Genomic DNA, 44,353 nt, shown 5'->3' with positions numbered 1-44,353 from the left:
ATCAGCCCATGTCAGGGCAGACAGAAGCACCTCGGCTCGCACCACGGGATTTACCACGCCCCCGGCGCGCACCGAAGGTGCGCTGGATCGCTGAAGTGAAAGTCTCCCACAGGCCCGCGGAGCTGTTCGCCGCGTTCGACGACCCCGACCTGATCGCGCATGCTGGGCTGCTCCCCACGATCAGGCTGGCCGAGCGGTGCGGGCTGGCCGCTCTGGTGGCCGCGAAAGTGAAGTTGACCGGCGCGAAGAACGGCGCCGGGACGGCCGCCGAGGCGAAGGTCATGACCATCGTGGGCGGGATGGTGGCCGGGGCGGACAGCATCGATGACCTGGACATACTGCGTCATGGTGGGCTGGCCCGATTGTTCGGCGGGGTGCGTGCCCCGTCGACGCTGGGCACGTTCCTACGCGCGTTCACCTGGGGGCACGTGCGTCAACTGGAGTCCGCCACACGGGCGTTCACCTGTAATCTCGCCGCGCACACCGGCCTGGTCCCCACCGGGGACGAGATGGTGTTCGTTGACATCGACTCCAAGGTCAAGCAGGTCTACGGCCCGGCCAAGCAGGGCGCCTCCTTCGGCTACACCAGACAGCGTGGCCTGCACTTCCAGATCGTCACGGTCAAGACGGGCACCTGCGCGCCGGTGATCGTGGCAACGAGACTGCGCAAGGGCTCTGCCAACTCCGGCAAGGGTGCAGCGAGCCTGCTGCGCGAGGCGCTGGCCGCAGTGCGGGCGATGGGCATCACCGCGCAGATCATCGTCCGCGCCGACTCCGCGTACTTCTCCCACAAGGTCGTCGAGGCATGCCGCAAGGCCGGCGCACGGTTCTCCCTCGCGGTCGCGGTCAAGAAGAAGATCCGTGAGGCCATCGCGGGCATCGCCGAGGACGCCTGGACGCCGATCAAGTACGCCGCCGCCGTCTGGGACGCCGAGGAGGAACGCTGGATCTCCGACGCCGAGATCGCCGAGGTCCCCTTCACCGCGTTCACCAGCAAGAAGAAGGCCTTCCACGCCACCGCCCGGCTGATCGTGCGCCGGGTCAAGCGCCTGAACCCCAAGAGCGTGCCCGAGGGGCAGGCCGAACTGTTCGGCGTCTGGCGCCACCACGTCATCTTCACCGACAGCCCGTTCGTCCTGGCCCAGGCCGAACCCATGCACCGCGAACACGCCCAGGTCGAGCAGGTCTTCGCCGACCTGGAAGACTCCGCGCTGGCCCACCTTCCCTCGGGGAAGTTCACCGCGAACGCCGCCTGGCTCACCCTCGCCGCCACCGCCTACAACCTCACCCGGGCCGCCGGCCACCTCGCCTCCGTCTTCCACGCCAGGGCACGAACCGGCACCATCCGCCGCCACCTGATCAACATCCCCGCCCGGATCGCCACCGGCGCCCGCCGCCTCACCCTCCACCTGCCCCAACACTGGCGCTGGCAGGACGACTTCACCGACCTGTGGACAGCGACCGGACAGCGCATGGTCACCTGACCCGCACGACATCCTGACCGCCCACGACCCGAAAGACCTTGGAGACCTCGCACCGGACGGCCACCCGGCGATCACCGCTGCCCGCATCCCGAAGAAACGCCCGGAACCCACCCGACACCCGTGATCAGAATTCACGCGGTGGATCGAGGCTGACCCGACGAAGGACAACTGAATACCGTCGGGGTCTCCAGAGTGGGTTTCATCGCATCCCGCCGCATGGAATGGACGCCGCCGGCGCCCTCCGGTGCGACTCCAGGCTTCCACCGGAGGCGCACCGGAGGGGCCCCGTCGGCCACGAGTTCGCGGGCTTCTTCGAGGGCGCGCGGGCCCCGGTGGCGGGCCGTGACTTCCCGCAGCGCGGTGTCGACGGTGTCGCCCTTGGTGGTGAGCAGTTCGTCACGCGACTGTCCAGGCCTGCTAGAACGGCTGTTGAGGCTCCGCCCGGCGACTCGGGACCGGACCATCAACGCGATGGAAGGGCGATCCGCTACGGGGAGGTCGGGGGGCCTGACCGAGCTGGGCGGACGTCGGCCGTCGCGGGCCCGGGGTGCCCCGAAGACGCTCGGGGGCCGGACAGGGACCGCGAAGACCGGCACGGATCGGCGGGGACGTCAGCCGGCGGACTCTTCGCCGGTGGTGCCGAGTCGGACCAGCACGGCCGTGTTGGGGCGTGGCAGGGAGACGGTGAGTTGCCCAGTGGTCGCGTCCCATGTCGCTGTGGCGCCGGAGTCGGTCGGGTAGAGCACTTCGAGGTGCTGGGGAGTGCTTGTGTTGCGGGGGAGCTGGATGGTCCGGCTGCCGGTGTTCTCGATGGCTTCGGTGTCCGAGGTGGGCTCCCGTCTCCACAGTGCGAGGAAGGCCGCGGAGTCGGTGCGCAGTCCGTGCGCCAGCCAGTTGTCGTCCCATGTCGGCAGACCGAGGGGCCAGAAGGGAAGTGCGCCGCTGATCTCCGGTCGGATGCTCTTGTAGAGGTCGACGGCGGAGCGGACGAGGGCGGACTGTGCGTCGTCCATGCGGTCCAGGAAGCCGGAGAGATGCACGCGGCCCATCAGCGCGGTGGTCATGGTGAAGGCGATCTCGTCGAAGTCGAAGTGGGGCTGGGGGTAGGCCCAGACGGCCGCCTGCTCGGGTGTGACCGCGGTGGCCGCCGCGGCGGCGATGGGCGGGTAGCGCCGGGGGTCCTGCTGGTCGCTGGTGGACTGCAGTTGGGCGACGGAGAGTTGCGCGTAGTCCATGCGCAGCCCCCCTGACCCGCAGTTCTCGAGAACCAGGCCGGGGTGGCGGTCCAGGAGTGAGGCGAGCCAGTCCAGGTGGGCGCGGTGGTGTCCGAGCAGGCCGGCGCCTGCGCTTTCGGTGCCGTTCTCGGTGCCGGGGCCGATGTTGATGTTGTAGTCGAGTTTGAGGTAGCCCACGCCCCACTCGCCCACGATCCGGTCGAGGACGCGGTCGAGGTGGGCGCGGGCGGCGGGGTGGCGCAGGTCGAGGTGGTGGCGGCCGTGTTCGGTCAGCCGGATTCCGCCGCGGCGGAAGAACGCCTCGTCCGGCAGGGTGCGGGCCAGCGGGCTGCGTACGCCGACCACTTCGGGTTCCAGCCACAGCCCGGGTGTCATGCCGTGTTGCCTGATGGCGTCGAGGACTTCCTGGATTCCGCCCGGGAAGCGGCGTCCGGCGGGTTCCCAGGCGCCCACGGCGTCCCACCAGCCCTGGGCGTCGTCGTCGTACCAGCCGGCGTCGATGACGAAGACCTCCGCCCCGGCGGTACTGGCTGCCTCGATGAGCGGCAGGAGCTTGGCGGTGGTGGGATCGCCCATGAGGGTGTTCATGTAGTCGTTGTAGATCACCGGCAGAGCGCGGTGGTCGGGGTGGTCGCGGCGGATGAGGCGGCGGTAGGCGGTGAGTTCGCCGAACGCGCAGTCCAGTCCGCCGGTCGCGGCGCGTACGAGGACGGCCGGTACGGTGGTGAACTCCTCGCCGGGGGCCAGGGTCTGGCGCCACTGATGGTGGGCGTCGTCGGGTCCGAACAGGGCGAGATAGGCGGCGCCTTCGCGTTCCCCGGTCTCGTAGCGCCAGCCGGCGCTCGACTCGATCTGCCACAGCCAGGCGCCCTCGCCGCCGTCGGTGAGGGCGGCGAGGGGCAGATGCCGGCCGGTCGACCAGGAGCCCTGGGAGTACCGCTCGAAGCAGCCGCGGCCCTCGTGGCCGTGGGCGGCCCGGCTCAGCGGGACGACCTGGTCGCGGAAGGCGGCCTGCCGCCAGCGGCACTCGGCGAGCCAGTCGTTGTCCGCCCAGTGCAGGGTCAGGCCATCGAGGCCGGCCGCCGGGCCGACGATGCCGCCGAGGGTGAGGGTGGAGACGCTCTCCAGGTGCAGGGGGGTGTCGCCCTCGTTGACCAGGCGTACCCGCGAGCGCAGGAAGCTTGAGCCGGGGACGGTGCTCAGCGTGAGGTCGGCGGCGAGGCGGGTCTGCGGGTCGGTCAGCCGGATCGTGGTGTGCCGCCACTGTCCGTCCTGGGCCGTGTCATGGCCGCGGAGCACCAGGCGGCTGCCGACGGTCGTGTCGATGAAGCGTTCCCCGGACCAGGTGCGTCCGTGTCCGGTGAGGACGACCTCGACGACGGGGACGAGGGCGTCCCACGGCTGATCGGCGCCGGTCAGTCTGACCGACCCGGCGGGGTCGGTGACGGCGCTCAGTCCGAGGGCTTCATGGGTCCACAGCAGAGACTCCTGGGCGATTTCAGCGGTAGCTGTCAACGCGATTTCCCTTCTGGGACTGATCAATGGCTTCCGTGGTCACTCACGAGTGTCTCGGGTGGTTTGCGCAGGTGGCGTGGGGGTTCTGGGGTTCTCCGGGGCTGCGGAGTGAAACGCCGCGTTTTGTGCCTGAGAGGTAACGTCGTGGTTGCAGCCTCTTGACGCCCGTGTTGTGACCGCTCACAATCCTCGCATGTCTGTGACCGGTCACACAAGCTCCGGAGCTCACGCCGACCCCCAGGGGAAACAGCAGAAGCCCGCCAGCATCCGCGACGTCGCCCAGGCGGCCGGCGTCTCCTACCAGACCGTTTCGAGGGTCATCAACGACCACCCGAACGTGAAGGAAGAGACACGCCGCAGGGTCGAGGCCGCCATCGACGAACTCGGCTTCCAGCGCAACGCCACCGCGTTCGCCCTGGCCAGCGGGGTCACCAAGTCGGTCACAGTACTGACGTCCAACACCGTCCTCTACGGCTACGCAGCCACCCTGCAAGGCCTGGAGGAGGCCGCCCGCGCCGCGGGCTACTCGGTCGGCGTCCGGGTCCTGACCCCGGAGGACGACCTCGACCGGACGATCGCCACCGCAACCGCGGCCGGAGGCGGGATCATGGTCATCGGCTTCGACCGGCTCGGAGCGGCGGCCCTGGACCGTATTCCGTCCAACGTGCCGTGCGCCGCGGCCGTCGAAGCCCCGCCGCCGGGCCGGACACCTCCCCGTCCGGCGGTGTGGGTCGATGACCGGGAGGCGGCCCGCGCCGCCACCGAGTACCTGCTCGAACTCGGCCACCCCACCGTCCATTACGTGGCGATCCCGACGTCCACGGGCTCCCGGCGCTCGACGGCACCACGCGCCGAGGGCTGGCGCCAGGCCCTGAAGGCGGCCAGCGTCACCCCGCCGCCGCCCACCGGCAAGGGCTGGGACGCGCAGGCCGGTTACGACGCGGGCCGCAAGCTCGCCCGGGACCCGGACGTCACCGCGATCCTGTGCGGCAACGACGACCTGGCGCTGGGCGTGCTGCGCGCCCTGCATCACGCCGGCCGGTCCGTGCCGGAAGACGTCAGCGTGATCGGTTTCGACGACGCCCCCCATTCCGGGTTCGTCACCCCTGCCCTCACCACGGTCCGCCTGGACTTCCAGGGACTCGGCCGGTCCGCCTTCGGACTCCTGCGAGGCCAGCTCGAGTCCGACTATCAGCCACCCGCGCCGACGCTCGTCGGCCCCGACCTGATTAGGCGCGAGAGCTCAGGGGTCCGGGACGCATGACCCGGGCCCTCTCGCGCCCCTGCTTCGCCTTAGCCATCACCCACCTTCACAGCACCGCTCCGCCAACCCCCGCGTGCCTAAGGAAAGACCTATGAAGAGAGCCGTCTCCTCCCTCGCCGCCGTGTGTGCCCTCGGCCTGGCCGCCACCGCCTGCAGCGACGCCACCGGCGGCAGCAGCGCCGGTGCCGCCCCGACCGGGTCCGTGAACGCGACCGCGAGCCTGAAGGGCGTCCACCTGACGATGTGGGTGGCGCAGAACAGCGTCGGCGAGCCCAAGCAGGCCATCGACGCTTTCGAGAAGGCGACCGGCGCTGTCGTCAGCACCCAGGTGATACCGGACCCCTACGAGTCGAACGTGCCCACCAAGCTGGCCTCCGGCGACAAGCCCGACCTGATGTTCTGGCAGCCCACGGGCTCCACGCTGCCGTTCATCCAGCCGCAGAAGAACCTGCTGCAGCTGGACAACGAGGACTGGGTCTCCAAGCTCGGCCCGACCGAGCAGAGCCTCGGCAAGGTCGACGGCCACCGCTATGCCGCGATCGTCACCAGCCCGGCCTCCCTCGGCGTCTACTACAACAAGGCCGTCTTCGCCAAGGCCGGCATCACCAAGATGCCCACGAGCTACGACGAGCTTCTCACCACCGCCGCGACGATCAAGTCGAAGACGGGTGTCGCGCCGTTCTTCGAGGTGGGCGGCGACAAGTGGCCGCTGCAGTGGCAGGTGCAGCTGCAGATGACCGACCTGCCGCAGAGCTTCTGGGACAAGCTGAACAAGAACCAGGCCAAGTGGACCGACCCGGTGATCGTGAACGCGATCAAGAAGTACAAGACGAAGGTCCTGGACGGCGGGCTGGCGCAGAAGGACTACAAGACCGCGACCTTCGTGGACCAGGGCAAGGCGATCCTGGACGGCAGCGCAGCGATGGCCGTGAACGTCACCTCGCTGCAGAGCGAGATCCAGGCGACGTCCAGCACCGCCGAGATGGACCAGAAGCTGGGCTGGTTCCCCGTCTCCAACAGCTCCGGCAAGGCCCTGTACTCGCCCGACCAGACCAACGGTGTCGTCGCCTTCAACACCGGCGACGCCAAGCGGCAGAACGCGGCCCGGCAGTTCCTGTCCTTCTGGCTCGGCAAGGACTACCCGGCCTACCTCGCGGCGAACAAGGTCGTCTCGGTGGAGCCGTCCGTGCCCAACCCCGCCGGTCTGCCACAGACCGCCACCGCCCAGGCCGACTCGCTCTCCACCGCGACCGGTGTGTTCCAGGTCAAGGCGCTGACCGCGCCTGACATGCACCTCGCCCTGGCCGACATGATCTACGGCAAGAAGACGCCCCAGCAGGTGGCCCAGGCCGCCGAGGACCAGTTCACCCAGGTCCTCAAGGCGCGCGGCGTGTCCGGCTTCTGACCGGCGCGTCCCCTCGCCAGCCCCGCCCCGGGCTGCTCCCAGCCGGTACAGCCCGGGGTCATCCACCGGAGGTAGCAGTGGCGGACACAGCCACGATCGGCGTCACCGACGTCAACCCCAGCAAGGAAGCGGGCCGTTCGTCCCGGCGCGCCCCCCGCCGTCGGCCGCGCGGCAAGTCCAACCAGCCGTGGTGGTTCGCCCTTCCCGCGCTCGCCGTTTTCGGCGCCTTCTTCCTGCTGCCGAACCTGCTCAACTTCGTCTACCCGTTCACCAACTGGTCGGCGTTCCACTCGAACATCCAGTTCGCCGGACTGTCCAACTTCCGCAGCGTCCTGCAGGACGGCTCGATGCTCCGGGACATCCGCATCACCGTGGAGTACGCGGTCCTGGTCGCCCTCTTCCAGAACGGCTTCGGGCTTGTCCTGGCCCTGCTGCTGGAGCGCGACACCCGCTTCAACCGCTTCTTCCGCGCCGTCTTCTTCCTTCCGGTGCTCATCTCGGCCCTCGCGGTCGGCTACATCTTCCGCGCCCTGCTCGCCCAGGACGGCGCCCTCAACAGCGTCCTGTCCTCCCTCATGGGACACCATGTCGACACCCCCTGGCTGGGCTCCACGACCTGGACGCTGGTCGTGGTGACCCTCATCCACGGCTGGAAGTGGATGGGCCTGGCCATGCTGATCTACCTGGCGGGCCTGAAGAGCATGCCGGGCGACGTCCTGGAGGCGGCTCGCATCGACGGCGCCGGCGGCTGGCGCACCTTCTGGTCCATCAGGTTCCCGCTGCTGGCCCCCGCGGTGACCTTCAACGTCACCACGGCCCTGATCGGCTCCATGAACACCTTCGACATCGTCCAGGCCACCACCGCCGGCGGCCCGGGCAGCGAGACGGAGGTCTTCAACATCTACATGTTCCGCGTCTTCGGCCAGGGGCTGTACGCCCAGGCGTCCGCGATGAGCCTGGTCCTCTTCCTCATCGTCGTCGTCCTCGCTGTGCCCGTCATCGTCGGCCTGCGCCGAAGGGAGAACAACCAGTGACCACCGCACCCGTGTTCGTCCCCGCGCGCCGGCAGCTGCCGCGCTGGGTGCAGCCGGTGGCCGTCGTGCTCATCGCCGCCGTCACCATCGGCATCCCGCTGTGGCTCGTCGTGGTCACCTCGATGAAGCCGCAGGCCGAGGCGATCAAGCCCAACCTCTCCCTGCCGCACCACATCCAGGTCGCGGACAACTACCAACAGACCTTCGACCAGGGCAAGATCATCCAGGGTTTCGTCAACAGCCTTCTCGTCGTGGTCCCTTCGGTCGTCCTCGTCCTGCTGCTGGGCGCGGGCGCCGCCTGGGTCTTCGCCCGCCGCACCGGACGCCTGGTCGGCACCCTGTACGCGCTGAGCATCAGCGGACTGCTCCTTCCCCCGGCCGTGATTACCATCGTGATGGAGCTGCGCCAGATGGGCCTGGCCGGCACCCAGCTCGGCATGATCGCCGTCTACACCGGCATGTACCTGTCCACGTCGATCTTCTTCATGACCGGCTTCATCAGAAACCTCCCCGAGGAACTGGAGGAGGCCGCGCGCATGGACGGCGCGAGCCCGGCCCGGGTCTTCTTCAAGATCATCCTGCCGCTGCTGCGGCCCGTCATCGCCACCGCGACGATCATGGTGATGCTGTTCGCCTGGAGCGACATCTTCTACGCCTTCTTCGTGCTCGGCGGTGGCTCCAAGGCCACGCTGCCGCTCAACCTCTACCAGGTCGCCAACGCCCAGCTGTACCTCAACAACTGGCACCTGATCTTCGCCTACGTCGTGATGATGAGCCTGCCCATGGTGGCGGTCTTCGTTGTCGCCCAGCGCCGGGTCGTCGCCGGCATCACCAGCGGGGCCGTCAAGTAGCCCCGCGCCCATGATCCCCGGGGCGTGACTCCCCGCACGCCCCGGCCCATCACCCCCGGTTCCACCCACGATCCTCCCGCAGCGACGCGGGAGGCGGAGGACACGCATGCCTCGAACCGATCACAGATCCGGACATGTCCGGCGCCTGGTGGGTGCGGTGACCTTCACCGCCGTCCTGGCCGCCACCGCCCTGACCGGTCCGGTCGCCCACGCGGCCAACCCCCAGCTGACCGTCGACCTCGGCCAGACCACCGGCGCGGTCATGCACGGTGCCAACGGCGCCCTGTACGGCCTCAGCGACGACGGCGTTCCCAGCGACAGCATCACCACCCCCCTGCATATGACGTCGATCGCCACCAAGGCGCCCGACGGCGCCCAGCACCCCAACGGCGACGCGCTGGTCGTCCAGCCCCAGTTCGCCCGGGGCGGCGGCAGCGACAACCTCATCTACATGCAGGACATCTACGCCAACTGGCCCTACGAGAACCTGGGCCTGAGCGACTACCTGTCCAAGGTCGACACGATGGTCCGCAAGGTCGCCGGCCGGTCGGACGCCGACTCGTTCGTGTGGGTGCCCTTCAACGAGCCGAACGGTGGCAACTGGTACAGCGGCCTGAGCAGTTCGAACACCACCACCTACACCAACACCCGCAACCAGTTCGAGAGCGACTGGACCACCGTCTACAACAAGATCCGCTCGATCATCCCGAACGCCAGGATCGCCGGCCCCAACGAGACCAACTGGGACGCCCGCTTCATGGGCGACTTCTACCCCTGGGCCAAGGCCAACAACGTCCTGCCGGACGTCACCACCTGGCACGAGCTGGACCCCAGCTCGCTGTCCGACTTCGAGTCGCACATCAACGCCTACCGGACCATCGAGACCAACGCCGGCATCAGCCACCTGCCGGTCAACATCGACGAGTACGGAGACCGCCGCGACCTCTCCGTCCCGGGTCAGATGATCCAGTGGATGTCCATGTTCGAACGGAACAAGGTCTACGCCGACCAGGCCTACTGGGACATCGCAGGTAACCTCGACGGCAACGTCAGCCAGACCAACATCCCCAATGGCGACTGGTGGCTGCTGCGCTGGTACGCGGGCCTGACCGGCCAGACCGTCAAGGTGACCCCGCCCCAGTCCAACGTCATCGACACCCTGCAGGGCATCGGCTCCCTCGACACCGGCCGCAAGCAGGCCCAGGTGCTGCTCGGCGGCGGCACCTCCGGCTCGGTCGACACCGTCGTCCAGCACATACCGGCCTCCTTCGGCAGCAGCGTCGACGTCTCCGTCGAGCGCACCGCCTGGAGCGGCTACGAGGGCGCGGGCGCCACGCCGACCGTGCTGTCCCGCAGCACCATGACCGTCGCCGCCGACGGCAGCATCACCGTCCCGCTGACGGGCCTCGACCCGATGGCGGCCTACCGCGTCCTCATCAACCCCGCCGGCAGCGGCACGCCCACCGCCGCCAACCCGCCCTGGCAGGCGTCGTACGAGGCCGAGAACGCGACCATCACCAGCGGCACCGTCTACACCCAGGGCACGGTGTCCAACGCCAACGGCTACGCCACCTCGGGCACCAAGGACGTCGGCAGTCTGAACCAGTCCACCAGCAAGGTCGCCTTCAGCGTCAACGTCCCGACCACGGGCACGTACAACCTGAACATCTACTACGGCAACCAGTCCAGCCAGACCGCCACCCCCGCCACCCAGACCCTCACCATCGACGGCGGCAGCGCCACGACCATCACCTACCAGCCCACCCTGAACTGGACCTACCGCTCCACGGTGAGCACACCGGTGTCCCTGACGGCCGGCACGCACACCCTGACCCTTGCCAAGGGCGCCACGGGCGAGGTCACCCTCGACAAGATCGACCTCACCGCGACCCCCGGACAGGACCCCGTCTACCCCGCCACCTACGCCGACATCACCGGCTCCCCGTCCTACGACTACTCCGCCGCCGGCATCAGCGGCGCGGGCGCCCTGGTCCTGGCCTCCGGAGACAAGGCCGCCTTCGACGTCTACGCCCCCACCGACGGCTACTACACCGTCCACGCCGACTACTCCTCCACCGCCAGCAGCACCCTCAGCCTGGACGGCGCCACCGCCTCCACCCTCGCCTCCACCGGCGGCAGCCTCACCGACAAGACCCAGCGGCTGTACCTGTCGGCGGGCAACAACCGCATCACCGCGACCGGCCCGTCCAGCGGCAGCCTCACCCTGCGCGACCTGCGCGTCACCGGCACGGCCGACACCACGGGCGTCACCGCCTACGAAGCGGAGAACGCCACCCGCGCCGGCACCGCCGCAGTCTCCGCCAACTCCTGGGCCTCCGGCGGCAACTACGTCGGCTACATCGGCAACGGCTCCGGCAACACCCTCACCTTCCAGGTGAACGCCGCCTCGGCCGGGCGCTACGTGCTGAACGTGCGCTACGCCAACGACCAGGTCTCCGGATCCGGCAACTACAACACCAACGTCGTCTCCCGAGCCGCGAACATCACCGTCAACGGCACCGCCCAGACCGTCATGTTCCGCAACAACTACAGCTGGTCGAGCTGGTGGGACCTGCCCGTCCCGGTCACCCTCAACGCCGGCACCAACACCATCACCTTCGGCAACTCCTCCACCTACGCACCCGACATCGACCGGGTGAGCGTCGCGCCGCTGAACGGCTGACGGCACCGCCGGCCGGGGCCTCTCGCAGGCCCCGGCCGGCCAGCACCCCTCGCATCCGCCTTCTCGATCCCTCTATTCGCCTCACCGAACAATGTTCGAAATACCGACGGCAGAAGGGCGCCCCTCACCGTGAACGCCGAGCACCAGAAAGAACTCCACTCCGACGCCTGCGTCATCGGAGTCGACTACGGGACCCTCTCCGGGCGGGCCGTGGTGGTCCGGGTCCGTGACGGCGCGGAGTTGGGCAGCGCGGAACACCCCTATGCGCACGCCGTCCTGGACCGCGAACTGCCCGACGGCACCCGACTGCCTCCAGACTGGGCGCTCCAGGTGCCCACCGACTACCTGGACGTCCTGCGCTACGCGGTGCCCGAGGCGCTCGCCAGCGCCGGAGTACGCCCCGAGCGGGTCATCGGCATCGGCACGGACTTCACCGCGTGCACGGTCCTGCCGGTGCTGGAGGACGGCACACCACTGTCTGAGCTGCCCGAGTACAGTGCCCGTCCGCACGCCTACGTCAAGCTGTGGCGCCACCATGCCGCGCAGGGTCAGGCGGACCGGATCAACGCGCTGGCCGCGGAGCGCAAGGAGCCGTGGCTGGAGTCTTCCCGCCGCCCCATCTCTGATCTTGCGTGGAATCCCCGGCTTCGGCCGGGGGGTCACATTCGAGACCGTCGCGAAGCAGGCCGGAGTATCCCGGTCCTGGCTCTATGCCCAGCCGGACCTGCGAGCAGAGATCGAGCGACTGCGGGCAGCACACCGCCGGGAACCCAGATCGCCGGTTCCCGCACGTCAGCGCACTTCCGATGCTTCGCTGCTGCGACGGCTCGAAGCCGCCAACGCCCGCATCCGGCGGCTCACCGAAGAGAACCAGCAACTCCGCGAGCAACTCGCCCGTGCCCTCGGCGAACAACGCGCCGCGACGACCCGCACCAACTCACCGCGGGCAGGCGCAAGCAACCCTGTCGACGGTCACCCAGTTCCCCACCGTCAGCGTCAGCTTCCCCGCCCACCCGTTCGAGCTGATCGTGTCGAGTAGGCGGATGCTCGGCGCGGCCCTGTGTATCCAGCTACACCAACGGCAGGAGCGCCAGCGCCTCTGTCAGGTTGTGCTCAGCGATCCCCTGCATGAACGCCCGGTCGGGGAAGTCACCGTCGAGGAGACGCAGTGGACCGGCCACCAGCGACAGACGCATCGCGAGCATATAGAGGTCGAGGCGCTGCGGATCAAAACCGGGCCGGGCCAGTGCGGGGTACCACTCGCCGAAGCGGAGCTGGAGGAAGACGTGCTCCCACTCGACGTCGAAGTACATCAGGCCCTCGATGTCGATCAGGACAGGGTGACCTTCGGCGTCGACCAGGACGTGGTCGGGTCCGAGTTCACCGTGGATCAGTCCGTATTGCGCGCGAGGGCTCACCCGATCAGCCAGTTCCTGCAGACGGTCGCGCAATGCCGTGCCGGCTGCCGCGATCCTGCCGTCACGCGCCGCCGTCTCCTCAAGGTCCCGCATGGCGCGGTCGAGGACCCGTCGCTCGCACGAGATCTCGGATGCGAAGCCGCCCCGCTCCAACAGATCCACCCTGCCGTAGTGCTGGGCCTGGTGCCGGTGCATCACCTCAAGCATCTCGGCGAGGTCACCCAGGGCTCCCGCGGCGCGCGTGGGATCGGTTTCGAAGAGGGCTTCGAGCGTGCCGCCGGAGGCATCCTCGACCACGGCGACGTCCGCCGGATACTGGCGACGGCTGTCATCCGCCAGGAGCACCTGCGGAACCCGCACCCCGAGGCTGTTCAAGCTCCGCTGCGCGGTGAGGAACGGGATCAGCCCATAGGCGGGCGCGAACGGGTCAGCCGGGTCGGCTTCGCGCGCACCTGGCCAGAAGTTCTCAGCTTCGGCCCAGCTGTAGATGATCACACTCGCCGGGTGGCTTCCATCGAGGCGGACCCGGTACACCCCTTTCTTGCTTCCCCCACGCAACCGGTCCACCGCGACAATGTGGCATCCCGCTCCCAGTGCGTCACGCACAAGCCCCGACAGGTCTTCGATGTCCGCGAATTGCCGCATCCGCAGAACCTACTGAAGACGTCACCGCGCGTGCCACTGGATACCTCCTCCGCAGCCTCCGACTGCCGACGAATGACCGACGCCCGGGAGACCCTCCAGGAGACCGTCGACGAGCAATCCCAGGTCGGTAACGATCGGCCCGTGCTGAAAGGCCCCCAATGCCCTCATCAGCTACGTCACGGACAACGACCGCAACACAAACGCACAGGTCAACAGCCTGCCAACCCAGCGAACTAAAGATAATCCAGCAGCAGGTCGGCCACGAGTGCGACAGTTCCACTGCCATCTACACGCACGTCAGCGACGACTTCATGAACACTGCCCTGACCAAGGCCCTGGCCCCGGCGTTCGCCGGAGCCTGACGAGGAAGGACCCGATGATGGTCGCCAAGCTCGACTACCGCTGGCACCTGCGCAAAGTCATGGCGGACCGCGAGATGTTCTCCACTACCGACCTGCTGCCTCTGCTGAAGGAACGCGGCATCACGCTGTCCACGAGCCAGGTCTACCGGCTCGTCGTCGAGCGACCCGAGCGACTCAGTCTGAAGATCCTCATGGCCCTGATGGACATCCTGGACTGCACCATGGACGACCTCATCGAGCCGATCACCGGGGCCGACGTCGCGGCGAAGCCGAAGAAGGCCGCTGCGGGCGGAGCCGCAGTCACCGAAGGCATCGGCGGACTGCGGCCCAAGCGGGCTCGTATCAGGGGAGTTGACCGGTGACGGGTACTGCGGAGGAAGTCCTCGCGGACCCGGTCGGCCTGGTGGTGCGGCTCGTCGGCAACGTCGAGAAGCACCTGGACGCCGCCGAGGTCCGTGACATTGTCTGCACGGTCGTACGCGCACGAGCCGGTCGCCGCAGCCTCGCCCAGGCACTGCACGACGACCCGTCACTGTTGCGGACCGGGCGGCCACCGGCGCCCTACTGCGTCGCGAAACTGCTGATGGCCCTGAACGAGGCCGGCGCCCAGAACGTCGCACTGCCCCGCTGCGGCGAGTGCGGCCGCGCATGCCGCTACGTCGGCAGCAGCACCGGAGGGCGGTGGGGATGTTCTCCCTGTTTCGACAAGCCAGCCGTCTGCGCGGGATGCCGTGAAGAGCGACGTGTCGTCAGCCGGGACCGTCACGGCGAGCCCCGCTGCGCGAACTGCCCGGATACCGAGGGCGATCCGCTCCATGAGCTCACCGAACTCGTCACGAGCCTCGATCCCGCCCTCAACGACGAGTTGGTCCTGGCCGCGCTCGGGCGAGCCACCGTCCGGCCCGCCGGCCAGCGCCGCCTGGCCTGGGCCGTCGTCGCCCGTCCCGAGCTGCTGACCAGCGCCGGTCACGAAGCACCCACCCCGGCCGTCCTGCGGTTCATCGACGAACTCGTCAAGGCCGGGGCGACCAAGGTCGCCCGACCGGCCTGCCCACGCTGCCACGGAGTGAAGGCGCTGTCCAAGCTGCTGGACGGCAAGAGGATCTGCCGGGCCTGCTTCGCCCGCCACGCGGCCATCCCCTGCTTCGGCTGCGGCGCCGTACGTGAGCCCGCCACCCGCGACGCCGAGGGCCGACCTCTGTGCCCGAACTGCTTGATCAGACAGCCCGCGAACCTGGAGGAGTGCGTCGGCTGCGGCCGACGCAAGCCCGTCGCGAACCGGCTGCCTGACGGCCCGCGCTGCCAGAACTGCCGGCCGAGGATCACCGCGGAGTGCGGCATCTGCGGGCGGACAGCGCTCTGCGACATGTCCCGGGCCACCGGCCAGCCCTGGTGCGACCGCTGCCAGCAGCGATGGGTGGCCTGCAGCGACTGCGGCACCGTCGCCCAGGCCCGCGGCGGCACCTGGGAGGCGCCGTTGTGCGCGAAGTGCACCAATCCCGACCCGGACTTTTGGGGCCGCTGCCCGGCCTGCACCATCACCTGGCAGCTCAGCACCCGCCCCTGCCAGCGATGCGTCCTCGACCAGCAAGTACGCGACCTCCTCGGCGACGCCACCGGGGTCATCCGCCCCGAACTCACCCCGTTTCATGAGGCGTTGACGAGTGCCGAAAGGCCGGACGTCGCCATGGCCTGGATCGCCCGCTCGAAAGCCCGAGACCTTTTGGAACGCATAGGACGCGACGAGCGGCTCGTCACCCACGAGGTCCTCGACGAACTGCCCCCGGGCAAGGTGCTGGCCCACCTGCGCAGTGTCCTGGTCGCGACCGGCTCCCTGCCGCCCCGCGACGAGCGCCTCATCGTCCTGGAGAAATGGATCACCGCGACCGTCCAGGCCCGCGCCGGCCTCGCAGAGCGCCGGATCCTGCACGGCTACGCGGTCTGGCACCACATGCGCCGACTCCGACGCCGCCTTGGCGATGACCACACCACCCGGCTCCAGGACCTGAACGTGCGCTGCCACGTCACCGCGGCCAACAACTTTCTCGACTGGCTCGGCTGCGAAGGGCTCACGCTGGGGACCTGCACTCAGACGAACCTGGAACGCTGGATGGCCGACTCCACGGTCAGCTACCGCAACGAGACCGGCCATTTCGTCCGCTGGTCGGTACAGCACCGACATGCCCGTGACCTGACCTACGGCACCGTCCGCTGGACCGGTCCGCTCGGCACCATCGACAGCGAGAAACGCTGGGCTGACGCTCGCCGCCTCCTCAACAACGACACGCTGCCGATGCCGGACCGCGTCGCAGGACTGCTACTGATCCTCTACGCACAGAAGATCGCCACCATCAGCCAACTCACTATCGATGACGTCCACTTCGACGGCGACACCGTCTCCATCACGTTCGGCACCTCGCCGGTCGTCCTGCCCGCGCCGTTGGCCAGCCTGGTCCGCGAACTCGTCGCAACCCGCCGCGGCAAGGCCAAGATCGGCACTCCGGAGATCGTTCCCTGGCTGTTCCCGGGAGGACATCCAGGGCGCCCCCTCAGCGACAGCCAGATCGGCAACCGTCTCCATAAGATCGGGATCCGACCGAAGCAGGATCGCTCCACCGCACTGTTCACTCTCGCGACCGAACTCCCCGCCGCGATCCTCGCCCGGATGCTCGGTGTCCACATCAAGGTCGCCGTCCAGTGGCAGCAGGCATCTGCGGGGGACTGGGCCGCCTACGCCGCCGATGTGGGTCAGCGCGCAAGCAGGACATCCACTCGTTCAAGTTCAGTAGCGACCGACGAGAGTGCCTGACGGCGCGGTTCCACCAAACACGAGAAGGCCCGATCAAAGCGCCCCGCCTACCGTCGCCTCGATGACGGCTTGAGCCCGTACTGCGGCCGGATCTGCACCAGCCTCGTCCCGCAATCTCCACCTTTCGGATACTGCTTGCGGGACCATCACTCCGCGGATCACACTCAGGAGCTCTTTCACTGTTATTGTCCACAAGTTCGCCTCTGCATTATAAGAAGCGGCTTCCACGCCCGCTCGATTGCATCCCTTGCATAGCACAGAGGGCACGGGCCACGGATCGTAGTAGACGAAGCGAAATCCGTCATCCAGGAATTCACTAAGTGTGATGCAATGGCCAGACCTTCCATCATGGATGAGTATCGTCGCTAGACCCCTCACGCGGCGTTGATCCGTTTCTCGAAGGCAGATTCGAATGAGTAGTTGCACTAGATCTTCCGGCGCGAGAATGCGCTTGTGGCGAACTCGATCCAGGCTTGGAATTTTTTGAGATTGAACTACGTAGATCACCCACGGGAGGTCGGAGACTATTTGCGAGGCGAGAACCAGTTCCTGCATGGTTAGCGGCCGTTCCGAAACCATGTGTTGTTCGTATTCTGCCGCAAACCGTCGATACGTTGCCCCTCTGTTTGCCTCCGTCAAAAACTCGGTCGCTTCCGGTCGGTGCAACCATTCAATCGCAATCCATTCGAATAGGTATCCGGTCAACTCCCATGATTCGAGAGACTCAAGCGGGCTGCGGGGCGCAGTTGCATCCGTTTTTCCCGCCCCGGACCCGCCTCCGAACAGAGGCTCATCAGCACGTGCGTCGCCTCCTACCTGTCCCATAGCAGGACCCCCCAAGATACGGTCGCGGTTGCCGATGCGATCCAGAGCAACACTATTGCGCGGCGAGCCCACCGGTCCATGACTCTGAATCGGCTGGTTCGCCATTGCTTGAACTCCTCAACGGATTCTACCGAGGTAAGCGAGGGGCGAAGAGCGGCCATAAATGCCCCACTGGACGCCAGAAGCATCACTGGTGGAATCACGGCAACCACCTGCCATGAAGTGTTGATCTTGCTGAATCCCAGGAAATTGGTAACCACGAAATAGAGAGGGATCGCACCCGAGGTCACCGAGATCATCATTTTGCAGAATTCACGGATAGTGTCAGCGGATGCCTTGATCCATTCGTTGAGCTCGGCTTCCCATATGTCGTCACCTGGAATGACGGGTCCATGGTGTTCGTTGATGCCGACGATGGTCGAGCCTTCGATGATCTCCCCTTGGAGGTCATAACTGAACCGTCGCTTTGTGTCCGGGCAGGTAAGAAATACCGACCAAGACTCGACTGTAGGAGGCTGCGGCTCGGCCTGGCCGCCAAATAGTTCGATCGGCTGGGCGACGGTCACATCGACCTCAATGCTGTGGTGGCCGTGACACGCCGGGCAGTCTGGCACCTGAACAGCGCGCGTCAACGTCACTGACGTCATATCGTCTCCTGATCGTTTTTGCGGCGATCGGGACCCACTTCTACATGGTGCGGGCGGTGACGAACGCCGTCCACTGATCGGAACAGCTCAGTGAGCAACCTGCGTCCCCCGACGGACATGGGCAGGATGGACGGGGCGCTGCGGACCCTTCAGAACGCGGAACGGGCCAGGGTCACACTTGCTGCATGGACGGTCTGGGAAGTGCCGGGCCAGCGCACACTGCTCACCATGACCTCCGTGCTATTCGGAGAGTTCCAATACCCGACTCCACCGTTAGGCACCAGCGACTCCGGCTTCCGCGATGAGGTCGAAGCCGAGCAAGCCATCGCCCGTGGCCAGCTCCTCGCCGAGATGGGCGCCGACGAAGACCGTCCGACGCTGGCAGGACCGGCCGGAGCCGAGGCCGAACGCCGGCTCGCCGAGTTCGCCCGGCACACCGCCTTCGACGGCCAAGTCGTCACTGACGAAGCCCGCCTGCGCCGCATCGTGGCCCGCCACGACCCGCACATGTACCTGGGGACCTTCGTCACCTGCGTCTACAACCCCGACCGCGCCCTGTGCCGCACGCCCAAAGACCCCGGCGACGGCCAGCCCGTCCTGGCCGAATGCCAGCCCCTGACCTGCCGAAACACCGCCCTCACGTCTGCCAACCGCCAGGCGTTGAACGGCCACCTGACCAAGCTGGAAGAGGCCCTGACTAACCGCGACCGCCTCGCCCCCTATGTCCGCCATCGCCTTGAGGAACAGCACCGTGAAACGGCCGCGTTCCTCGCTCGCCACGCCCCGGAGACCACCGAGTGAAACGTGCCCTGCCCGACGCCGACACCGTCAAGGCCGCCATCGACATGGTCCTCGAAGACGCAGCCACCAGAGGACGCCGCCCAACCGTCACCGCCATCGAGCGGCGCCTCGCCATTCCCCACGCCACTTTCCACCGCCATTACGCCGACCTGATCGACACTCACTTCCGGCCCCGGATCCCCGCGGCCCGCGCCGAGACGCACAGGGACCAGCCGAAGGCCAACGAGACGAAGGAGGAGAACCTGCACCGACTGCGGAAGGAGAACACCGACCTGCGCCTGACCCTCGCCCTGTACGAGGAGGCCATCCGCCAGCTCACTCTCGAAAACCACGCCCTGCGCAACGGCGCCACCGTCGTCCCCCTCCCCACCCGCAGTCGGGCCTCCCCACCATCACCGACCTGACCTGGGCCCATCCGGATCCGCTGAGCGCGCGAGACGGGGAAGACCCGCGTAGATGTGATGGTGTGGCCCTACTCGGCTCGCGAGTCTGTGTGCTCCTGGAGTGGCGGTTCGCCTGGAGCCAGGCGAAGAACGACCCTCGCTGACTCCGGCACTGGCGGCCCGTTCTCCGGTGCGCGGTTGGTGGGCGGTGATGTCCATCGCGGAGAACGCTCCGTCGTGGATGCGCGGGGCGAGACGGTCGCGGTGGAACCTTCGAGATGCCCTGCTGTCCTGGGCTGATTGGTGTCGTGAGAACAACAGTCATCGCAGGTAGCAGGGCATCTCTTGGGTGGATCCAAGCCCAGTGGGCCATCACGGGCTCGCCCTCCGACGGCTCCAGGCCTGGTTCGGAATCAGGAACGCGGCGATCACCGCACCGACCACTAAGAACCCGGAGCCCCACGCGAGGGTGGCTGTGTAGCCCTCGACCCCGGCCTGCGCCGCTGCCAGCGCGCTGGGCTTGTGCGAGGACAGGTAGTTGGTCGCGGCCGACGAGGCGACGGTGGTCAGTAGCGCCGTGCTGATGGAGCCGCCGGTTTGCTGACCGGTGTTGATCAGCTCCGAGGCGACGCCCGCGTCCTCGTGGTGCACGCCGGCGGTCCGAGCAGCGCCGCGCCGACGATCATGGAGCCGAGGGCGACCGGGTTGGTCCAGCTGGTGGACTCGACGTGCGCGAACCCGTAGACGACGGCGAACAGCGCGGCGCTGACCACGACGATGCCCGGAATAGCGAGTTGGGGCTCCTTGGTGATCACGGGCTTGGCCAGCAGCAGCAATGCACCGATCAGGGCGGGGACCGCGAAGACGACGTTCACGTACATCACCCAGCGCCCGACGCCCATTCGGTGAGCATGATGCCGCCGAGCAGCAGCCCGATCGTGCCGCCCGCCCGGTCAGAGGCGGGGGTATGTCGGCGGCGAGTGGCACCCCGTGGACGGCGCGGAGCAAGTACCCGTGCAGTCGTTCCAAGGCGCCCTCGTCCGGTCCGGCGAGCGCCTTCGGCGCAAACTGCCCCAGCCGGGCGAAGTACCCGCCACACCGGTTCCCGCCCATCGGCCGCGCCCAGCGCCTCCCGCTAAGGTGCGGTGCGCCCCTGGCCGACCATCAGGCCCAGCCAGGGCGCGGGGCATGTACTCGAAGGCGTACCGGGATCGCTTCTAAGGGCTGTCCCGGGCTTGCAGACGGTGACGGTCGTGGTGTTGGTGGCCGTCGTGCCCTTCGAGTTGATCAGTTCGGCCCGGTACACGTAGGTACCGTTGGGCTTATCGGTGAAGGTGGTCTTGACCGACTGCGAAGTGCCGGGTCCTGGGTCGGGGACGCGTGCGGAGATGAGCTTGCCGTTCTCGTACAGGCGGTAGAAGCTGCCCCGGGTCCCGTGCCTGAGGTTCATCGTGACGCTGTAGTCGCCGTCGTGGCGGCCGTGCGTCCGTCCGCTGGTGTTCGAGAGGGTGCCGGCGCCCGGTGCCGAAGTGTTTTGGACGAAGCTCTGTAGCGCGTCCCGGACGGCGAAGTAGGCCGGCTTGGGGTTGTAGTCCTCGTCGAACATGAGCGGCTTCGCGCCGGGAAGCCAGGTGTAGGCGTGCTTGTCGGTGAAGCCCCAGAAGCTGATGTCTCGGATTCCGGCCGCCAGCGCCTCAGCGACGATGTCACCGTAGATCTGCGTCTGCTGGTCGACGTCGTAGGTGTGCACGTCGAGTTCGGTGATGGCGACGTCGAGTCCGAGAGCGTGGTAGGAGTTCGCCATCTGCGTGATGACCCCGGGCTCGGGACCCGCCTGGGTCTCGTGCATCTCGAGGCCCACGCCGTCGATGGGGACGCCGTCGGCGACCAGGCCGGCGACGAGGTCATAGAGCTCTTGGCGCTTTTCCGGGGAGAACTCCACCAGGGATTCGTTGATGAACAGCTTGGCCTTGGGGTCGGCTGCGTGCGCGATGCGGAAGGCTTCCGCGATGTAGTTCGGACCGAGAACCTTGTAGAAGTCGTTGTGCACCAGGCCGGTTCCGCCCTCGATGGAGAACGGCTCGGTCACGACGTCCCACCGGTCCATTTTGCCGGCGTAGCGGTCCATGATCGTATTGAAGTGGGTTCGCATGACCGAGCGGAGTTCGTCTGGGTCGGTGATCGCGGTCACGTAGTCCGGGTTGCAGCAGCCTGAGATGAGGCCGTGACCCTTGACCGTCATGTTGTGGTCTTTTGCGAAGTCGACGAGTCGGTCGAGTCCGGCGAAGTCGAAGGTGTTTTTCTGGGGTTGGACGAAGTTCCACTTGAGCTCGTTCTCGGGCGACAGGCTGTTGAATTGATCCGCCAGGACCTCGCTGAACTGGGGTTCGTCAAGGTAGTTGGGGTTGATCGCCCCAGACCCGATGAGGATCCCATCGCGCGCAGCCAGTTCGCGGAGAGTGGGGGGTGAATCTGCTGAGGCGTCGGCGACTGGGATGGCCGCCGTCGCGAGTCCCATGGTTACCGTTGCGAGCGCCGCAACGATGCGGTGCATTCTCATGGAATGGTGCCTCGCATTCATGTGTGATGGATGGCCCGGAGCGCGGCAGCGCGCGGGGGATTGGGGTGTTTCGCTGCAGGCGGTATCGCGAGCAGGGTGGGGTGCCGGGGCCGCTGCTCGGGGTTCGTCGACTGCGGGAGCTGACCTGATCGGTACTGTGTCGGGCATGTGGCGCCCTGCGGTGTCTTCACCTGGCCGCGATGTTGTTTCAGGGTCCGCCCAGACCCGCCCGGTCATCTCACTGGTTGGCGAGGACCGGGATGACCTTCGTTGCACACATTTCGGAGAGCCAGTGCGCGCTCAGCTTCGGAATGCGTTCTTGAGTGTCGTAGTCGACGCGGATGACCCCGAAGCGAGGGCCGTATCCCTCGGCCCATTCGAAGTTGTCGAGCAGCGACCACACGAGGTATCCGACGACGTTCGCGCCGCGTTCCCGAGCGCGGTGGGTCGCTGTTGCGTGATCGATGAGGAACTGCGTCCGGTCGCGATCCAGGACCACGCGCTGGCCATTGAATTCGCTGACCACGTCCGCGAATGCCGCACCGTTCTCCATGACCATGATGGGCAACTCGGGAAACTCTTTCGAGAGGGCGACCAAGTGGTCCTCCAGCCCTCGTGGCTCGATTCCCCAGTCCATGGCTGTTCGCTCCAGATCGTCGCGGCGGACGATCTCGAGGCGCTCCGAGCCCGGAAACGCCGTGCCGCCCGTGGCTTCGGTGGCGGCGTCGAAGTCCGGATTCACACGTACGTGCATGACCTCGTAGTAGTTGACCCCGAGCAGGTCGATCGGTTGATGGCAGATCTCGACGTCGCCCGGGTGTACGAAGCTCCAGTCGGTGAAGGCGCGGGTGTCGTCGAGGAGGTCGGCCGGGTACTCCCCGCGAAGCATCGGCCCTGTGAAGACGCGGTTAGCCACGGCGTCGAAGCGGCGCGCGGCTTCAGCGTCCTGTGGGGTCTCGGCTTCGATGCGGAAGATGTTCAGCACCACGGAGATCTGCGCGGCGGGGTGCTTTACGGTTCGCCGCAGTGCTGCCACCGCGAGTCCGTGCGAGAGGTTGAGATGGTGTGCGGCCTTGAGCGCGTCCGCGTGGCTCTGCGCACCGGGGGCGAACGCCCCGCTGCCGTACCCGGCGAACGAGTTGTTCCACGGCTCGTTGTGCGTCGACCACATGGCGACCCGATCTCCGAGGGCGGCGCCCACGATCTCCGCGTACTTCTCGAAGGCGAAGGCGGTCTCGCGTCCCCGCCAGCCACCGTAGCGGTCCTCCAGCGCCTGCGGGAGATCCCAGTGGTTGAGCGTCACGATCGGCATAATTCCGCGTGCGAGCAGGCCGTCGGTGAGCCGCGAGTAGAACGCCAGGCCCTCTGGATTGACGTCACCTTCGCCCGTGGGCATCACACGCGGCCACGAGATGGAGAAGCGGTAGGCGCCGAGAGTGAGGGAGGCCATCAGGTCAAGATCGGTCTCGACCTGGTGATAGTGGTCCGCGGCGACGTCACCGGTTGCGCCATTGGCGGTCTTTCCCGGCGTGTGGCTGAAGGTGTCCCAGATGGACGGGCCCCGTCCGCCTTCGCCCGCGCCTCCCTCGATCTGGTAGGCGGCAGTGGCGGCCCCGAGGACGAAGTCGGGCGGGAACGTCAGATGCCCGCGCGCGATCGAGTCGCTGTACATAAATCAGCCTCTCTGGTGACGTGGCCGAAAACCTAACACCTGAACTGTAATCGGCACAGAGGCTGAACGAACTTTGGCGGCTCGCCCTCAGCAGGCCTTCACGCCGCGGCCGGCATCCGGCGGCATCACCGCTGATCAGGGAAGCGTGAGGTACTGATGGGAAGGCATGGCCGAGCGCCGTGGGCTTGTATGGCCTCCCCCCTTTAAGGGTGCCGCTCTGGCGAGCCGGAGCCCGGAGTACTGAAGAGTGCACGCATGGGCGCAGGTGCGTGAGATTCTCCGCGAGCGCGAACCCCATCGCCCTCGGCGCGCTCCCACCTGGTGCGTCAGGCGGCCGCGCGCACGCATGAACATGAGAGGGTAGACCGCACGGCCCCCTCGCAGGCTCCCGGCATGCGCCGGCACCCCCGACTGCGGGCGCGGTCGCCGGCTGGCTCGTCAGGTGACTGGGCGCAACGAAGCGACTCGTCACCGCCTACCAGGCGGCGACGGAGATGCTCCCTCTACCCGGGCCGACGCGCCTCCCGCTTGCCCAGGACAGGCCTCGACCGCGCCTGCGCCGGGGGCGTCCAGCCTTTAGGCGGAGCCGTCGTCGCCCTGGCGCCGGTCGGAGTCTTGCGGCATCGGGTGCTGTGACCAGTGCGCCCGGGCAGCTGCCACGAGGCGCCAGAAAGCGTCGACAGCCTCGACGACGTCGAGGTCGTCCCGGTATCGCCGCTGGAGCTGCAGTCCGTCCTGCACAGCAATCCCCAGGGTGGCGATCACCTCCGCACTGACCCCCATGGGGGCACGCTCGGCGGCCTCGGGACCAGGATCGAGCGTCTGCGTCTGAGCCGCGCGGTAATGCTCGACGAAGTACGTGTGCGCCGGGTGATCGCGATCGATCGCCTCGGCGGAGAGGATGATGAACAGGGACGTCAGCCCCTCGTGCTCCGCGGAATGACGCGCGACCTCCCGCGACTGGGTCGCGACGTCGGTGGCGTGGACCTCCGACAGGTAGTCGGCGACTGACGAGTCACGCAACCCGAGCACCTCTACGAGGAGTTCTTCCTTGTCGGCGAAGTGGTGGAGGACCCCTGTCTGCGTGAGGTTCATACGCCTGGCGAGCTCGCGCATCGACGAGTGCGCGTATCCGGATTCCGCGAAGAGCTCGGCCGCAGCGGCGATGATCTCTCGGCGGCGCTGAAGCCCCTTGCGATAGGGCCCCCGAGGCCCGGTCTGTTCCGCCATGTCCTCAACATACAGCGAGGCCGTGGCGCGCTCGGCCCGAGTGTGGGCGTGACGATGAGAACCCCGCGAATACTTGTCACGTGAACTGTGTTGAGTGATACTGACCGCCACCGCGACATCCGAGACGCACCTCAGCCGGGGACGCAGCAGCGTGTGCAACCTTCGGGCGAAAGGGTTCGCGCATACCGCAGGAGCAAGCAGCGGCCCGGGACGGCCGCCCTTGTCACCGCGGGATCTAGGCATACCGCCTGAGACAAAGGACTACAGATGCGATCCACCCGAAGAGTCATCGCTGTGCTTGCAGCGGCCTCGCTGACCGTCCTCGCCGCTGGTTGCGGTGCCGGCGACCAGGGCGACGCCGACGGCAAGATCACCCTCAAGGTCTCGACGTTCAGCGAGTGGGGGTACGGCGACCTGCTGAAGGAGTACCAGAAGCTGCACCCCGAGATCACGATCAAGCACAACCGCTTCGCCACGAGCGATGCGGCCAAGGAACAGTTCCAGACCGCTCTCGGCGCGGGCTCGGGGCTCGCCGACGTGGTCGGTGTCGACAACAGCTGGCTCCCGCAGGTCCTGCAGCACCCGGACAACTTCGTGGACCTCTCCTCTCCGAAGGTCAAGGGCCGTTGGAAGGACTGGACCGCCAAGCTCGCGACCACCAACGACGGCAAGCTGCTCGGCTACGCGACGGACATCGGCCCGCAGTCCATCGCGTACCGCAGCGACCTGTTCAAGGCGGCCGGCCTGCCGACGGATCGCGAGGCGGTGGCCAAGCTGTTCGGGGGCGCCAACGCGACATGGGACGACTTCTTCGCCGTCGGCGAGAAGTTCAAGGCCGCCAAGACGGGCCCCGCGTTCTACGACGCATCGGCCTCGGTCGCGACCAGCTGGGGTGACCAGTACAAGGTGCTCTGGGAGGACCCCAAGACCGGCGACGTCATCGCAGGCCATAACAAGGATCTTCGGAACATCTACGACACGGTCACGTCACACGAGGACCTCTCGGCTCATCTGGCGCGGTGGAGCGAGGACTGGGTGAGCGCGTTCCAGAAGGACAAGTTCGCGGTCATGCTTGCACCGTCGTGGATGCTGGGTGTGATCAAGGGCAACGCCGCCGGAGTCAAGGGATGGGACATCGCCGACGTCTTCCCCGGCGGCGGTGTCAACAGCGGCGGGTCGTACCTCACCGTGCCGACGCAGTCGAAGCACCCCAAGGAAGCGCAGGCGCTCGCGGAGTGGCTCACTGCCCCTGAGCAGCAGCTGAAGGCGTTCAAGACGACGGGTAACTTCCCCAGCCAGGTCGAGGCCCAGCGCAGCGCCCAGTTGCAAAAGGTGACCGATCCCTTCTTCAGCAATGCGCCCGTGGGGAAGATCCTCACCGACCGCGCGTCGGCGATCACCACCATTCCGTACAAGGGTGACAACTACTTCGCGATCACGGCGGCGTTCAACAACGCGATCAACCGTGTCTCGGTCGACAAGACCGACTCTGCGAAGAAGTCGTGGGACACGTTCGTCGACGATCTGGACGCGCTGAAGTGATCGGTTCGTCCGCGCACTCGGGGAGGCCCGCCACGGCGGGCGTCCCCGAGTCACCACCGAAGGAAGAGCGCATGCCCCATCCGGCAGCGAGCACGTCGGCCCGCACCGGCGCCTCCCCTCCACAACCGCCCGCCTCCTGGCGTCAGCGTCTCGGCCGCTGGGACATGAAGGCGTCGCCGTACGCCTACATCTCACCGTTCTTCATCCTGTTCGGCCTCGTCGGACTGTTCCCGCTCCTCTACACCGCGTACGTCTCGCTGCACGACTGGGACCTCATCGGCGGCCAGGGCGGCTTCGTCGGGCTCGACAACTTCACCTTCGTCCTCGATCAGCCGGTCTTCTGGGACTCGCTGGGCAACACCGTCAGCATCTTCCTGCTGTCGACGGTCCCCCAGATCGCGCTCGCGCTCGTACTCGCCAGCCTCCTGCACGCGAACATCCGCGCGCGGACCTTCTGGCGGATGGGGGTGCTGCTGCCCTACGTCATCGCCCCGGTCGCCGTATCGCTGATCTTCTCGCGCATGTTCGCCGACCAGTCCGGCCTGGTCAACGCGGTGCTCGGGCACATCGGAGTGGACCCGGTCGGCTGGCACCGGGACAGCACGCCGGCGCACATCGTCATCGCCAACATGGTCAACTTCCGGTGGACCGGCTTCAACACGCTCGTGCTGCTGGCCGCCATGCAGGCGATCTCCCGTGACCTGTACGAAGCGGCGATCCTCGACGGCGCGGGACGGGTGCGGCAGTTCTTCTCCGTCACGGTGCCGTCCGTGCGTCCGACGATCATCTTCGTCGTGATCACGTCCACGATCGGCGGCCTGCAGATCTTCGACGAGCCGCGGCTGTACGACACGCAGGGGCTCGGCGGGAGCTCGGGGCAGTGGAAGACGATCACTCTGTACCTGTACGAGCTCGGCTGGAATCAGCAAAGGCTGGGCCGCGCCGCAGCCGTCGCGTGGCTGCTCTTCCTGCTGATCATCGTGTTCGCGCTGGTCAGCCACTGGCTGTCGCGCCGCATCGCCTCCGGCGACGATCCGGTCGCCGTCCCCCGAAAGGCGCGCCGCGCCGCCCGACGTGACACGAGCGGGGCAGCAGCCGTCACGCCCGCCTCCTCCGCATCGTCCGGTGACACACCCGGGAGCAGCACGTGACCAGGCCCTCCATCCCGTACATCGAGCAGACATCCGGTCGCGGTGCGGCCCGGGCGGCGGCACGCCGCCGTCGCAGGCGGGATCACGGTGCCGAGCGCCGGCCCGGATGGATGACCTACGTCGTCCTCACCGTGGTCGCGCTCGTCTCGATCTTCCCGCTCTACTACACGCTCCTGCTCGCGTCGTCGACATCGGCGGAGGTCGCGCAGCACCCGATCCCCTCGCTGATCCCGGGCGGGCATCTGGGCGACAACCTCGTACGCGTCTTCGAGTCCGACATCGATCTGCCGCACGCGGTCTGGAATTCCGTCTTCGTGTCGGTGACGACGGCGCTCGCGGTCGTGTTCCTGTCCACGCTGGCGGGCTTCGCCTTCGCGAAGCTGCGGTTCAAAGGGCGGGCCGCTCTTCTCGCGTTCGTCGTGGCCACCATGGCGGTCCCCACACAGCTGGGCGTGGTGCCCCTGTTCATCGTCATGCGCGAGCTGGGACTGACGGGAAGCCTGTGGGCAGTGATCATCCCTGGCGTCGCATCCGCCTTCGGGGTGTTCTGGATGACGCAATACCTCCAGGCGGCGCTGCCCTATGAGCTCATCGAAGCCGCCCGCATCGACGGCGCGTCGACCTTCCGGATCTTCCGCTCCATTGTGCTGCCGGCCGCCAGACCAGCGTTGGCGATGCTCGGACTGTTCACCTTCATCGGGGCGTGGACCAACTTCTTCTGGCCGTCGATCGTGCTCGGAACGACCAACCCGACACTGCCCGTCGCGCTGCAACTTCTGCAGACCGGGTTCTTCAAGGACATCCCCCTGATCATGGCCGGCGTGCTCGTGTCGGTGGTGCCGCTGCTGACGCTGTTCGTCATCCTCGGCAAGCAGCTCGTCGCCGGCGTCATGCAGGGAGCCATCAAGGGATGACGCTGCTGGCCGCAGCGCCCGACCGGACCGAAGTGCGCCGCGCTGTGCTGCGCCGGCGCTGAGTCCGAGCCCCCGCCTTGCCGAGGCCGCCCCCAAGGCCCCGGAGACGAATCTGAGAGGAACCACCGACCCCCCATGCACGAGACGACCGCACCGGACCGCATCACATTCCGCGACCTCAACGGCAACGGCCGCATGGACCCGTACGAGGACCCACGGCTCAGCGCCGAGGAACGCACCGAGGACCTCCTGTCCCGGCTCTCGCTCGAAGAGAAGGTCGGTCTCCTCTTCCACACGGTCATCGAGATCGGCCCAGAGGGCACTGTCCTCGAGGAGCCCGGCGCGATCAGCAAGTCGCCCACCAGCGAGGTGATCCTCGCCAGGGGCATGAACCACTTCAACGTGCACCGCATCGAAGACGCCCGGACGGCCGCACGATGGAACAACGCGATCCAGCGGCTGGCCGAGAAGACGCCGCACGGTATCCCGGTGACCATTTCCACGGACCCGCGGCACGGGTTCCTGGAGAATGTCGGGGCGTCCTTCACAGCGGGCCCGTTCTCGCAGTGGCCCGACGGGCTCGGTCTCGCGGCGCTGCGCGACCCCGATGCCGTGCGCGAGTTCGCACGACGGGCGCGCGACGAGTACCGCGCGGTAGGAATCCGCATGGCGCTGCATCCCCAGGTCGACCTTGCCAGCGAGCCCAGGTGGGCACGTCAGCTCCAGACCTTCGGCGCCGGCACCGATCTCGTGGTGGCGTACACACGCGCGTACCTCGAAGGCTTCCAGGGCGCCACCCTGGACTCGACGAGCGTCGCCTGCGTCACCAAGCACTTTCCGGGCGCTGGCCCGCAGTTGGACGGCGAGGACGCGCACTTCCCCTACGGCCGTGAGCAGGTCTACCCGAGCGGGGCGTTCGAGGAGCATATGCGCCCCTTCACCGCCGCCATCGAACACGGCACCGCCGCGATCATGCCGTACTACGGGATGCCCGTCGGGCTCGAGATCGACGGCGTACCGATCGAGGAAGTCGGGTTTGGGTACAACAAGCAGATCCTCACTGGACTCCTGCGCGACAAGCTCGGCTACGACGGGCTGATCATCACGGACTGGGAGCTGGTGAACGACAACGTCGTCGGGGACCAGGTCCTGCCCGCCCGCGCGTGGGGCGTCGAGGAGCTCGACGCCCGCGCGCGCCTGGTCAAAATCCTCGAAGCCGGCGCGGACCAGTTCGGCGGCGAGCAGTGCACGGACCTGCTGCTCGACCTCGTGCGCAACGGCGTCGTCACGCAGAGCAGAATCGACGAGTCGGCGCGCCGCGTCCTGCTGGTCAAGTTCCGCCTCGGCCTCTTCGACGACCCCTTCGTCGACGAGGAGGCCGCCGCGGCCGTCGTGGGCAACGCCGCAACCCGTCAGGCCGGTTTGGAGGCGCAGTCCCGATCGGTCACCGTCCTCAAGAACTCCGTCGTCCACGGTGCGCCCCTGCTCCCGCTCACCCGAGGCGCGAGAGTGTACGCGGAGGGCATCGAACCGCAGGCCCTCGCACGGGCCGCCACTCCTGCGGCCACGCCCCAGGAGGCGGACCTCGCCATCGTGCGCATCGACGCGCCCTTCGAACCACGGGACGACCTGTTCCTGGAGTCGTACTTCCACCAGGGGTCTCTCGAACTGCCGCCCGGCCTCGTGCACCGGCTGCGCGTGATCGCCCAGCAGATCCCGCTGATCGTGGATGTCGCTCTGGACCGCCCCGCCATCCTCACGCCGCTGATCGACGCGCTCGCCGGCCTCACGGTGACCTTCGGCGTCTCGGACGACGCCCTGCTCGCCGCCCTCACCGGCCGCATCGCCCCCCAGGGCAGGCTTCCCGTCGAGCTGCCCCGATCGATGCAGGCCGTGCGAGAGTCCGCGCCCGACGCGCCGGCGAACACCCCCGACCCGCTGTTTCCCCTGGGTTCCGGGCTGCAGATCTGATGTCCCGTTCGTACAGAAGGAGCACGCCATGACCGACGCACGGTCCCGCGCCGTCGAGTTGCTCGGTCGCATGACCCTGCACGAGAAGGTCGCCCAGCTGACATCGGTCATACCGACGATGCTCTTCGACGCGAACGGCATCCGCCCCGAGGCCGCCGCGGCCAAGCTCGCCAACGGCATCGGCTACGTCGAACCGCACATGGGCGGGTTCCCGGCGAACGCGGCCGAACTCGCCCGGCTGAACAACGCCGTGCAGCGCCATCTCGTGCACGAGACCCGTCTTGGCATTCCGGCGATCATGCACATCGAGGCGCTCAACGGCGTGAACGCGCCCACCTTCACCTCGTTTCCCACCGCGATCGCTCTCGCAGCCACCTGGGACACAGCCGCAATCGGCGAGATGGCCGCCCTGACGCGCCGGCAGATGCGATCCGTGGGCCTGCACCACGCCCTGTCCCCGCTGCTCGACGTCGCCCGCGACGCGCGATGGGGCCGCGTACACGAGACCTACGGCGAGGATCCGTACCTGGTCAGTGCGCTCGGTGTGTCCTTCGTACGTCATCTGCAGGGCGAGTCGTTCCAGGACGGCGTCATCGCCACCGGCAAGCACTTCCTCGGGTACGCCATGAGCGAGGCCGGACTCAACATGGCGACCGTGCCGGTGGGAGCGCGCGAGCTGCGGGAGGTGTACGCGCGCCCCTTCGCCGCCGCGATCCAGCTCGCCGGTCTCGGATCGGTGATGAACTCGCTCGCCGACTGGGACGGAGTGCCCGCGGCCGCCGACCCTCGCGTCTTCCGCGAGTTGCTGCGCGACGAGCTCGGCTTCGACGGCACCGTCGTGTCGGACTGGTCCTCGATCGAAAACCTCGTGACGCATCACCGTGCCGCGCGCGACACCCGCGAAGCCGGCGTCCTGGGGCTGCGGGCCGGCATCGACGTGGAACTGCCCGAGCCGATCGGTTACGGCGAGAACCTCGTCGAGGCCGTCCGCGCCGGTGAGATCCCCGAAACGACCGTCGACGAGTCGGTGGTTCGTGTGCTGACGCACAAGTTCCAGCTGGGCCTGTTCGACAACCCGTACGTGGAGACCGACCCCGTCGAGATCATGTCCGTGGCGCAGGAAGGACGTGACCTCTCCCTGCGCCTCGCGCGCGAGTCGGTCACCCTGCTCAAGAACGCCGACGGAGTGCTTCCGCTGAGCGGCGCTCCCCGCATCGCCCTCATCGGGCCGCACGCCGACCGGACCGGCGCGGCCTTCGCGCCGTACACCTTCCCCTCCTTCATCGCGCTCACCCGGGCGATGCTGAAGGGCGCGACGAGCTCGATGGTCGGAGTCGACGACATCGGCTCCTTCGGCCCTGACGACGCCTACGTGCACCAGGAGGTCGGCGACCTTCTCGCTATGGACGAGGACGAGTTCGCCCGAAAGCAGTACGGCGCGGTCTCTCTCGCGGACGCGCTGCGCGCCGCACTCCCCGACGCGGACGTGGTCGTTGCCGCGGGATGCGGAATCACCGATGGCGCCGAGGGGATCGGGACAGCCGTCGAGGCCGCGCGCGACGCCGACATCGTGGTTCTGGCGCTCGGCGGCCTGGCCCGGTGGTTCTTCAGCGAACGGACAGAGGGCGAAGGCGCGGACATCGCCGATGTGGGGCTGCCGGACGTGCAGCGCCGGCTCGTGCACGAGATCGCCGCGCTCGGCCGGACGACCGTCGGCGTGATCTTCTCCGGACGCCCCGTCGCCCTCGGTGACGTCGAGCCCCACCTCGACGCGATCCTCCTCGGATACCAGGGCTCGCAGTACGGCACACGCGCCGTCGCGGACATCCTGACCGGCACAGCCGAGCCGCAAGGACGCCTGCCCTACACGGTTCCCCGCTCCAGTGGACAGGTTCCTATCCACGCGGGCCAACGGTTCGGCAGCGGATACCGCCGTCACGAAGGCGACCCGCACGGCGGATACGTGGACGAGAAGGCAGGACCGCTCTACCCGTTCGGCCACGGCCTCACCTACACACGCTTCGCCTACTCCGACCTCAAGCTCAGCAGCACAGCGGCCGCGCCCGACGGCGCCGTCGACGTCACTGTCACCATCGAGAACAGCGGCGACCGCTCAGGTGTGGAGCTCGTTCAGCTCTACGTCGAGGACGACGCCCCCGGCATCGCACGGCCGGCACTCCAACTCACGGGGTTCCATCAGCTCGAACTGCAGCCGGGCGAACAGGCAACGGTGACGTTCGCACTCGAGCTTCCGCTCCTGGCCTACCTGTCTCTGGACGACAGATGGATCGTCGACCCGGGCCCCATGTGGATCTCCGTCGGCTCGTCGTCGAGCGACCTGCGCCTGCGAAGCCGCTTGGACGTCGTCGGTGACACCGCCGACGTCACCGAGCGGAGGGTCTACCTGACCCCATCCACCACGACTTCGCGCCGCATGACCGCAACGTGACGCAGAGGGTCACTGCCCGACGTACCGCCGCATAGTCGGCCAACAGCAGCCCGCGGGGAGCGGCCCTGACACCGCCCCCGCGGGCCCTTGGGCACGGAGTGCGGAGGAGCTGGGGCAGCCACCACCAAAGGGAAGCATCGCCCCAACCACCGCCCCGCGGACCACCCAGCAGCGCGCCAAAACGCGTCCGCGCAGGCGGCCGACCCGAGGCCACGCCATCACTTCACCAGCCGACCGGCCACCGGACTCACTCACCAGAAACTGGAGCACTGCCATAAACCGTTACCACGACCGCCGTGTCCTGATCACCGGAGCAGGCTCCGGCATCGGCCAGGCCACCGTCCTGCGCATACTCGCCGAAGGCGGCCACGTCGCCGCCGCCGACGTCGACACGGCCGGCCTCGCCGCCACCCGCAAGCTCGCCGCCGACACCGGCACCAAGGCCCGTCTGCACCCCATCCAAGTGAACATCGCCGACGAGACCTCCGTCCGCGAGGCCGTCGCGGCGGCCCTCGCCGCCCTCGGAGGCAGCCTCGACGTGCTGGTCAACGCGGCCGGCATCCTGCGCTCCTCGCACACCCACGAGACCAGCCTGGAACAGTTCAACCAGGTCATCGCGGTCAACCTGACCGGCACCTTCCTGATGATCCGCGAGACGATCCCGGCGCTGCTCCAGGGCAAGAACCCGGCCGTGGTCAACTTCAGCTCCACCTCGGCGAGCTTCGCGCACCCCTACATGGCCGCCTACGCCGCCAGCAAGGGCGGCATCCAGGCCATGACCCATGCGCTCGCCGGCGAGTACAGCAAGCAGGGCATCCGCTTCACCGCCGTCGCGCCGGGCTCGATCTCCTCCGGGATGACCGACGCGAGTGGCACCAGCAAGGAGAACGTCGGCCCTGGCCTGCCCGACGACGCGGACTACGAAGTCATGATGAAGCTGGTCCCGGCCATCGGCCAGGGCTTCGCCGGGCCGGAGACGGTCGCGGGCGTCGTCGCCATGCTCGGCTCGGTGGACGGCGCGTTCATCACCGGCACGGAGATCCGCATAGACGGCGGCACCCATATGTAAGCGATTGCGGTGTCAGCGGCGGACCAAACTGGAGGCCCAGCCCATCAGTTCGGGCTGGAGCCGGGCCTGGTGGTTCTCTCGTGTCGCGGTGTCCCTCGCGTGGGTCGACACCCCAGTCGGCGTCCTCGCCTTCCTCCGCGGCCCCGGTTTCTTGTGCGTGGTCAACCTCTAGGACGAGCAGTACCAGCTGCCCGAACACACCGTGACCTTGCCTGCCAGCGTGGACCACGCGATCTGGCTCAGCTCTGACGGTTCCCTCCGGGGGTAATGCCCCCTCCCGATTCGCCCGGGCCTCTCCGGTGTCACTCCCCGCTGACCGGAGAGGCCCGGGTTCGTTGGACAACGGACAGCTGTAAACCCTGTCCATAACTTCTGCTCAGCGATCCAGTTGCGCGGCAGTGCCTCATCCCGCGGGAGCTGCCGGTGGGCTTCCGCGAGCATCGGCGTGATCGGAGGAGTCAGGGCCACACCGTCACATCTACGCTTACCCGCCCCTCCTCGCGCGATGGGCGAACCCGGATGGTCCCAGCTCAGGGCAGCAAAAGTTCGGCTCCGTGCCGGCAGCGGGAGGACGATTGCGCCGCGCTGGACCATGGTCCGTGGACTGCTCAACAGCGCATAACAGGAGTTCGACGGCCACCGGACCGTCGTCTGGCGTGAGAAGGACACCGTCCGGCTGCAGGCCCGCTCCGGGCGTGACGTCACCGCGGTGTGGATGGACCTGGCCCTCGCGGCCTTCGACATGCTGCCGCCCGGCGTGGTGCTGGACGGAGTTATGTGACCTGTGCGGGTGTCTCAGCCCCAGGGTGTCTCAGGTGGCGCACCTCTGTAGACGAGAGGCGTTCGCCGCCGATGGTTCAGGGAGCTGAAGAAGGAACAGGGCCGTGCGGCCGTCAGCGCGGCACAGATAACCTGCGCGAATGAAGCGGATTCAGCGGGCCGCTGGCGCGGTCGTCGGCTCAGCGGTGGGTGACGCCCTGGGCGGTCCCTTCGAGTTCGGTCCCCAGGGAGCGTTCTCCGCGCGGTTTCCCGCGCCTGGTGCCGGTAGCGAGATGTGCGGAGGCGGTGGCTGGGACCCCGGCGAGGCCACTGACGACACGCAGATGGCCGTCCTGGTCGCGGAGTCGCTGCTGGAGCGGGGCGGACTGGATCTTCCGGACATCTTCGCCCGCTTCCAGCGGTGGGCCGCTTCAGACCCCAAGGACATCGGCCTGCAGACCGAAGACGTCCTGACCAACGGCATGCCCTGGGACCTCGCCGCCGCGATCCATTTCCAGGTCAACCAACGAGCCGCCGGAAACGGCTCCTTGATGCGGGCATCGACCTCCGCAGTCCACTTCGCGGCCGCCGGCCAAGAAGCCACCATGGACGCCGCGCGCCGCATCGCTGCTCTCACCCACGGTGACCGCGCGGCCTGGGAAGGAACCGCGATCTTCCACGAACTCATCCGCGTCACGTTCGAGGACACCGACCCCCTCACCGCGCTCCCGGACATCCTGGCTCATGTCCACCCCGACCACCGCAGCCGCTACGCCACCGTCCTGTCGCCCGACTGGCACCCCGATCAGGCAACCGAGTTCAACGGTGCCGTCTGGCCCTGCCTGGGCTCCGCCGTCTGGGCCCTGCGCACCACCACCAGCTTCGAAGACGCGATACGCGCGGCAATCGACCTCGGCGGCGACACGGACACCGTCGCCGCGGTCACCGGAGGCCTCGCGGGGGCGTACTACGGGCTGGACGCAATCCCTGCCTGCTGGACCCAGCCACTCCATGTCCCCCTCCCAGGCTTCGACGGACGGGTACTGCACGTAGCAGATCTGCTCCACCTTGCATACCGCCTCGGAGGCTGAACCGGGTGCTGCTCCGCGGCGGCACTCTCCACGAACTCCAGCCCTCAGTGCGGTTCCTGAGCCGGTCATGGCAGTGCAGTGACTGCAACTTCTCGTTATTGATGTTCACGTACAGTGCTTGGGCAGTTGGTGGACACCCGCGTACATGACGGAAACGAGGTCGGCATTCCGATGCACGTAGCAGTCGAGCGTCCCGGCATGTCGGAAGACGCGCGTTTGGCCGCCCACAGCGCTGTCTCCACGTCCCTCGCCCTGCGAAGTGATCGCCAGCTGGGCGAGCTTGTGGACGCTGCCGTGCCGCTTGGCTCCGGTATCGGCGGGAGGTCCGCGCTGCTGGAGGTCGGTGGGAAGCCGGTCTTCGTGAAGCGGGTGCCGCTCACGGACATGGAGCTTCTTCCGGAGCATGTACGGTCCACGGCCAACCTGTTCGAGCTTCCCACCTTCTGCCAGTACGGCGTTGGTGGGCCAGGCCCGGTCGGGCCCAGTTTCGGGGCGTGGCGGGAGCTCGCCGTCCACATCATGACGACGAACTGGGTTCTCGGAAGGCAGTACCAGGGGTTTCCGTTGATGTACCACTGGCGGGTGCTGCCGGACACGTCCGCGCTTTCCGGGGAACTCCCGGACGTGGAGCGGGCCGTGGACTATTGGGGAGGCGGTCCGAAGGTACGCCGTCGTATCGAGGCCCTTCAGCAGTCCTCTGCGAGCCTGACGCTCTTCCTGGAGTACATACCTCAGACGCTCCACGAGTGGCTCACCGAGCAGGTAAAGGCTGACGATGAGTCCGCTGACCGGGCCTGCTCCCTGGTGGAGGACGGGCTGGAGGCCGGCACGTCCTTCATGAACGTTCGCGGGCTGCTGCACTTCGACGCCCATTTTCAGAACATCCTGACCGACGGCCGACGCCTGTACTTCGCCGACTACGGACTCTCCCTCTCCTCCCAATTCGATCTGTCACCGTCCGAGACCAGCTTCTTCGAGCTGCACAGGACCTACGATCGCTGCTACACGCGCAGCTGGCTGGTGAACTGGCTGATCACGCATCTCTACGGATACAAGTACGAGCGGGAAGAACGTTGCGCACTCATTCGGGCATGTGCGGAAGGGAAGGACCCGCTGGGCGGACCGCAAGAGGCCAGAGCGATCCTCTCCCGCCATGCACCGCTCGCCGCAGTGATGACGGACTTCTACGGCAAGGTCCAGGATGAGAGCAGGCAGACCCCGTACCCGTCGGAGGCGCTCCGCCGGGCCCTCGATGCGGACAGGCCGCGTCGCAGCTGAGCAGGAACTCAACGGTGTGGCTCCTGGAGGCTGGGCCCGTCGCAACGCGAGGGACTACGAACGCCTCATGTCCCACGCCGAAGCCCACGTCCAGTGGGCCTTCATCACCCTCATGACCCGCCGCCTCACCCGATGAAACCGCCGGACCGAGGCGATCCGCACCTCCTTTGCCGCAGCCGCCTGACGATGCCATCAGCTGCCGTTCGGTTCGGCGTCCATCGACGCTCAACCGAACGGCAAACCCGATCACCCCCCCCCAGCAGCAGGACGCCGGTACCTGCGGAAACAGGATGTGACACAGGCACTGAGGGCGGGTAGGGCGCTGTCGATCGTGATGGGATCGATGGCGTCGATCCGCCACCCGTCGGCGAACGCCGTGCGGATCTCCTCCGGTGTCAGCCGGTGTACTCGCCCGGATGGGGTCGGCGGCTCGTCGCGGAAGCAGAGCATGAAGTAGCGCCCGCCGGGTTTCACCGCGGCGCGCAGGCTCTCGACGTAGGCCGCACGCTCCTGGCCGCGGAAGCCATGGAAGACGAGGGAGTCCAAGACGACATCGAACCGCTCGCCGAGGTCGGCCAGGCGCCGGGCGTCGTGGCGCATGAACCGTCCGGTCACGCCGTGTTCTTCCGCCTTCTTCGCTGCAAGATCCAGGGCGTTGGTGGCGAGGTCGATACCGGTGGCCTCCAGTCCGAGTCGTGCGGCCATGAGCGTGTGCTCGCCGGTGCCGCAGCCCACATCCAGCACCCGGCCGTGCAGGAGCCCCGCGTCGGCGAGGGCGAGGAAGGCGGGCTGGGGGCGGCCTATGTCCCACGGCGGCGGGCTCGCGTACAGCTCCTCGTGCCGGACACCGGCACCGGTCGCGCCATGGCGACGGGGAGCGTGGGGCGGGCCGACACGGTCGGCGTCGACGTCGCGGAACGCGGGATCGGGGGTCGGCTCGTCAGCGGGCTGTGCCATGAGAAGCACTCCTCTCCGTCGCGTGGAAGGACGGATCTCCGCGACGCCCTCAGCTTTATCGAGACACTCTGTCTATGTCAATCCAAAGTGTCTGAGCATCGTCATCGCGTACACTTCGTGGGTGCCGAAGCTGTGGAACGAGACGATCGCCGAGCACCGCCGCACGGTCCGCGAAGCGACCTTGGAGACCACTGCGGCGCTGGTGGCCGAGCACGGACTGGCGTCGGTGACGATGTCGCAGATCGCCAAGGAGACCGGCATCGGCCGGGCAACGCTGTACAAGTACTTCCCGGACGTCGAGTCGATCCTGGCCGCGTGGCACGAACGCCACGTGACCGCGCATCTCGAACACCTCGCCCGCATCCGCGACCAGGCGGGCACCCCCGGCGAACAGCTCGAAGCCGTCCTCCACGCGTACGCGGACATCACCCACCAGCGCCCCCAGCACACCGAAATCGCGGCGCTGGTGCACCGGGGCGAGCACGTCGCCCACGCCGAGCAGCACCTGAACGCCCTTGTGCGGGACCTCATCACCGAAGCCGCGCGGGCCGGTGACATCCGCGACGACGTCGCCCCCGGCGAGCTCGCGGCCTACTGCCTGCACGCCCTGGGCGCCGCGGGCAGTCTGCCGTCCAAGGCTGCCGTTCACCGGCTGGTCGCGGTCACGTTGGCTGGCTTGCGCCCCTCGCCGCCGGTGCCCGATGCCAACGGAACCAACCGGCCTCCCCGGCACGTCGCCGCGGCGGGCGGCTCATCGTCCACCCCGACGCATGGCCCCGGGCGCCACACCGTCCACGCTCGTCCATCGACCGATACATGAGCGGACTCAAGACGCGATCCTGACGGGTGACCGCAGGCCCCGCTGCCTCCTTTTGGCTGCTGACTCGCCTGCCAGGTCGTCGGCCGCGACTCGATGCACCCGAAGCGGTTGATACCCCGCCCCGGTATGGTGAGGCGGGTGACCGCGGTCGGCGCGTCGAACGGTGAGGAAGGGAAGGGGACGGCACGTGGGCACCGGACATGCAGGCAGGCGGGGCGTCGCCCGGCTGCGGGCCGTGTGCGCGGTGCTCTTCGGCCTGTTCCTCATGCACGGTCCCCGGCGAGTGCCGCCGAGGGCTGCCACGGCTCCATGCCCGCATCCGCGCCGATGCCACGCCGGCCACGATGCCTCCCCGATGAGTACGGCTCACGCGCCCGCCACCCATCACCCAGGACCGGTTAAGGCTCTCCAGGCCGCCGGGGCTTCCGGGATGGCTGGGGCACTGTCCGTGGTCCGAGCCCGTACCTGGCCTGTGTGACCGCGAAGCGCGCATCCTGCTCCTCGTGCCCCCCGAAGCGACTTCGGGAGCCGGACGAGCAGGGCCGGGGGACGTCGCTCTGCGGCGCTGGCCGACTTTCGGGGATCAGGCGGAAGAGGCGCGCACGATCAGCGTGCCCAGCTCGCCTGGGTCGGGGGCGGGGAGAACGGTGGCTTCGATGTCGAGGAATCCGTGGAGTTTGAGGATGTCGGCCCACTGGGCAGCGGTGTGCTGCCAGCGGTAGACGGTCAGCTCTGTCTCGCGGCCCTCCAGCCATTTGCCGCCCATGGCCTGCGCCCCGTACTGCCCGACGATCGGCTCACGATGGGAGAAGGCGAACACGCCGCCCGGTGCCAGACGCTTGGCGATGCGGGGGAAGAGGTCTTCGGGGTCGGTGAACCAGACAGCGCCCCACGTCGAGTAGATGGCATCCCATGGCCGCGAGTCCTCCTCGAGGAAGGTGCAGGCCTCGGCTTCCACGAACGTCAGCCCTGGCAGGTCACCCCAGAACGCGCGGGCCCTGGCGGTCTGCACAGCCGAGAAATCCACGGCCGTCACCTCGACTCCCCGGCGCGCCAGGAACGCAGCGTTCTCGCCTTCCGCTGGCCCCAAGTCCAGCGCCGTCTTGGGGAGGCCCAGAAGTTCGGCCCCAGGCCCGTACCCGGGGATACCGGTCCAGTCGAAGCGGGCCGCCGCAGGGCGGGGCTGCGGTCCCTCGCCCCGGTAGGGCTTGTACTTGTCCCAGTACTCGGCTGCGGTCTGCGGGGCGGCGCCGGACATCGGTTCCTCCGGGAGAGAGACGGGCTCCAGGGCCGCAAAGCTACTCGTGTCTCTCCCGTGCCGTACGCGAAAGCCGAAAACTATCTCAAACACATATAGATGTGCCCGAAGCCGCCGGTGGCGGCCCCGGGCACGGGGGTTGGCCCTTATAGGCCTACGGGCTCAGTGGCAGTTCGAACCGGGCGAGCAGGGCCCGCACTTGGAGAAGTCCGCCTCCCACAGCGACCAGTCCACAGGGAACCCGTTGTCGGCGATGATGTGAGCCGTCCGTTCCACCGAGCCGTCGTACTTGAACGCGATCTCCGGGATGTGCTCCAGGAACTTCCCGTCGAACCACCGGGCACAGAACTCGCGGTAGTTACGGGTGTCGAGGATGAACACGTGGACGGCGATGTCCACGATCCGCCCGCAGCACATCTCCAGCTGCTGGCCCCACTTCTCCATGGCCGTGATCAGGTAAGAGACGGCCGCCGCGAACAGCCGCTCGGCCATCACCCGGTCGAACGGGTAGTCCCGCATCAGGAGCGTGACTTCCCGCCCCCAGACGTCAGGAGCGACGTAGTCCTTGGGGTCACGGGTGACCGGATATTCCTCACGGTCCTTCGTGATGGTCGGTGTTGCCATTGAGAGCCCTCCGTTTCCGGATTGCGTGGCGCTACCTACCCGGCCGGCGGTTGCCGGCCGGGCCTACCCCGTACCGCGCAGGCTCGTGGGCCGCGGTGGCGGGTGCCGGGCCCTCGATCCCCCGGACACCGTCCAGCCAGGGAACGAGGAACTTGGTCCTGCCACCGAGGGGAGTTACACCCGGTGGCAGTGGGCAGGTCAGCGGAAGCCGCGTTGTTGTTCCACGTCGCTGACGTGTTTGCGGTGCCAGGCGAGTTCGGTGCGTGCCGCTTGGGTGTAGTGGCGGACGACGTTGTTGCCGAGCAGGTGGTGGGCGATGGTGCTGTGCTCGAAGTGGGTGAGTGCTTCGGCGAGGTCGGCGTAGAGCGGCACGGTCGCCTGGTCTTGGTAGGCGTCGCCCTCGCAGGCTGGCCATGGTGTGAGTTGTTCTTCGATGCCGTGGGTGATGGCGGCGGTGTAGGCGGCGAGGGCGAGGTAGACGTTGGCGTCGGCGCCGGCGAGGCGCACTTCGAGGTGCGAGCCGGGGCCGTGGCCGCAGGCGCGGATCGCGCAGCCGCGGTGATCAATACCCCAGGTGTAGTGGGTGGGGGCGAACGAGTGCGGTTGAAATCGTTTGTAGGAGTTGACGGTGGGTGCGTAGAGCGGGGCCAGGTGCGGCAGCGCTGACAGCAGTCCTGCGACAGCGTGTTCCATCAGCGGGGGGAGGCCGTCGCCGCGGCGGTGGGTGAAGGCGGGTTTGTGGTTTTCGTTCCAGAGGGACAGGTGGAGGTGCAGGCCGCTTGCGACGCCGGTGGCGGGGGCGGCCATGAAGACGGGTGTCATGCCGTACCGGCTCGCGGTATGGGCGACGAGGTGCCGGAAGACGGTGTAGTGGTCGCAGGCGGCGAGGGTGTCACCGTAGGCGAGCGTCACCTCGGCCTGGCCTGCCGCTCCTTCGGCTTTGATGGCCTCGTACCTGATCCCGGCGTCGGTCAGCGCGCCGGCCAGGTGGTGGAAGAAGTCACTGATTTCGGGTGGCTGCTGCAGGGCGTAGTCGAGGTTGGCCGACCATGCCGGGGTGCGGCTGTCCCCTCCGCCGGTGTAGAGCAGGAATTCGGCCTCGATGCCGGCCTTCATGTCGTATCCCAGGTGGTGCAGGCGTGCGAGTTGCGTTGTCAGCAGCTGTCGGGGTGCCACCTCGACGGGGGAGGTGTCGTCGTGGACGGGGGTGCCGAAGATGAGGGCGGTGTGGGGCCGGTGGGGAAGCCTGTGGACCTGGTCCAGGTCGGGGATGACGAGGAAGTCTCCGAAGCCCTGGTCCCAGCCGGCGGAGTCGAATCCGTCCAGGGGCGTCATGTCGATGTCGGTGGCCAGGATGTAGGAGCACATCTCCGCGCCGCTGGTCATCCGTTCCAGGAAGACGTCCGCGTTGAAGATCTTCCCCATGAGCCGGCCCTGCAGGTCGGGCACGGCCAGCATGATGGTGGTGACGGCCCGGTCCTCGAACAGGCGCCGCAGTACGGTGCGGTTGACCGGTCCGGTGGGCCGCGGTCTCGTGGCGGGGCTGGTGGTGTTGGTCATCAGAAACTTTCGCTGAGGAGGGCTTCGCCGGGCTGGGCGGTTGCGGCGGCGGTGATCTGGTAGTCCCTTCTGCCGCGGGTGATCCAGGTGGCCCAGGCCAGCAGCAGTGCGGCCAGCAGGGTCAGTCCGGCGTAGTTGAAGGACTGCGCGGTGATAGGTGTGGACTGCGGCAGGCAGAACACCGCGGTGATGATCGCGACGTAGGCGACCGCGGCATATCCGATCGGGCGGCGCCAGCGCCCCAGGCTCCACCGGCCCGGCTGGTACGTGGCTCCCTTGCGCAGGGCGAGGAAGACGGGGATGCCGTAGGCCGGGATCATGCCGACCGCGTTGATCGCGGTGATCGCCCCGTAGGCGGCGGGCGAGAACAGGGCCGGCAGGGAGAGGACGAACGGCACGATGATGACGAACCAGACCGCGCGGGTGGGTGTTCTCGTGCGGCCGTTGACAATCCGCCAGGACTGCCAGCCCGGCAGGGCCCGGCTGCGGGAGAAGGCGTAGACCATGCGGCTGGCGGCGGCCACCTCCGCGGTCCCGCAGAACAGCATCGCCACGATGACGACCAGGAGCAGGGCCTTGGCTCCGCTCGCACCGAGGACGTCGAGGAAGATCTGCGCGGGCGGCACACCCGTCGCGGAGTTCTGCGTACCCGCGTAGTCCTGCATGGCGAACAGCAGCCCGGCCAGCAGCACGAACCCGGCGGCCCAGGACACCCAGATGGAGCGCACGATGCCGCGCGGCGCCGAGGTCTGGGCGTCGGTGGTCTCCTCGGCCACGTGCGCGGAGGCGTCGTAGCCGCAGAACGTGTACCCGGCCAGCAACGAGCCGATGAGCGCCACGTAGACGGGGTGGGAGAAGCCGGTGTCGTTGTGGAAGTGGGTGAACACGAAGCTCGGCGACTGGTGCTGGACAGGGGCGATGGTCAGGGCACCGACGATGACGGCAACGCCGCCCAGCTGCCACCACACCGAGATCGAGTTCAGCACGGTGACCAGGCGCACCCCGGCCGAGTTCAGCAGGCCGTGCACGAGCAGGATGCACCCGAAGATCAGCATGGTCGTGCCGGCCGTAGGCGTGACGCCCCACTGCATCTGCACGAACGCTCCGGCGAAGGCTGCGGCCCCGTAGTCGATCCCGGCGATCGCGCCGAGCAGGCCGAGCAGGTTGAGCCAGCCGGTCACCCAGCCCCAGCGGCGTCCGCCGAGCTTGTCGGCCATGAAGTACGGACCCCCGCTGGTCGGGTAGGCGGAGACGACGTCGGCCAGGGACAGGCCGACCAGCAGCGTCAGAAGGCCGATGACGACCCAGCTGCCGAGCATGACCGCGGGCCCGCCGTGGGACAGGCCGAACCCGAACAGGCTCATGCCGCCGGCCAGGATGCAGATGACGGACAACGAGATCGCGAAGTTCCCGAAGGCGCCCATCTTGCGGGAGAGCTCGGGCTTGATGCCCAGATGGGCAAGGAAAGCATCGTCCGAGCTGGCTGGTTCAGCCGTGCCGGCTCTTCTGTGAGACACCAGAGATCCACTTTCGAAAGGAGAAGGAGGGTGTGGGGACAGTTCAGGGCGTTGATCACGCTGGGGAGGCGGGGCCCGGCTGTGCATCGCGGCACCCCGGCTAGCGCAGGACGGATGCGCGGATGCGGAGGAACTGGTCCCTCCAGTCGCTGGAGCGGCCGAGACTAGCGTTGATGTCCTGCCACGGCTGTCGTGTGACGTAGGGGCCCATGGCCCGGAACACGCAGGCTGCGCGTTCGTTCTCGCCGCAGGCCACCAGGGCGTGCGCGAGATGGCTGAGGTCCGGCAGCGGCAGCCAGGGGTATTCGACCGGCGGAATGCGGGCGAACCAATCGTCGTACGCGTGGCAGGCGTAGTGCCGCACCTGGGCGGTCTGCCAGAACTGCAGTGCGCCGCCCCTCCCGTCTCCGTGTTTCTGCCGGTACAGGTGCATCAGCGCGTACAGGGGCATGACCTGTAACTGGGCGTTGAGTGGTGGTGACTTGCGTGAAAGTGTCCGAGGCATCTTGCGTGAAAGTGTCTGCTGAAAATGTACTTTGACCTGTGGTTATGGCGAACCAGATCTCTTTG

General features: G+C 67.8%; 34 protein-coding genes and 1 pseudogene. 21 read left to right on the top strand and 14 right to left on the bottom strand.

Annotated features, from left to right (window positions below):
* The first annotated feature begins 95 nt into the window (after nucleotides 1-95).
* Nucleotides 96-1,484 (top strand): IS1380 family transposase, encoded by a 1,389-nt coding sequence (locus ACIRVK_RS38890; RefSeq protein WP_404255764.1) that lies wholly within the window; start codon nucleotides 96-98, stop codon nucleotides 1,482-1,484.
* A gap of 611 nt (nucleotides 1,485-2,095) precedes the next feature.
* Here ACIRVK_RS38890 and ACIRVK_RS38885 read toward each other — a convergent pair.
* Entirely contained in the window at nucleotides 2,096-4,234 is a 2,139-nt protein-coding gene (locus ACIRVK_RS38885; protein ID WP_404255762.1) for a glycoside hydrolase family 36 protein, read from the bottom strand.
* A 193-nt stretch (nucleotides 4,235-4,427) separates the two neighbouring features.
* On the opposite strand from ACIRVK_RS38885, the gene ACIRVK_RS38880 reads away from it, so the two are divergent.
* The 7 genes and pseudogenes from ACIRVK_RS38880 to ACIRVK_RS38850 all read left to right on the top strand — a co-directional run bounded on the left by ACIRVK_RS38880 (nucleotide 4,428) and on the right by ACIRVK_RS38850 (nucleotide 12,510).
* Nucleotides 4,428-5,498, top strand: a complete 1,071-nt coding sequence (locus tag ACIRVK_RS38880) for a LacI family DNA-binding transcriptional regulator (RefSeq protein WP_404255760.1) — start codon at nucleotides 4,428-4,430, stop codon at nucleotides 5,496-5,498.
* A gap of 91 nt (nucleotides 5,499-5,589) precedes the next feature.
* The gene (locus tag ACIRVK_RS38875; RefSeq protein ID WP_404255758.1) at nucleotides 5,590-6,903 is read left to right on the top strand and encodes an ABC transporter substrate-binding protein; all 1,314 of its coding nucleotides are present in this window, start codon (nucleotides 5,590-5,592) and stop codon (nucleotides 6,901-6,903) included.
* Between the two features lie 77 nt (nucleotides 6,904-6,980).
* The gene (locus tag ACIRVK_RS38870; protein ID WP_404255756.1) at nucleotides 6,981-7,937 is read left to right on the top strand and encodes a carbohydrate ABC transporter permease; all 957 of its coding nucleotides are present in this window, start codon (nucleotides 6,981-6,983) and stop codon (nucleotides 7,935-7,937) included.
* Nucleotides 7,934-8,788, top strand: coding sequence for a carbohydrate ABC transporter permease (locus ACIRVK_RS38865; RefSeq protein WP_404255754.1), 855 nt, complete (start codon nucleotides 7,934-7,936; stop codon nucleotides 8,786-8,788). Before ACIRVK_RS38870 ends, ACIRVK_RS38865 begins: the two co-directional genes overlap by 4 nt.
* A 106-nt stretch (nucleotides 8,789-8,894) precedes the next feature.
* Nucleotides 8,895-11,471, top strand: coding sequence for a CBM35 domain-containing protein (locus tag ACIRVK_RS38860; protein WP_404255752.1), 2,577 nt, complete (start codon nucleotides 8,895-8,897; stop codon nucleotides 11,469-11,471).
* 129 nt (nucleotides 11,472-11,600) lie between these two features.
* Nucleotides 11,601-12,071: pseudogene (locus ACIRVK_RS38855) on the top strand (ribulokinase); the annotation flags it as partial.
* A complete protein-coding gene (locus tag ACIRVK_RS38850; protein ID WP_404255772.1) occupies nucleotides 12,007-12,510 on the top strand; it encodes a DUF6262 family protein in 504 nt (167 codons plus the stop codon). The pseudogene ACIRVK_RS38855 and the gene ACIRVK_RS38850, both read left to right, overlap by 65 nt.
* Before the next feature lie 31 nt (nucleotides 12,511-12,541).
* Here the strand turns inward: ACIRVK_RS38850 and ACIRVK_RS38845 are convergent, their stop codons facing one another.
* Nucleotides 12,542-13,534 carry a phosphotransferase gene (locus ACIRVK_RS38845; RefSeq protein ID WP_404255750.1) on the bottom strand — a complete coding sequence of 331 codons (993 nt, stop codon included), beginning with the start codon at nucleotides 13,532-13,534 and terminating at the stop codon, nucleotides 12,542-12,544.
* A 379-nt stretch (nucleotides 13,535-13,913) separates the two neighbouring features.
* Here ACIRVK_RS38845 and ACIRVK_RS38840 point away from each other — a divergent pair, with 379 nt between their 5' ends.
* Both ACIRVK_RS38840 and ACIRVK_RS38835 read left to right on the top strand, forming a co-directional pair.
* On the top strand, nucleotides 13,914-14,258 hold the full coding sequence (locus ACIRVK_RS38840) for a helix-turn-helix domain-containing protein (protein WP_404255770.1): 345 nt from the start codon (nucleotides 13,914-13,916) through the stop codon (nucleotides 14,256-14,258).
* Complete coding sequence (locus ACIRVK_RS38835; RefSeq protein WP_404255748.1) at nucleotides 14,255-16,705, top strand: site-specific integrase; 2,451 nt, start codon at nucleotides 14,255-14,257, stop codon at nucleotides 16,703-16,705. The genes ACIRVK_RS38840 and ACIRVK_RS38835 overlap by 4 nt, the downstream gene beginning before the upstream one ends.
* A gap of 812 nt (nucleotides 16,706-17,517) precedes the next feature.
* On the opposite strand, the gene ACIRVK_RS38830 is transcribed toward ACIRVK_RS38835, so the two are convergent.
* Nucleotides 17,518-18,177 (bottom strand): hypothetical protein, encoded by a 660-nt coding sequence (locus ACIRVK_RS38830; protein ID WP_404255746.1) that lies wholly within the window; start codon nucleotides 18,175-18,177, stop codon nucleotides 17,518-17,520.
* 90 nt (nucleotides 18,178-18,267) lie between these two features.
* Between ACIRVK_RS38830 and ACIRVK_RS38825 the strand changes: the two genes are divergently transcribed.
* Together ACIRVK_RS38825 and ACIRVK_RS38820 are read left to right on the top strand one after the other, a co-directional pair.
* On the top strand, nucleotides 18,268-18,978 hold the full coding sequence (locus ACIRVK_RS38825) for a hypothetical protein (protein WP_404255744.1): 711 nt from the start codon (nucleotides 18,268-18,270) through the stop codon (nucleotides 18,976-18,978).
* Nucleotides 18,975-19,382: a hypothetical protein gene (locus ACIRVK_RS38820; protein ID WP_404255742.1), complete on the top strand. Its 408-nt coding sequence runs from the start codon at nucleotides 18,975-18,977 to the stop codon at nucleotides 19,380-19,382. The genes ACIRVK_RS38825 and ACIRVK_RS38820 overlap by 4 nt, the downstream gene beginning before the upstream one ends.
* Nucleotides 19,383-19,733: 351 nt before the next feature.
* Here ACIRVK_RS38820 and ACIRVK_RS38815 read toward each other — a convergent pair whose 3' ends face one another.
* The 5 genes from ACIRVK_RS38815 to ACIRVK_RS38795 form a co-directional block, all read right to left on the bottom strand.
* Nucleotides 19,734-20,012 (bottom strand): hypothetical protein, encoded by a 279-nt coding sequence (locus ACIRVK_RS38815; protein WP_404255740.1) that lies wholly within the window; start codon nucleotides 20,010-20,012, stop codon nucleotides 19,734-19,736.
* Entirely contained in the window at nucleotides 19,976-20,263 is a 288-nt protein-coding gene (locus tag ACIRVK_RS38810; RefSeq protein ID WP_404255738.1) for a hypothetical protein, read from the bottom strand. The genes ACIRVK_RS38815 and ACIRVK_RS38810 overlap by 37 nt, the downstream gene beginning before the upstream one ends.
* A gap of 233 nt (nucleotides 20,264-20,496) precedes the next feature.
* Complete coding sequence (locus ACIRVK_RS38805) at nucleotides 20,497-21,942, bottom strand: endo-1,4-beta-xylanase (protein WP_404255737.1); 1,446 nt, start codon at nucleotides 21,940-21,942, stop codon at nucleotides 20,497-20,499.
* 217 nt (nucleotides 21,943-22,159) lie between these two features.
* The gene (locus ACIRVK_RS38800) at nucleotides 22,160-23,593 is read right to left on the bottom strand and encodes a GH1 family beta-glucosidase (RefSeq protein ID WP_404255735.1); all 1,434 of its coding nucleotides are present in this window, start codon (nucleotides 23,591-23,593) and stop codon (nucleotides 22,160-22,162) included.
* Nucleotides 23,594-24,169: 576 nt separating this feature from the next.
* Nucleotides 24,170-24,823, bottom strand: coding sequence for a TetR/AcrR family transcriptional regulator (locus ACIRVK_RS38795; RefSeq protein ID WP_404255733.1), 654 nt, complete (start codon nucleotides 24,821-24,823; stop codon nucleotides 24,170-24,172).
* A 294-nt stretch (nucleotides 24,824-25,117) separates the two neighbouring features.
* Here ACIRVK_RS38795 and ACIRVK_RS38790 point away from each other — a divergent pair, with 294 nt between their 5' ends.
* The 8 genes from ACIRVK_RS38790 (at nucleotide 25,118) to ACIRVK_RS38755 (ending at nucleotide 37,047) form a co-directional block, all read left to right on the top strand.
* Nucleotides 25,118-26,365 (top strand): extracellular solute-binding protein, encoded by a 1,248-nt coding sequence (locus ACIRVK_RS38790; protein WP_404255731.1) that lies wholly within the window; start codon nucleotides 25,118-25,120, stop codon nucleotides 26,363-26,365.
* 71 nt (nucleotides 26,366-26,436) lie between these two features.
* A complete protein-coding gene (locus tag ACIRVK_RS38785; RefSeq protein ID WP_404255729.1) occupies nucleotides 26,437-27,516 on the top strand; it encodes a carbohydrate ABC transporter permease in 1,080 nt (359 codons plus the stop codon).
* Nucleotides 27,513-28,430, top strand: a complete 918-nt coding sequence (locus tag ACIRVK_RS38780; protein WP_404255727.1) for a carbohydrate ABC transporter permease — start codon at nucleotides 27,513-27,515, stop codon at nucleotides 28,428-28,430. The genes ACIRVK_RS38785 and ACIRVK_RS38780 overlap by 4 nt, the downstream gene beginning before the upstream one ends.
* Nucleotides 28,431-28,565: 135 nt before the next feature.
* On the top strand, nucleotides 28,566-30,401 hold the full coding sequence (locus tag ACIRVK_RS38775; RefSeq protein WP_404255725.1) for a glycoside hydrolase family 3 protein: 1,836 nt from the start codon (nucleotides 28,566-28,568) through the stop codon (nucleotides 30,399-30,401).
* Between the two features lie 28 nt (nucleotides 30,402-30,429).
* Nucleotides 30,430-32,850 (top strand): glycoside hydrolase family 3 N-terminal domain-containing protein, encoded by a 2,421-nt coding sequence (locus ACIRVK_RS38770; protein WP_404255723.1) that lies wholly within the window; start codon nucleotides 30,430-30,432, stop codon nucleotides 32,848-32,850.
* Between the two features lie 274 nt (nucleotides 32,851-33,124).
* The gene (locus ACIRVK_RS38765) at nucleotides 33,125-33,919 is read left to right on the top strand and encodes an SDR family NAD(P)-dependent oxidoreductase (RefSeq protein ID WP_404255768.1); all 795 of its coding nucleotides are present in this window, start codon (nucleotides 33,125-33,127) and stop codon (nucleotides 33,917-33,919) included.
* 920 nt (nucleotides 33,920-34,839) lie between these two features.
* Entirely contained in the window at nucleotides 34,840-35,769 is a 930-nt protein-coding gene (locus ACIRVK_RS38760; RefSeq protein ID WP_404255722.1) for an ADP-ribosylglycohydrolase family protein, read from the top strand.
* A gap of 198 nt (nucleotides 35,770-35,967) precedes the next feature.
* On the top strand, nucleotides 35,968-37,047 hold the full coding sequence (locus ACIRVK_RS38755) for a protein kinase family protein (RefSeq protein WP_404255766.1): 1,080 nt from the start codon (nucleotides 35,968-35,970) through the stop codon (nucleotides 37,045-37,047).
* 246 nt (nucleotides 37,048-37,293) lie between these two features.
* Here the strand turns inward: ACIRVK_RS38755 and ACIRVK_RS38750 are convergent, their stop codons facing one another.
* Nucleotides 37,294-38,004, bottom strand: a complete 711-nt coding sequence (locus tag ACIRVK_RS38750; protein WP_404255721.1) for a class I SAM-dependent methyltransferase — start codon at nucleotides 38,002-38,004, stop codon at nucleotides 37,294-37,296.
* Between the two features lie 121 nt (nucleotides 38,005-38,125).
* Here ACIRVK_RS38750 and ACIRVK_RS38745 point away from each other — a divergent pair, with 121 nt between their 5' ends.
* The gene (locus ACIRVK_RS38745; RefSeq protein WP_404255720.1) at nucleotides 38,126-38,824 is read left to right on the top strand and encodes a TetR/AcrR family transcriptional regulator; all 699 of its coding nucleotides are present in this window, start codon (nucleotides 38,126-38,128) and stop codon (nucleotides 38,822-38,824) included.
* A gap of 583 nt (nucleotides 38,825-39,407) precedes the next feature.
* On the opposite strand, the gene ACIRVK_RS38740 is transcribed toward ACIRVK_RS38745, so the two are convergent.
* The 5 genes from ACIRVK_RS38740 to ACIRVK_RS38720 form a co-directional block, all read right to left on the bottom strand.
* Nucleotides 39,408-40,082, bottom strand: coding sequence for a class I SAM-dependent methyltransferase (locus tag ACIRVK_RS38740; RefSeq protein ID WP_404255718.1), 675 nt, complete (start codon nucleotides 40,080-40,082; stop codon nucleotides 39,408-39,410).
* Between the two features lie 162 nt (nucleotides 40,083-40,244).
* Nucleotides 40,245-40,706: a hypothetical protein gene (locus tag ACIRVK_RS38735; protein WP_404255716.1), complete on the bottom strand. Its 462-nt coding sequence runs from the start codon at nucleotides 40,704-40,706 to the stop codon at nucleotides 40,245-40,247.
* A gap of 198 nt (nucleotides 40,707-40,904) precedes the next feature.
* A complete protein-coding gene (locus tag ACIRVK_RS38730; RefSeq protein WP_404255714.1) occupies nucleotides 40,905-42,266 on the bottom strand; it encodes a glutamine synthetase family protein in 1,362 nt (453 codons plus the stop codon).
* Nucleotides 42,266-43,783: an amino acid permease gene (locus ACIRVK_RS38725; protein ID WP_404255712.1), complete on the bottom strand. Its 1,518-nt coding sequence runs from the start codon at nucleotides 43,781-43,783 to the stop codon at nucleotides 42,266-42,268. Before ACIRVK_RS38725 ends, ACIRVK_RS38730 begins: the two co-directional genes overlap by 1 nt.
* Nucleotides 43,784-43,883: 100 nt before the next feature.
* Nucleotides 43,884-44,234 (bottom strand): hypothetical protein, encoded by a 351-nt coding sequence (locus tag ACIRVK_RS38720; protein ID WP_404255710.1) that lies wholly within the window; start codon nucleotides 44,232-44,234, stop codon nucleotides 43,884-43,886.
* Nucleotides 44,235-44,353 lie beyond the last annotated feature (119 nt).

It is taken from the genome of Streptomyces sp. NPDC101152, assembly GCF_044768275.1.
In the GTDB taxonomy this organism is placed as follows: domain Bacteria; phylum Actinomycetota; class Actinomycetes; order Streptomycetales; family Streptomycetaceae; genus Streptomyces.
This window is presented reverse-complemented; position numbering and strand designations above follow the sequence as displayed.

Coding starts and splice junctions, on each gene's coding strand:
- ACIRVK_RS38880 (WP_404255760.1), top strand. CDS start 4,428: ATGTCTGTGACCGGTCACACAAGCTCCGGAGCTCACGCCGACCCCCAG.
- ACIRVK_RS38875 (WP_404255758.1), top strand. CDS start 5,590: ATGAAGAGAGCCGTCTCCTCCCTCGCCGCCGTGTGTGCCCTCGGCCTG.
- ACIRVK_RS38860 (WP_404255752.1), top strand. CDS start 8,895: ATGCCTCGAACCGATCACAGATCCGGACATGTCCGGCGCCTGGTGGGT.
- ACIRVK_RS38850 (WP_404255772.1), top strand. CDS start 12,007: ATGCCGCGCAGGGTCAGGCGGACCGGATCAACGCGCTGGCCGCGGAGC.
- ACIRVK_RS38845 (WP_404255750.1), bottom strand. CDS start 13,534: ATGCGGCAATTCGCGGACATCGAAGACCTGTCGGGGCTTGTGCGTGAC.
- ACIRVK_RS38840 (WP_404255770.1), top strand. CDS start 13,914: ATGGTCGCCAAGCTCGACTACCGCTGGCACCTGCGCAAAGTCATGGCG.
- ACIRVK_RS38830 (WP_404255746.1), bottom strand. CDS start 18,177: ATGACGTCAGTGACGTTGACGCGCGCTGTTCAGGTGCCAGACTGCCCG.
- ACIRVK_RS38810 (WP_404255738.1), bottom strand. CDS start 20,263: ATGGGCGTCGGGCGCTGGGTGATGTACGTGAACGTCGTCTTCGCGGTC.
- ACIRVK_RS38805 (WP_404255737.1), bottom strand. CDS start 21,942: ATGAATGCGAGGCACCATTCCATGAGAATGCACCGCATCGTTGCGGCG.
- ACIRVK_RS38800 (WP_404255735.1), bottom strand. CDS start 23,593: ATGTACAGCGACTCGATCGCGCGCGGGCATCTGACGTTCCCGCCCGAC.
- ACIRVK_RS38795 (WP_404255733.1), bottom strand. CDS start 24,823: ATGGCGGAACAGACCGGGCCTCGGGGGCCCTATCGCAAGGGGCTTCAG.
- ACIRVK_RS38785 (WP_404255729.1), top strand. CDS start 26,437: ATGCCCCATCCGGCAGCGAGCACGTCGGCCCGCACCGGCGCCTCCCCT.
- ACIRVK_RS38775 (WP_404255725.1), top strand. CDS start 28,566: ATGCACGAGACGACCGCACCGGACCGCATCACATTCCGCGACCTCAAC.
- ACIRVK_RS38770 (WP_404255723.1), top strand. CDS start 30,430: ATGACCGACGCACGGTCCCGCGCCGTCGAGTTGCTCGGTCGCATGACC.
- ACIRVK_RS38760 (WP_404255722.1), top strand. CDS start 34,840: ATGAAGCGGATTCAGCGGGCCGCTGGCGCGGTCGTCGGCTCAGCGGTG.
- ACIRVK_RS38755 (WP_404255766.1), top strand. CDS start 35,968: ATGTCGGAAGACGCGCGTTTGGCCGCCCACAGCGCTGTCTCCACGTCC.
- ACIRVK_RS38750 (WP_404255721.1), bottom strand. CDS start 38,004: ATGGCACAGCCCGCTGACGAGCCGACCCCCGATCCCGCGTTCCGCGAC.
- ACIRVK_RS38740 (WP_404255718.1), bottom strand. CDS start 40,082: ATGTCCGGCGCCGCCCCGCAGACCGCAGCCGAGTACTGGGACAAGTAC.
- ACIRVK_RS38735 (WP_404255716.1), bottom strand. CDS start 40,706: ATGGCAACACCGACCATCACGAAGGACCGTGAGGAATATCCGGTCACC.
- ACIRVK_RS38730 (WP_404255714.1), bottom strand. CDS start 42,266: ATGACCAACACCACCAGCCCCGCCACGAGACCGCGGCCCACCGGACCG.
- ACIRVK_RS38720 (WP_404255710.1), bottom strand. CDS start 44,234: ATGCCCCTGTACGCGCTGATGCACCTGTACCGGCAGAAACACGGAGAC.